Origin of the sequence: Novosphingobium sp. KA1, assembly GCF_017309955.1 — a bacterium.
Classification (GTDB): domain Bacteria; phylum Pseudomonadota; class Alphaproteobacteria; order Sphingomonadales; family Sphingomonadaceae; genus Novosphingobium.
Genome location: NZ_CP021248.1, coordinates 512021 through 567881 on the forward strand (window position 1 = coordinate 512021; position 55861 = coordinate 567881).

At 63.2% G+C, this 55861-nt stretch carries 60 protein-coding genes and 1 pseudogene (2 of these 61 cut by a window edge); 24 read left to right on the top strand and 37 right to left on the bottom strand.

The features are described 5' to 3' along the window. The 20 genes from CA833_RS20145 to CA833_RS20240 all read right to left on the bottom strand — a co-directional run. Positions 1-329, bottom strand: the start of a protein-coding gene (locus tag CA833_RS20145) for a conjugal transfer protein TraH (RefSeq protein ID WP_207080949.1). It extends 1111 nt beyond the left edge of the window; only the first 329 of its 1440 coding nucleotides appear in the window; the start codon lies at positions 327-329; the stop codon falls past the left edge of the window. Positions 330-375: 46 nt separating this feature from the next. Then, the gene (locus tag CA833_RS20150) at positions 376-978 is read right to left on the bottom strand and encodes a hypothetical protein (protein ID WP_370584603.1); all 603 of its coding nucleotides are present in this window, start codon (positions 976-978) and stop codon (positions 376-378) included. Continuing rightward, entirely contained in the window at positions 975-1862 is an 888-nt protein-coding gene (locus CA833_RS20155; RefSeq protein ID WP_207080950.1) for a conjugal transfer protein TraF, read from the bottom strand. The genes CA833_RS20150 and CA833_RS20155 overlap by 4 nt, the downstream gene beginning before the upstream one ends. Then, entirely contained in the window at positions 1859-2455 is a 597-nt protein-coding gene (locus CA833_RS20160) for a S26 family signal peptidase (RefSeq protein WP_207080951.1), read from the bottom strand. The genes CA833_RS20155 and CA833_RS20160 overlap by 4 nt, the downstream gene beginning before the upstream one ends. Then, entirely contained in the window at positions 2427-3158 is a 732-nt protein-coding gene (locus tag CA833_RS20165) for a type-F conjugative transfer system pilin assembly protein TrbC (protein ID WP_207080952.1), read from the bottom strand. The genes CA833_RS20160 and CA833_RS20165 overlap by 29 nt, the downstream gene beginning before the upstream one ends. Positions 3159-3288: 130 nt before the next feature. Beyond that, complete coding sequence (gene traN, locus CA833_RS20170; protein ID WP_207080953.1) at positions 3289-4383, bottom strand: conjugal transfer protein TraN; 1095 nt, start codon at positions 4381-4383, stop codon at positions 3289-3291. Continuing rightward, the gene (locus CA833_RS20175; protein ID WP_207080954.1) at positions 4380-6311 is read right to left on the bottom strand and encodes a hypothetical protein; all 1932 of its coding nucleotides are present in this window, start codon (positions 6309-6311) and stop codon (positions 4380-4382) included. The genes traN and CA833_RS20175 overlap by 4 nt, the downstream gene beginning before the upstream one ends. Further along, on the bottom strand, positions 6308-6496 hold the full coding sequence (locus CA833_RS27035) for a hypothetical protein (protein ID WP_242526557.1): 189 nt from the start codon (positions 6494-6496) through the stop codon (positions 6308-6310). The genes CA833_RS20175 and CA833_RS27035 overlap by 4 nt, the downstream gene beginning before the upstream one ends. 137 nt (positions 6497-6633) lie before the next feature. Next, a complete protein-coding gene (locus CA833_RS20185; RefSeq protein WP_207080956.1) occupies positions 6634-7647 on the bottom strand; it encodes a TraU family protein in 1014 nt (337 codons plus the stop codon). Beyond that, positions 7644-8222, bottom strand: a complete 579-nt coding sequence (locus CA833_RS20190; RefSeq protein WP_207081236.1) for a conjugal transfer protein TraW — start codon at positions 8220-8222, stop codon at positions 7644-7646. Before CA833_RS20190 ends, CA833_RS20185 begins: the two co-directional genes overlap by 4 nt. Before the next feature lie 49 nt (positions 8223-8271). Next, positions 8272-8508, bottom strand: a complete 237-nt coding sequence (locus CA833_RS20195; RefSeq protein WP_207080957.1) for a hypothetical protein — start codon at positions 8506-8508, stop codon at positions 8272-8274. Then, complete coding sequence (locus CA833_RS20200; RefSeq protein ID WP_207080958.1) at positions 8505-8831, bottom strand: hypothetical protein; 327 nt, start codon at positions 8829-8831, stop codon at positions 8505-8507. Before CA833_RS20200 ends, CA833_RS20195 begins: the two co-directional genes overlap by 4 nt. Continuing rightward, the gene (locus tag CA833_RS20205; RefSeq protein WP_207080959.1) at positions 8828-11374 is read right to left on the bottom strand and encodes a TraC family protein; all 2547 of its coding nucleotides are present in this window, start codon (positions 11372-11374) and stop codon (positions 8828-8830) included. The genes CA833_RS20200 and CA833_RS20205 overlap by 4 nt, the downstream gene beginning before the upstream one ends. After that, positions 11371-11979 carry a TraV family lipoprotein gene (locus CA833_RS20210; RefSeq protein ID WP_207080960.1) on the bottom strand — a complete coding sequence of 203 codons (609 nt, stop codon included), beginning with the start codon at positions 11977-11979 and terminating at the stop codon, positions 11371-11373. Before CA833_RS20210 ends, CA833_RS20205 begins: the two co-directional genes overlap by 4 nt. Before the next feature lie 24 nt (positions 11980-12003). After that, positions 12004-13350 carry a TraB/VirB10 family protein gene (locus CA833_RS20215; protein ID WP_207080961.1) on the bottom strand — a complete coding sequence of 449 codons (1347 nt, stop codon included), beginning with the start codon at positions 13348-13350 and terminating at the stop codon, positions 12004-12006. Then, positions 13347-14135, bottom strand: a complete 789-nt coding sequence (locus CA833_RS20220; protein ID WP_207080962.1) for a type-F conjugative transfer system secretin TraK — start codon at positions 14133-14135, stop codon at positions 13347-13349. The genes CA833_RS20215 and CA833_RS20220 overlap by 4 nt, the downstream gene beginning before the upstream one ends. Further along, positions 14119-14754: a TraE/TraK family type IV conjugative transfer system protein gene (locus CA833_RS20225; protein WP_207080963.1), complete on the bottom strand. Its 636-nt coding sequence runs from the start codon at positions 14752-14754 to the stop codon at positions 14119-14121. The genes CA833_RS20220 and CA833_RS20225 overlap by 17 nt, the downstream gene beginning before the upstream one ends. A 5-nt stretch (positions 14755-14759) precedes the next feature. Then, positions 14760-15026, bottom strand: coding sequence for a type IV conjugative transfer system protein TraL (locus CA833_RS20230; protein WP_008827576.1), 267 nt, complete (start codon positions 15024-15026; stop codon positions 14760-14762). Positions 15027-15158: 132 nt separating this feature from the next. Next, on the bottom strand, positions 15159-15473 hold the full coding sequence (locus CA833_RS20235; protein ID WP_207081237.1) for a hypothetical protein: 315 nt from the start codon (positions 15471-15473) through the stop codon (positions 15159-15161). 196 nt (positions 15474-15669) lie between these two features. Further along, the gene (locus tag CA833_RS20240; RefSeq protein ID WP_207080964.1) at positions 15670-16458 is read right to left on the bottom strand and encodes a DsbC family protein; all 789 of its coding nucleotides are present in this window, start codon (positions 16456-16458) and stop codon (positions 15670-15672) included. A 124-nt stretch (positions 16459-16582) separates the two neighbouring features. On the opposite strand from CA833_RS20240, the gene CA833_RS20245 reads away from it, so the two are divergent. From CA833_RS20245 to CA833_RS20270, 7 genes are all read left to right on the top strand, one after another. Next, on the top strand, positions 16583-16759 hold the full coding sequence (locus CA833_RS20245; protein WP_207080965.1) for a hypothetical protein: 177 nt from the start codon (positions 16583-16585) through the stop codon (positions 16757-16759). A gap of 168 nt (positions 16760-16927) precedes the next feature. Beyond that, positions 16928-17350, top strand: a complete 423-nt coding sequence (locus CA833_RS20250) for a hypothetical protein (protein WP_207080966.1) — start codon at positions 16928-16930, stop codon at positions 17348-17350. Positions 17351-17491: 141 nt separating this feature from the next. Beyond that, positions 17492-17902 carry a helix-turn-helix domain-containing protein gene (locus tag CA833_RS20255; protein WP_010336447.1) on the top strand — a complete coding sequence of 137 codons (411 nt, stop codon included), beginning with the start codon at positions 17492-17494 and terminating at the stop codon, positions 17900-17902. 3 nt (positions 17903-17905) lie between these two features. Further along, the gene (locus CA833_RS20260; protein WP_242526558.1) at positions 17906-18538 is read left to right on the top strand and encodes a GntR family transcriptional regulator; all 633 of its coding nucleotides are present in this window, start codon (positions 17906-17908) and stop codon (positions 18536-18538) included. A 166-nt stretch (positions 18539-18704) separates the two neighbouring features. After that, a complete protein-coding gene (locus CA833_RS27200) occupies positions 18705-18839 on the top strand; it encodes a hypothetical protein (protein WP_255535889.1) in 135 nt (44 codons plus the stop codon). Between the two features lie 85 nt (positions 18840-18924). Next, the gene (locus CA833_RS20265) at positions 18925-19569 is read left to right on the top strand and encodes a lasso peptide biosynthesis B2 protein (protein ID WP_207080967.1); all 645 of its coding nucleotides are present in this window, start codon (positions 18925-18927) and stop codon (positions 19567-19569) included. 302 nt (positions 19570-19871) lie between these two features. Then, positions 19872-21251, top strand: a complete 1380-nt coding sequence (locus CA833_RS20270) for an asparagine synthase C-terminal domain-containing protein (protein ID WP_207080968.1) — start codon at positions 19872-19874, stop codon at positions 21249-21251. A gap of 15 nt (positions 21252-21266) precedes the next feature. Here CA833_RS20270 and CA833_RS20275 read toward each other — a convergent pair whose 3' ends face one another. The 13 genes from CA833_RS20275 to CA833_RS20335 all read right to left on the bottom strand — a co-directional run bounded on the left by CA833_RS20275 (position 21267) and on the right by CA833_RS20335 (position 33509). Further along, complete coding sequence (locus tag CA833_RS20275) at positions 21267-23261, bottom strand: Atxe2 family lasso peptide isopeptidase (protein WP_207080969.1); 1995 nt, start codon at positions 23259-23261, stop codon at positions 21267-21269. 82 nt (positions 23262-23343) lie between these two features. Continuing rightward, the gene (locus CA833_RS20280) at positions 23344-25947 is read right to left on the bottom strand and encodes a TonB-dependent receptor (protein WP_242526559.1); all 2604 of its coding nucleotides are present in this window, start codon (positions 25945-25947) and stop codon (positions 23344-23346) included. A 43-nt stretch (positions 25948-25990) separates the two neighbouring features. Beyond that, a complete protein-coding gene (locus CA833_RS20285; RefSeq protein ID WP_207080970.1) occupies positions 25991-27028 on the bottom strand; it encodes a FecR domain-containing protein in 1038 nt (345 codons plus the stop codon). Continuing rightward, positions 27025-27585, bottom strand: a complete 561-nt coding sequence (locus CA833_RS20290; RefSeq protein ID WP_242526560.1) for an RNA polymerase sigma factor — start codon at positions 27583-27585, stop codon at positions 27025-27027. Before CA833_RS20290 ends, CA833_RS20285 begins: the two co-directional genes overlap by 4 nt. A gap of 566 nt (positions 27586-28151) precedes the next feature. Beyond that, positions 28152-28496 carry a MarR family transcriptional regulator gene (locus tag CA833_RS20295; protein WP_103094753.1) on the bottom strand — a complete coding sequence of 115 codons (345 nt, stop codon included), beginning with the start codon at positions 28494-28496 and terminating at the stop codon, positions 28152-28154. A 5-nt stretch (positions 28497-28501) separates the two neighbouring features. Further along, positions 28502-29422 carry a phytanoyl-CoA dioxygenase family protein gene (locus CA833_RS20300; protein WP_370584604.1) on the bottom strand — a complete coding sequence of 307 codons (921 nt, stop codon included), beginning with the start codon at positions 29420-29422 and terminating at the stop codon, positions 28502-28504. Between the two features lie 6 nt (positions 29423-29428). After that, complete coding sequence (locus CA833_RS20305) at positions 29429-30055, bottom strand: acyl-homoserine-lactone synthase (RefSeq protein WP_207080971.1); 627 nt, start codon at positions 30053-30055, stop codon at positions 29429-29431. A gap of 87 nt (positions 30056-30142) precedes the next feature. Continuing rightward, complete coding sequence (locus tag CA833_RS20310) at positions 30143-30898, bottom strand: LuxR family transcriptional regulator (RefSeq protein WP_207080972.1); 756 nt, start codon at positions 30896-30898, stop codon at positions 30143-30145. 69 nt (positions 30899-30967) lie between these two features. Next, positions 30968-31348 (bottom strand): hypothetical protein, encoded by a 381-nt coding sequence (locus CA833_RS20315; RefSeq protein WP_207080973.1) that lies wholly within the window; start codon positions 31346-31348, stop codon positions 30968-30970. Positions 31349-31488: 140 nt separating this feature from the next. Beyond that, the gene (locus tag CA833_RS20320; protein WP_207080974.1) at positions 31489-32160 is read right to left on the bottom strand and encodes a RadC family protein; all 672 of its coding nucleotides are present in this window, start codon (positions 32158-32160) and stop codon (positions 31489-31491) included. Beyond that, positions 32064-32504, bottom strand: coding sequence for a hypothetical protein (locus CA833_RS20325; protein WP_207080975.1), 441 nt, complete (start codon positions 32502-32504; stop codon positions 32064-32066). The genes CA833_RS20320 and CA833_RS20325 overlap by 97 nt, the downstream gene beginning before the upstream one ends. Before the next feature lie 52 nt (positions 32505-32556). Beyond that, the gene (locus tag CA833_RS20330) at positions 32557-32901 is read right to left on the bottom strand and encodes a hypothetical protein (protein ID WP_207080976.1); all 345 of its coding nucleotides are present in this window, start codon (positions 32899-32901) and stop codon (positions 32557-32559) included. 62 nt (positions 32902-32963) lie between these two features. After that, on the bottom strand, positions 32964-33509 hold the full coding sequence (locus tag CA833_RS20335; protein ID WP_207080977.1) for a LuxR C-terminal-related transcriptional regulator: 546 nt from the start codon (positions 33507-33509) through the stop codon (positions 32964-32966). Positions 33510-33932: 423 nt separating this feature from the next. Here CA833_RS20335 and CA833_RS20340 point away from each other — a divergent pair, with 423 nt between their 5' ends. Then, entirely contained in the window at positions 33933-34829 is an 897-nt protein-coding gene (locus CA833_RS20340) for a toprim domain-containing protein (RefSeq protein WP_207080978.1), read from the top strand. A gap of 57 nt (positions 34830-34886) precedes the next feature. Here CA833_RS20340 and CA833_RS20345 read toward each other — a convergent pair whose 3' ends face one another. Beyond that, a complete protein-coding gene (locus CA833_RS20345; protein WP_207080979.1) occupies positions 34887-35162 on the bottom strand; it encodes an HU family DNA-binding protein in 276 nt (91 codons plus the stop codon). Positions 35163-35315: 153 nt separating this feature from the next. Here CA833_RS20345 and CA833_RS20350 point away from each other — a divergent pair, with 153 nt between their 5' ends. Then, entirely contained in the window at positions 35316-37358 is a 2043-nt protein-coding gene (locus CA833_RS20350; protein WP_207080980.1) for a ParB/RepB/Spo0J family partition protein, read from the top strand. Between the two features lie 42 nt (positions 37359-37400). Here the strand turns inward: CA833_RS20350 and CA833_RS20355 are convergent, their stop codons facing one another. Next, on the bottom strand, positions 37401-38066 hold the full coding sequence (locus CA833_RS20355; protein WP_207080981.1) for a UPF0149 family protein: 666 nt from the start codon (positions 38064-38066) through the stop codon (positions 37401-37403). Between the two features lie 151 nt (positions 38067-38217). Between CA833_RS20355 and CA833_RS20360 the strand changes: the two genes are divergently transcribed. Further along, a complete protein-coding gene (locus CA833_RS20360) occupies positions 38218-42480 on the top strand; it encodes a strawberry notch family protein (RefSeq protein WP_207080982.1) in 4263 nt (1420 codons plus the stop codon). Between the two features lie 71 nt (positions 42481-42551). Here the strand turns inward: CA833_RS20360 and CA833_RS20365 are convergent, their stop codons facing one another. Further along, positions 42552-43610 (bottom strand): MucR family transcriptional regulator, encoded by a 1059-nt coding sequence (locus CA833_RS20365; protein ID WP_207080983.1) that lies wholly within the window; start codon positions 43608-43610, stop codon positions 42552-42554. A gap of 192 nt (positions 43611-43802) precedes the next feature. Here CA833_RS20365 and CA833_RS20370 point away from each other — a divergent pair, with 192 nt between their 5' ends. The 4 genes and pseudogenes from CA833_RS20370 (at position 43803) to CA833_RS20385 (ending at position 46541) form a co-directional block, all read left to right on the top strand. After that, entirely contained in the window at positions 43803-44288 is a 486-nt protein-coding gene (locus CA833_RS20370; protein ID WP_207080984.1) for a hypothetical protein, read from the top strand. Next, positions 44281-44895 (top strand): hypothetical protein, encoded by a 615-nt coding sequence (locus tag CA833_RS20375; RefSeq protein WP_207080985.1) that lies wholly within the window; start codon positions 44281-44283, stop codon positions 44893-44895. Before CA833_RS20370 ends, CA833_RS20375 begins: the two co-directional genes overlap by 8 nt. Positions 44896-44993: 98 nt before the next feature. Further along, positions 44994-45692: pseudogene (locus CA833_RS20380) on the top strand (hypothetical protein). A gap of 3 nt (positions 45693-45695) precedes the next feature. Further along, the gene (locus tag CA833_RS20385; RefSeq protein ID WP_207080986.1) at positions 45696-46541 is read left to right on the top strand and encodes an N-6 DNA methylase; all 846 of its coding nucleotides are present in this window, start codon (positions 45696-45698) and stop codon (positions 46539-46541) included. On the opposite strand, the gene CA833_RS20390 is transcribed toward CA833_RS20385, so the two are convergent. Further along, the gene (locus CA833_RS20390; RefSeq protein WP_242526561.1) at positions 46523-48298 is read right to left on the bottom strand and encodes an ABC transporter ATP-binding protein; all 1776 of its coding nucleotides are present in this window, start codon (positions 48296-48298) and stop codon (positions 46523-46525) included. The genes CA833_RS20385 and CA833_RS20390 overlap by 19 nt on opposite strands. 184 nt (positions 48299-48482) lie before the next feature. Here CA833_RS20390 and CA833_RS20395 point away from each other — a divergent pair, with 184 nt between their 5' ends. The 10 genes from CA833_RS20395 to CA833_RS20440 all read left to right on the top strand — a co-directional run. Continuing rightward, on the top strand, positions 48483-49679 hold the full coding sequence (locus CA833_RS20395; protein WP_010336362.1) for a hypothetical protein: 1197 nt from the start codon (positions 48483-48485) through the stop codon (positions 49677-49679). Positions 49680-49763: 84 nt separating this feature from the next. Continuing rightward, positions 49764-49979 (top strand): hypothetical protein, encoded by a 216-nt coding sequence (locus tag CA833_RS20400; protein ID WP_010336363.1) that lies wholly within the window; start codon positions 49764-49766, stop codon positions 49977-49979. A gap of 41 nt (positions 49980-50020) precedes the next feature. Further along, entirely contained in the window at positions 50021-51748 is a 1728-nt protein-coding gene (locus tag CA833_RS20405; RefSeq protein WP_029547501.1) for a PRTRC system ParB family protein, read from the top strand. Positions 51749-51782: 34 nt separating this feature from the next. After that, positions 51783-52196 carry a PRTRC system protein E gene (locus CA833_RS20410; protein ID WP_010336366.1) on the top strand — a complete coding sequence of 138 codons (414 nt, stop codon included), beginning with the start codon at positions 51783-51785 and terminating at the stop codon, positions 52194-52196. Between the two features lie 54 nt (positions 52197-52250). Then, a complete protein-coding gene (locus tag CA833_RS20415; protein WP_010336367.1) occupies positions 52251-52457 on the top strand; it encodes a PRTRC system protein C in 207 nt (68 codons plus the stop codon). Between the two features lie 11 nt (positions 52458-52468). Then, positions 52469-52696: a hypothetical protein gene (locus tag CA833_RS20420; protein ID WP_010336368.1), complete on the top strand. Its 228-nt coding sequence runs from the start codon at positions 52469-52471 to the stop codon at positions 52694-52696. Continuing rightward, entirely contained in the window at positions 52689-53720 is a 1032-nt protein-coding gene (locus tag CA833_RS20425; RefSeq protein WP_242526562.1) for a hypothetical protein, read from the top strand. The genes CA833_RS20420 and CA833_RS20425 overlap by 8 nt, the downstream gene beginning before the upstream one ends. Continuing rightward, complete coding sequence (locus CA833_RS20430; RefSeq protein ID WP_010338825.1) at positions 53669-54499, top strand: PRTRC system protein B; 831 nt, start codon at positions 53669-53671, stop codon at positions 54497-54499. Before CA833_RS20425 ends, CA833_RS20430 begins: the two co-directional genes overlap by 52 nt. Beyond that, positions 54496-55155 carry a PRTRC system protein A gene (locus tag CA833_RS20435; RefSeq protein WP_010338824.1) on the top strand — a complete coding sequence of 220 codons (660 nt, stop codon included), beginning with the start codon at positions 54496-54498 and terminating at the stop codon, positions 55153-55155. Before CA833_RS20430 ends, CA833_RS20435 begins: the two co-directional genes overlap by 4 nt. Beyond that, positions 55145-55861, top strand: the 5' portion of a protein-coding gene (locus tag CA833_RS20440) for a PRTRC system ThiF family protein (protein ID WP_010338823.1). Its footprint extends 90 nt past the window's final position; only the first 717 of its 807 coding nucleotides appear in the window; the start codon lies at positions 55145-55147; its stop codon lies off the right edge, out of view. The genes CA833_RS20435 and CA833_RS20440 overlap by 11 nt, the downstream gene beginning before the upstream one ends.

Here is a 55861-nt window from a genome sequence, read left to right on the forward strand (position 1 = left end):
TCCAGTTTCTCGACGAGATATTCCGGATCGAGGAACGACATACCGCCGAGGAACATGTCGATGCCGCCGCAGCCCGCCTTCACCTTGGGCAGCGTCAGGCTCATGAGATAGTCGTCATGGACATCGACCCGGCCCGACATCCCGCCCGCGGTCACATAGCCGCGGGTCTGGTCCTCGAAGCTTCCCGGCGACGTGTAGGTGACATTGTCGAACCAGCTCTCCGCCCAGCTCTGCGCATGGGCGGGGACCGCGTGGCCGCACGACGCGACCACCAGGAAGAGTACGAAGGCCGGAGCACGACGGTTCAGGCGGCGTGGATTACATTCCATGGCGGGCATCCCGGTGCAGTGGAAAGGTGACGCAGCCCCGCCATGATCAGCGTCCCTTCGGGTTGGAGGAGGCCGGCGCCCTCACGCCGACGATCCCGGTGAATTTGGACATGGCGCGTACGCCGACGGCGGTCCGCGCCCCGGTCAGCATCCGGGCCGCGAGCCAGGCGTTACGCGCGATGTTGGGTGCATGGTCCGTACCGATGGCGATGGGCACCATGCGGTTCGGGTCCGTGGCCGCGCGAACCCAAGCGACCGGGCTGCCAACCCAGGGAAGTCCCAGACGCCCTGAGCGCAGCATCGCCTCCTCGGCGCCGATGGTCCGCACCTGCCAGCCATAGCGGGCGCGGAATGCGAGCAGCTTCGACCAGAGATCGGCACAGGGCAGGCAACCGGGTGCGGTGCTCATCTCGATCACATAGAGCGAGGCCTGGCCGCGCAGCATGGTCTCGAAGTCGGGAGGAAAGGCGCGCGTCACCGGAACGCGCGATAGCCACAGTCGAATGTCGGCGGCGGTCGATACCGGGTGAATGGCAGCCCGCCTGGCGATGTCCCTGTTCGCCTGCTGCGCGGCACCTTGGTTCGCCGCGCACAACCCTACGCCAATAAGCAGGGCGTATCCAAGGCGCACACTCCGCAAGCAAGTCATGGCCGCGGTTCCCGTGTATCGACGAGATCGCCGCCGATCACGCGCGGATCGGTCGAGGAGACCGGGCCATTGGCGAGCGCATCGAAGAAGCCGTCCTCCTCGCCCGCCGCGGTCAGCCACTGCTCGGGCCGGATATCGCCGCTGAGCAGCCGCACGGCCTGGTAGGCCATCTGCGCGATGTTGGGGTAGGTCTCGACCCCGGCGGCGATGACCATGCGCTGGGCGCTGTTCCGGCGAATGACCATGGTGGTTGGCGTCACCTCCACCCCGAAGCGCTGCCCAAGCTCAGGCTTGCGGTCGAGATCCAGGAGGCTCACCTGCCAGCCCATCTCGTCCTGGAAGCGCTGGACGATCGGCCACTGCACGCGGCAGTAGCCGCAGGATGCGCGCGCGAACATGACCAGCGCGAATTCGCCCGCTTTCGAGCGCAGATACTGGCGGCGCAGCTGGTCCTTCTGCGCGCCGAGCACATCGCGCGCCTCGCCGACCATCGGGTTCGCCGCCCTCGCATTGAGCTCGGGATGCGTGAGCATGGCGAGCTGGGTGACGCCTGCGAAGGCGCGAGCCTTGCGCCGCGCAAAATCCTGCAGCCGCCAGAAGTCCGATACGGCCTCGACGGTAAGCACGGTCGCGGCATAGTCGCGCTGCTGTTCGATCAGCGTGCGGATCTTCGGCGGCGTCCAGGTCGCCAGCTCCGCCATCGGCGGGATCACCGGTTTCACCAGCGCGTCGGGATCGGGCTTCTCCTCCACAACCTTGGCCGGGGCCTGATACCACCAGTAGCCGCGTGCTCCGCTTTCCATGGTGGCAGGGTCGTTTGCCTGGGCCAACGCTGCCTGGGTGGGGAGCAACAGGGCTGCGACGAGGGTCAAGCGCCGCCTCACAGCAGCTTCTCCATCCGCGTCAGACGATCGATTGCGACCGGCCCGTAATAGCGGCTGTCATATCCATCGGGATGTTTCGAGCCGACGAAGATCATGCCCTCGGGAATCTGCGTGATGCCCGGGTGCCAGTGCGTCAGCGCCTTGCCGCCGCGGCCGACCGGCTTGCTGACGCCCAGCAGGCGGCCGTTGCAATAGTACCAGCCATTGCCGGGCTGTCCGAAAAGGCCTGCCTTCTCGATCATGACGATCCGCTCGCCCGGCATGCACAGCGCATATTTGGTGACATTGACGGGCCTGGGACCAGCCACGGGGTCCGACAGCATGAACGACACGAGATCGCCGCGCCCGATCGGGCCGGGCGCGCGATGCACCACCCAGGCATCGATCGACGGGGTCATCACCAGCGTCATATGGGGCATCGCCCACCATGCGAAGAGGCCGATCGGGAGGACGATGCCGTAGGCCTTGAACAGCTGCGCGGGCCGCGCGGGCTGGCCAAGGCCACTGGCGCCGAGCGCCACGGCTGCGCGCAGCGGCAGATCCATGGCCTCGCGCCAGAGCCGCTTACCGGCGCGCCAGGCGAGCGAGAGCATCCCGCACCTCCTTTCCGCCGCCGAGGCGGCCATATTCCTCGAGCAGCCCGGTAAGCGCCGCGTCGCCGAACACGAGATGCGGCGCGCGCAGGAGCACTTCGTCGCGCTCGCAATAGGGCTGGGTAGGATCGCCGGGCACCATCGCCAGCGCGGGCACCCGGGTGACGCCATGCTGGCGGAAGACCAGCGGATCGACGATCAGCTGCACATCGCGCATGGCGCAGGCGGGACCGTCGCAGCCCGGATCGATGCGCAGGATCGCCGCCGACAGTTTCGCCATCGGCGCGACCTTCCGCATCCCGCCGGGCATTCCCCGAAACGCCATGACGCCGCCGGCCAGCTCGAGTTGGCCCGCGTAGGTCCGCAGCGTCGCGACCGGCATCGCGGACGACACGAACAGCACCGGCACCCAGCGCTTCTCACTACCAGCGGAGACCACGCCGGCCAGCGCCGCGGCTTCGGGCTGTTCCAGTCCCAGCGCCTGCGCGACCCGGCGACTGGCCGCTTCGCGCTCGGCGGCGAGCGCTTCGCCGGCTGCGGCGACATCCGCCTCCGCGCGTTTGACCACGGCGGGATCCGTCCTGCGGCGGCGCATCCCCTCGAACGCGCGGCGCTGCGTGGCCGTGTCCGGCTTCGCGGGCAGAACCGGTGAGGGGACGGTTGTGGCTTTCGCCTTGCCGGCGGCGCGTTTCACGCGTTCCATCGCTTCCGCGCCCTGTTCCTGGATCCGCGTGCGGGCACTCTCCGGCTGTGCCTGCCCGGTCGGGGCCGGCGGCTCGCTTGCACCTGCCCCTATGGGGACACAGGCGAGGCAAGCCACGAGGAGGGCGCGCCTAGTTGCTGATCGTCTGCATATACGCATCGATCTTGTCCTTCATGTCGATCTGGATTTCGCTCTGCGCGCGCGCTTCGATCTCCTCGTAATATTCCGAGAGATCCATCTTGCTGAAATCGAGCGCCTGGAATTCTTCCGCGGTGAACCCGCGGCAGTAAGGCTTCTTCGCCGTGCCCCAGCCCTTCGCGGCGAAGCTCTTGAGCTGCGGGCGCCCCTGTTCCTGGATGATGCGGCCGAGTTTGGTGTTGAAGCAGCAGTGGCCTTTCGCCTTCTGCACGCAGATGCCCAGGATCTTCGACGAGCAATAGCTGCCGACCTCATGGCACATCCCCGAGCCGCGCAGCATGCCCACTTCCATGTCCTCCTGGTCGCAGCCCTGCAGCAGCACCTCGATCATGAAATTGACGGCCAGGCTGATCGCGATCGAGGTGGGATCGATGCCGACGATGATCGCATTGGCGCCCGCGCTTGCCGCCTGGCTCGCGGTCGCCCCCGCCTTGAAGGCGGTGTAGGCCGCTTTGAGCCCCGTGAAGACGCCCTTGGCGACGGCGATCTTGGTCGAGATCGACGAGATCGAACCGCCCATGCCGTCCTTGACGATCTTCCCCTTGTCCTTGCAGCAGTTCTGGAACGTGGTGCTGAGACCTGCGGGGCGACAGCGCGCGGCGCGCCCTGAAAAGATCTCGATCGTCCCCAGGCAATTGCCGTCGGCATCGACGTCGCCGTCGGCCTCGACCCCGGGATCGTCGAGCGCCGCTTCCTCCACGACGGGATTGGCGCTGGTGTCGATGCAGGTGTTGGCCGAGCAGGCGGCCGCGCCGCCGCTCGCAGGAACCGAGCATGCGTATTGATCGCCGAGCGGGCAGTGGAGCGCGCCCGCCGCGTCCGCCTCGCACGTCGTCTGGCCGATCGGGCACATCCACCCACCCGAGGCGGTCAGATGGCAGGCAGCCGTCTCGCCTTCGTCGGCCGCATCGCCGTTGCCGTCGAGGTCGGCCGCGCAAAGCTGCTGCGCGGCCGCGCCAGTAGGAAACACCAGCGCGCTGGACATGAGCAGCATGGCCGCTGCAAGGAAAGACCGCGCGGTGCTCATCGCACGGTGCTCGTGCAGACCATGTCCGCCCCGCCAAGGCGTACCGTCTGCATCATCACCGCCGCTTCGGGAAAATCATCGAGACAGCCGCAGCCCTCGACAAGCTCCTCGCCGTCCCCGGCCGGACAGACATTGCTGTCCTGGCAGGTGCGGTAGTAATAGTCCCATCCTGTCGGATCGGTCTGCTTCGAGCCGGTCACGCCATCGGGAGCGACTGCCGTGTTCGCCTGGGCCTTGCGGGTCTTGCAGATCGGCTCGCAGGCGCTGACGCTGCCGCGATCGGGCATGGAGAAGCTGCGGGTGGTGAGGCTGTAGCTGCCGTCGGCGTTCGCCACCCGGTCGGCGAGCAGGGTCTCGGTCGAGTGATCGATGATATAGGCGCCGCGCGAGAGATCGGGCTCGGCCGATGTTCCCAGATCGACGGTGCACCGGTAGGTCCGCTCTCGCAGGAAGAAGTCGCGGTCGATCTGCGCGATACAGGCGCCGGTTCCCAACACCCGCGTCTGGGGCAGGGGCGAGAGGCCGGTGTTGACGCCGCTGCGAAACGTCGTGACCCCGTCGACCACTTCATCCTGCAGCCGGCAGGCATCGTTCTCCCCATAGCCGGAACAAGTATCGACAAGCTGCTCGCTCGTCTTGCAGCCGGCATCGACGCTGGCATCGATCGCGGCATAGGCTTCGCCGCCCTCGGCCACCGCGACGCGCAGCCAGATGTTATGATCGCCCTGTGTCATCCGCGAGGTCAGATCGAGCGCGGGGTTCAGGTAGAAAGCGCCCTTCTTCTCGCATTTGCCCGGCGGTAATCCGGTGCCGGTCCAGGCCTGCGGCCCGGAACCCAGCAATTCGCCGTCGACGCGGATCTGGGCCCAGTCATCGGCGCCGAAGCGGGTGAGCACAACCTTTCGCAGGCGATCCGTGTCTTTGACCCGCAGCGTCATGTGGAAATCGAAGATCGAGCAGGATCCGCCCGAGAGGCTGTTGTCGGACGGCGAGCCCATGAGGAAGGTGACGTTCTGGGGGGCCGTGAAAGAGGTCGCATAGCCACCCGCGACCCGGTCGATGATCTTCTCGATGGTGATTTCTTCCTGGGTGATCTGCCGGGTCACGGTGCAGCTACGGCTGACCTCGGACGTGCCGGTCCCGGTCGAGGAGGCGGCGAGTGCCTGGAACACGCTGCTCGCCTGGGCGGCGGCGGAGGCGTCGCTCGAGATGGCACCCGGATTGCTCTTGTACGCGGTGGCGCCGACAGCGGACTGCGCTGTGCACGAGGTGGTCTGGGCGCCGGTGTAACGGATGACCGGCCCGTCGATCGCCGCTTGCGAAATGGCGATGCGCGCGTCCGACGTGGTGAGCGCGCCGACGACGCCGCCCCCGAGGTCCTTCAGCACCGAGGCGATGTTGCCCCACACCAGGTTGTTGCCGCAGCTGTTGTTGACGCAGTAACAGCGGGCAAGCTCGGTCAGCTCGACCTCGCTGAGCTTGAGCGCCCCCGACGTCGCGGTATCCCAGCGGAAGAACCGGCAGGCGTCCCACGTCCCCGGGTTGCACGAGATGATCCCGTTGGCGCAGATGCCCGATGTCACGACGGGCACCGTCAGCGCCTCGTCGAAGCTGCCGTCGAGATCGCTGTCCCGCGAAATGCTGAGCGTGCCGATATCGCCGGTGGCATTCGGCTGCGCGAGCAGTTCCAGATAGGTCGCGGTCTTCTGGCAGGAAAGATCGGGCGTGAACGCTTTGGATGAGTCTACCGTGGAGATGCTCCGGCCCGCCATGCCCGGCGTCACGTAGTTATCGAGCAGCGCATCGCTGTCCGCGCTTTTGGCGCGCGCGGCGGCGGCGGCGGCGCGGGCGCGGTCCTCCGGCGTCTGCGCGTACAGCGGCACGGACAGGCCGAGCACCATGGCGAGGGAGAGGGCACGCGTCTTCATGGCAGGATCTCGCCCGGAACCACGCCGCGCGAGCCGCGACACAAACGAAACAGCAGGACGCCGCCCTCGCTGTGCGACCTTTCGGCCCTGAACACGGCCTGCCCCTCGAAGACGGTCAGCGTGGCCACGACGACAGACGGCGAGGAGGGGCGCACCGCCTGTCCATCGTTTGCATTGGGGGCCACGCCGACCGCCCGGCCGACACCGCAGGGGGGAAACGGCGCCGGTCTGACCGCGATGGAAACGCCGGGTGTGATGGGCTGACGGGCAGGCCACCGGCTGATCCCGGGCGTTTTCACGCGGTTGTCGGAAGGCGACCTGCTCACGGCGTCGATACCCCGGCGCAGCAGATCGTCTTTTCGAAGAGCATGAACTGGGCGTTGTCCTTGCCGGGCGCATGCTTCGCGCTGGTCCAGAGCGCACCAGGCCGGCCGACATTGACGCAGCTGCCGCCCTTGACCGGCTCCATCAGCTGGAACTTGTAGCGGCTCTTGGTCCACACAGGCTGGGGGATGAAGGAGCAGCCATCGGCCGAACTGATGGTGAGCGCGCCGAGCCGCCCCATCATGAAGAGGCCGCGTGCGGCAAGACCTGCCCAGGCCTCGACGCTGTCCCCGAAATGAATGTCGCCCGCAACCGGATAGGTCGCGCCCCACGAACCCATGCACCAGAACAGCGGATCGACGACCTTGCCCGCGGCTGCGGCGGCGCTGTCGGCCATGCAGGCAAGTCCCGCGGCCGGATTGCCGAACAGGATCGCCTCGGGCTGGATGATCGCGCCGAGCGTCGCCGATTGCCAGGTTGGCAGGACTTCGGTGATGAGGGCGACGTCGAAGCCGTCGTCCTCGATGCACGGCAGGTCGGTGAACATGTCGAGCATCTTCCAGACCGGCGAGATGTAGTAGTGCATCTGCGCGAACATCTTGCGCGTGTTGGTGCCGTCGGTGAGGCTGCTCTGGCTCCCCTGCAGCTTGCCGCCCGTCGGCATGATGTCCGCGCCGAGCGCCATCATGCAGCCCGGCTCGGTCACCACGTCGATCATCCTGTTCGGCGACCAGAAACTGACCTTCACCCCGAACCAGAAGGTCACGCCCTTGCGACAGGCGCAGAGCGGCTTGGACGCCGACTGGGCGTCGAGCGCCTTGCCGAGCGGTTCGCTGGGGCCGACCTTCACGCCGCCGATCGTGATCGGGAAGATGCAGTTCCAGCGCACCTTGGTGATCGGGTTGAACACTGTGCCCGCTTCGCATTTGGACGCATGGGCGGGAGCAGCGACCGCCAGTGCGGCAAAGCCGCAACCCAGCGCCAGCAATCTGCCAAGCGACAATAGTTTCATCGCACTGCCCTCCGGTCGGTTTTGCGCCTGTCGACTTCGGTAAGCACGAGCTTCTGCCCGTCCTGCGCGACGATCACCGGCGCGACAGTCAAGCCGAGCCGCGCCTTGACCCGCTCCTCGAGCAGGAACAACGCGCGGCCGTGGCGTTCACCGAGCGTGATCGCATCGGCATCGCCAGGACTGCCGGCCGCGAGCACGATGAAATCGGCGGGTCTTGCGGTGCGCAGCGCCCAGTCGAGTTCGCGCGGATGCACGACGATTAGCCGCTGGGGCAGTGACACATAGGCGAGCGGATTGAAGCTGTAGCCCTTGGCATAGAGCAGCTTGCCCTCTGGTAGGCGGATATCCTGGTCGAGCGTATAGAAAGGCACCACCGTGCGGTTCCGATCCGCGTGGGCAACTCCGAGCGACGCCGCCTTCATCGCCGACCAGCGTTCGCGCGGCCCGAAGGCCTTCGTCATATCGGGAACGCGCGCCGCCTGGCCTTCGATCTCGCTCAGCGCGTCGGGTTCTGCGATCGGCCACGTACGACCGATGGTGCTGGTCGCTGCCAGAGTAACGCTCGACGCTGCCATGCCGGCGACATGCAATGCCAGTGCGCACAGCGCATGAGGATGCACCGACCTAGCGACCATGACGACGCCTCCATTCAGGCTGACCGCCATTGCGATCCTCGCCGATCGCCGCGCTGATCAGGGCGGCCATAGCGATGATCGCTGTGAGGACGACGAGCAGGCGGAACCGACCGGGCACGGCGGGCAACTGCCAGGCGATGCAGGACTGGACCAGCAGCAGGCCCTGGCTGCCGATGAGCAGGCGGATAGACCCCGGGGCTGGTGTCGCGGAGAAGATGCCGTTCACCGCTCCCTCCGCCGCAGGTGCGACACCAGCTTCCCGCAGGCGCCGGAAAGACCGATCAGCAGCATGCCGCTCGCAAAGCAGGCGGCCGCGACGATGATCCCGGCGCGCAGCGCGGGCAGAACGGGCTGGCGAAGCGCGAGACCGGCGATCGTCACCAGCGCGCCCATCATGAAGGTTTCGATGGCGACAAGCCGCAACCGCCAGCGAAAGGCGGCCGCTTCCGCTCGCTGGGCGACGCGCGCTTCGATGGCGGCCTGCACGGCCGGGTCCTGCTCCCAGTCGAGCAGCAGCTGGTCGGGATGCGGGGAGGGCGCGCGCGTCATGCCGCGGCCCCATCCGATTGACCGTCCCACTGGTGCTCCCGGCCGCCTCCATCACCCAGGATCTGTACGGGGTCGACGCCGGCGAGTTCGCACACCGCTTCAAGCGGGCTGCGCCCGGCGCGCAGCAGCGCCTCGAAGGCGGCGACCTCTCCCGGCGCCGAGGTGTTGATCCAGTAGCTGAAGGGATCGACCACGAGCCTCGCGATGCCGAGGCCAAGCGGCGAATCTATGAACACCTCGGAATAGTTCGGCTTGGCGTTGCGGACCGATTTGAGGAGGTCAAGGACGAAGCCCGAATAGTCGAGGATCTTGTTGTCGACTGCCTTGTCGTAGGTCGAGCCCTGCAGCAGGAACTTCGTCGCCGCGTTCTCGAGGATCACCTGGCCGGTGCCGCCGAAGAGCGTCAGATCGTTCATGCTCTGAAGGACGATGCCGAAGCTGCCCTGGTATTTGCGTGCCCGGCGATACCCCTGGCCGAAGGCCTCGGCGAGACGCGAGAGATCCTGCCCGTCGCTGCGTGTCATGAACTGCGCGGCCTCGTCGCACAGCACGAAGCGGGGACGACCGCGATCGGAGAGGTAGAGCTCCTGGGTGACGGCGTTGACCACCACCATGACTATGACATTGAAGAGGTCCGGCAGTGCCTTGAGCCGTTCGAGCTCGAGCACGACGAACTCGTCGCTGCGGATATCGAACGTAGAGGGGCCGTTGAAGAAATGCCCATAGGCGCCTCCGGACCCGAAATCGCGCAGGTTGAAGGCGAGCTCGCGCGCGACGGGCACGAGATGCTCGACGCGGTCCAGATCCGACACGGCGTTCTCGGGATAGCGCCCCAGCCATTCGCGCACCGCATCGATGCCGTCCTCGCCGCGCCCGCCATCGACGGTCCACTGCACGGCCGACTTGAGGAGATTCCACTGCGAGGTGGTAACGGGTTTGCGGGTGGCGGCATTGGCCATTTCCGCGACGATCGCGACCGCCATGGCGATCGCCGACTGCTTGTCCTCGCCGTCGAGCGCGAGGCCCATGTCGAAGGGGTTGAGGACGAGCCGTTCCTCGCCGATGTCGATGTAGCGGCCCGAGCACAGGGTGCAGAGCTTGCGATAGCTGCCGCCGATATCGATGATCCGGATCAGCGCGCCTTGCGCATAATATTGCTGGCACAGGTTGTTGAGCAGGAAGCTCTTGCCCGCACCAGACTCGGCCGAGACGATGAAGTTGTAGTTGTTGATCCTGGGATCGAAGAGGTCGAGCGTGATCAGCTGACCCTTGCGGCCGACGTAAAGCAGCGCCGGGCGCCCGCCCCCGCGAAAGTCAGTCTGCACCGGCGCCATCAGCGTCGCCGCCTTGACCGGCATCCGGAAGTCGCGCTCGAGCAGCTTCATCGTACGCTTTTCAGGGTAAAGCCCGAAAGGCAGGCTGGCGGCGAGCAGCACCGGTAGCAGATAGCTCTCCTCCTGGACCATGAACGGCAGCGGTTCGGACTCCCAAAGCCGCTTGGCACGCGCGGCCATGTCGCGCGCCTGGGCGCTGTCGCGGCCCAGCACCCACATCGTCGGGATCACCGAGACGAACCGGCTGTTCGAAGCCTCGTCGAGGATCCAGCCGATCTCCTCGATCTGCTTGCCGACCTCGACCGCGAAGCTGCCCGCCGCCTTCTGCGCGGAAAGAATCTGCGCGCGCTTGTGAATCTCGAACTGCGAATGGTCGAACAATACCGAGAGACAGGAGAGGAACGGGCCACCGATCTGGTCGCTGTCCTCCGCGCTCCCGCGCATCCCGCCCATCAGCCGGTTGGCGCGCTCGGCGGTGATGCGCCGCGCGGGCGCCTTGGGCGTCAGGCAGCGTGCGACCTGGTTGCCGAGGAAAACTTCCGGCCCCTCGAAAAAGAGGTCCGGCCCCGCCTCGATGATCTGGCGGGCCACCGAGGGCGCGGGCATGCCGCCGACGCCATCCTGCAGGAACACACCGGGCGCGGGCGCGAACACGCCGTTGAATATCCGGCGGTAGAAGCTGACGAGCTCGGATGGCGGCAGGCGGCGGATGCCCATCTTCGCCAGTTGCTCCTCCACCTGACGGCGTAGGTCGGCGCCCAGCTTCACCCGCGTCTTCACCGCGAGGAACAGGCGAAAGTCACGCACCGGGATACCGTGCAGGGAGTCGAGCCCGCGGGTGCCGGCGCGCAAATAGTCTGCGGTCCGCCGCGCCGAGGCCTGCACCAGCGGATCGGGTCGGACCTTGAGGTCGAGATAGGCATCGAGCGCGGGGTCTATGAGCGGATCGGCGAAGGTGATGAGCTGCAGCACCGTGCCTTCGGGGAAGTGGATGTTGAGCAGGCCGAGCAGCGCCTGCTGGACATGGGCGAACATGTAGGCGGCGGGAACGAGCTCCCAGGCCTGGCCCCAGCCATCGTCGATGCACAGGAACGCCTCTTCCTTCTCGACCCAGGCCAGTATCGGCAGGAAGTCGGAATAGGCATCGCGCGTCACCGCCGCGCGCAGGCGCTGGTAGCTGAGGCCGCCCCGGTTATTTCGCGCGCTCATGGCCGGCTCTCCGGTTCGAGGGCATCGTGGCTTGCACCGGCGGCCGGCTCAGCGGTTCCTGCCGGATCGCTCTCACGCGTGGTGCGCAGCACCGGCGGCGCGGGAACCCGGCCGCCGGGTTCGACGAGATAGTCGCCGACGACCCATGCGGGCCTATCGACGATCGAATAGATGTAGCGCGGCATGTAGAGGCGACCCGGCCGATGCTTGTCCGCATAGGGCAGGATCAGCGTGCGCACCGTGCGCGAGGGCCGCAGCATCGGCGAGGACGGGCCCTCGACCACTGCGCCGATATTGGGCTGTGCGGGTTCGGCAAGGCCAGGATTCTTTGCATCGCGGCGCTTGGGCCCTGCTGCCCCTGGCGCTTTTCCCGTCCGGAGCAGCTTGCGATCGTTGGTGACGGCCGGATCCGATTTGGACGGCCTTCCGGCCAGCGCGTCGGCATAGGCCTGATCGGGATGGATGCACTGGCCATGGTCGCTGTTCTTGCAGGAGAACTTCTCGCTATAGGGCGACATCACCGAGCCGACCGCCGCGCAGCCCGACAGGGACAGGCCAATGAGGGGGAAGGGGAGAGCCAGCAATGCGGGACGTGGCATGGTCATGTTCCTGTCTCCGGTTGGCGAGGGTTAGAACTTGGCAGTGGCGCCGGGCTTGATCTCGAGGGTCACGCCCTCCTGGATCACCACGACGACGTCCTTGGCGGCGCCGACCTCAACGATGGGGCCCGCCTGCCGGGCGAGATCGAGATAGAAATCGGTGAGTTTGTCCGAAGACTTGGAAAGGCCCCCGGCGATGCCGGTCTTGGCGGCGTCCGCGGCATCGAGCGTGCGTACCGAACCCAGCGCGGAGGTCGACGTGCTGCCGAACGTACTTTCGACCGATTGCGAAATGCCGCTGATGGTGCCGGCGATGAAGGCACGGGCGAGCGTCGCGCCGGCGCGGGTCACGACCTTCCCCGACAGGCCCTTCTTGCCGTCGGTGTCGACGAAGAAGCCTTTGACGGGCTGATCGACCACCGAATGCTCGTCGAAATCGACACACGACAGCGAGACGAGCTGGATTTCCACCCGCTCCTTGGCGAGGCTGCCGGTGGCGTTGCCGATGACGAAGCAGCCGGCAAGGTTGGCTTTGACCTCATTGGGCAGAACCGCGGGCGCCTGGACCCTCGCGATGATCGGCTCGGGATTGCTCGTGGCGTCCCGGCTGGCCAGCGCGTCGATCCCGGTCAGGAGCCGCGCCTTCATGAAACCAGGCGGTAAATAGATCGTCCGATTCTTTTTTTTGGACGAGGCCGAGACGTCGGCCACGCCCTGCGGCCCGCCCGTGCTTACGATCGCACCCGTCGCCGAGCCGATCGCGCCGATCGTCTTCTCGACCGGCGGGGCGGGCGGCGCCACAGATACGGGACCGGTCGGCGGCGCGGGCAATCTGTCGGCATCCGCGGAAATGTCCCCGGTCTCGGGAGGATAGAGCAGGGCCGGGACGGTGTCCGGCAGCGCGGGCGGCAGATCGCCATCGCTGCCCTGGGCAGCCGCGGGCGACTTGCTGCCGGGAACCACCTTGCCTTCCTCGATGGCGCTCACCCGGTCCCCGAGCAGCTGCTGGCCATCGAGCACTTTCTTGAGGTCACCGCGCAGCTTCACCTCGAGACTGTCGCCGCGCAGGCCCGCGCCCATGTTGAGCGAGGCGGCGGGATCGGCACTCTTCACCTCTTCCTTGCGCCCGGAAGCCATATAGAGCGCAACCCCCAGTGCACCGACGGCAACGGCGACGGCGAGCTGGCGCGCGCGCAGCTTCTGCTTCGCGGACAACCGGTTCCACTGTGCTTTCCAGTCGGGGAAACCAAAGGGTGCGCCAATTCCAGCACGGCCCAGCACGTCCTCCCCTTCGCGCGCGGCCTGTTCGGCCAGGTGCGCCTGGTAGGCCGAACGCGGCTCAGGGGTGCCCGTGGCCTTGTCGTCCGGGCCGTTCATTGCATTGCTCCCCGGCGCACGACTACGAGGCGGGCGGTTTCTCCGGCGGCCAGGCGCACCCGATCGAGGGTGATCGCGAAGATACGCTCACCGAGACCGGCATCGACCAGCTGGCGTTCGTCGAGTACGATCGGCGCGGCGGCCTGTAGCCGGTATTCCGAAGCGGAAAGCCCGGTGCCTTCGATGGCGATCCGGCGCTGCTCGGTCAGCGAAAGGGCGGGCAGAGACGCAGGCCGTATCACCGTGTCCGATGGCGCGACTTCGCTGAAACTCGCCGGGACATGATCGTCGAGGAGCGCCATCGTCACCGAGACCGCGCGGTCCTCGTCGGCGAGCGCGGCGAGCAGATCGCTGTTCGCCTGCGCGCGCTGGCGGGCGCCCGGCACCAGCAGCACGGTCTGCGCCGGGATCTCGGCGGGTTCGGCATAGAGCGGATAGGTCGCGCCATTGCAGGTGACGAAGAATTCTGCAGGCTGGGTGACATAGGTCCGCGTGACCTGGCCGGCGTCGTCGGCCTCGCGGGTCAGGAACTTGATCCAGGCGTCCGCGCCGCCCTTCTCGACGGCGAGACCCTTCTCGACCGAGAACTTGACGTCCTCGATCTCGCCGCCTTCGCAAACGACATGATTGATGTCGCGGTTGGAGAGGCGGATATGGCTGGTCTGGTCCGGTAGGGCCTGGATACCCTGTGCCGATGCCGATGCTGATGCCGGCGCTGCCAGGAGCAGCAGGCAGAGCATCGGGGCGCGGCGCAACGACGCGCAGGGGTCAGCGTGTTTCGGCATCGAACTGCTCCTCGGAAAGGCGGGTCAGCCAGAAGCGGCCATTCTCGATCCGGTAGCCGATCCGCAGAACGCCCCGGAATTTGCGGATCACCCCGCCGATGACGCGGACTTTCTCCACCGGCACGAGGATCTCATGCGGCGTCCAGCGCACCGGCTGGTCACCCCGGATGTAGGTGGCGATCGACAGCGTTGGATTGTCGGCCAGTTCGTCGAGCACGCCGTTCAGGCTGTCGCGCATCGCGCCATAGGCGGACGGATGGACAAGCCCGAGAAGCTCCTGGAACTGGCGGTCGGCCGAATAGGCCGACCATGTTCCCGACAGCGCGACGATGTTGCGCGTCATCGCGACGAGATAGGCTTCGGACGGCTTGCTGCCCGAGACGTAGAGATCGCCGGTGGCGCCGAAGGGCACGACCACGGTGCGCGCGTTCTGGTTGGTCGTGTAGATGACCGCTCCCAACACGAGCGTGACGCCGAACATGCCGGCCACCGCGACCTTGAGCAGCCGGTTCTCCTCGAAGAGGTTGGCCGAGCCCTGCAGATAGCGATGGATGCCGAAACTCGCCGGTTTGCCCAGCAGCGGATCTTCGGCCTTTCGCTTGCGTGAGAGGATACCCATCGCGCCTACTCGAAGAAGCGGGTCTGCGTCGGACCCGGATAATGGGGGAAGGAGACCAGGCCCCAGCGCCAGGCCAGATGGGACAGGTAGCCCCTGGGCTTGCTTCGCTTCCATGGGATGAAAAGGAGAAGGGCGGCGATGAGCGCCCAGCCGACAAATCCGCCCACGATCGCGGCCACGAAGACGCTCGAGGTCGCGAGCAGGAACTCGTCCGATCCGAACCACAGGATCTGGACCGGCCGATGCAGATATTGCGGAAGGCGCTCGTCCATGTGCCCTTCTCCTCCTGCTTCATGACACCTTGCGAAGGTGTCGGTTTCCGAGGGCCGACCATCGGCCCCCAGCACGGTGCCGGCGCGGGACGGACCTGGCGGATCAGCCAGGTGCGCTCCGCGCCCTGCGTCTCAGACGACCATCCCGAAAGTCTGGAGGATGGAATCCGCCTTGATCAGGCAGACGGCCGCGACGATGGTCGGGATGCCGATCATGATGTTCGAGAAGAGGCGCGAGACGCCGAACAGGAAGGCGGCGACGCCGCCCACGAAGCCCAGCGGGCCCTTCACGCCCTTGTTCACGACGATATCGTAGATGTCGTAGCCGAGATCGCCCTGGGCCGGCGCCGAGAAGGCATGGGCCGGGCCGGCAATCAGGGCCATCACGCCCAAAGGGAGGCCGATATTCGCAGCCGCGAGAGCCTTTTTACCGAATGTACGCATCATGGCATTGCTCCAAGAAGGAGCCGTCCGGACATTCGCCTGCCGGCATCGACTGGGATCGGTGTCGGCCGGGGCGTCGGTGGACGGCTCCATGAGCCCGCCGCCGCCGGCATCCTGGTTCATCCGCCGGGCCGGGATCGGCGCAGGCTGGATGCCCTCCGGAAAGAGATCGTCGCTTCGCCCGACGGTGCGCGAGAGCTCAGCGCGGCGCATCGGTGGCGATCTTCGCCAGGGCGGGCTTCGCGTGCCGGTCGAGAAACGCCTCGAGCTCGGCCTGCTGGAAGCCCGAGATGAGCTTGCCGTCCGCAATGAGGGTCGGCGTTCCCGAGATACCCACCCTGGCGACCAGTTCGGCATCGGCGGCGACCTTGTCGTGGCCGGCCGCGCACTGGCGAAGGGTCGGCGGGGTCTGGCCCGAATAGGCGGCCCTGAACGCTGCCTCGCGATCGGGCGAGCACAGGATATGCTCTGCCTTGGCCGCTGCGGTCGGGTGGATGCCGCTCACGAAGAAGATGAGGCGCCGGACCGGCTTACCCTCCGCCCCCTTGGCGTTCCAGTAGCGGTCGAGCGCCTGGCAGTAGGGGCAGTCGGGGTCGGTGAACTCGATCACCGTCGGCGCATCGACCGGACCGATCGCCAGGGCCTTGGCTGGATCGATCGCCTTTAGGCGCCGGCTTGCGCCCTGTTCCTGGGCACGCGCCGTCAGGTTCACGCCATTACGATCGTAGACCGTGGCAAACAGCAGGTGTTCGCTCTGCGGTGCGAAATAGATGATCTTGCCGCCCGCCGTGGCCTGATAGAGAGGCCCTTCGACCGGGGCGGGACCGAAGTCCTCGAAGCGCAGGTTGGTGAAGGTCTGGTGCAACTGCTGCTCGGCTTCAGCCTTTGCATCTCCCAGCAAATCTCCCTTCGTCGGACCTTGGGCCGCGACTACGGGCTGGTTCGATGCCTGATCCGGCTCACCGGCATGGGCGGAGACAGCCGACATGAGCGCCAGCCCTGCGGCACCAGCCACGCTTGGAAATAAACCCGGCCGCTTCGGCCATGTTGATTTCGCGAGCAGGCCTTCCCGTTGCGCCGTAGCGTGCCCGGTTCCGAGGACAGGAGCTAACTTGGCGGTCATCGCCAATTCACGAGGATTGTGGAACATTGGCACACGCCTCCTTCTTCCGGCGCGTGCGATTCCGCGCGCCGGCTTTCGTCATGCGGTTCTGGCTGGGAGCGTGGTTTGGGCTGCGCTCGCCTTCCCCGTGGTGATCGGATGGATGAAGGATGAAGCGAAGAAATAACCCGCACAATAGGCAGGGTACTGAGATGCCGGTTCGGAAATACAGTGCCGGAATCGGCACGTCAGTTCCGCTTTTCGTGCCCTGCGACGTCGATTTTACCGTCTTGTCTGTCGGAGCGCTGTCGCACGACGGTTCGCTTCGATTGCGAATCAGCCAGGGAGCCTCGGCATGAGGACTTCGAGAACATACAAGCTGCAGCTCTCAGGGCAGGGCATCGATCAGTTCCTCGCCTGCCATTGCCGGGTTGCGCGCCTGGCGAAGGAATTCATCCCCTATGGCATGACCCTCTATGTCGCCATGAGCCTGCTCGAAGCGAGCGACCCGGCCGATATCGCTGCCGAGCTGGAATCCCCGGTGTGCAATGCGCTCGGTGGTTCCTCGAACCGCTTCGTGGGGACGACGTCACACCTTGCCGATCTAGTTGAGCAGGTTGGCGCGCGCCTCGCCGATAGTGGCCACTGTGGTCGATCCATAGCGACATGGCGCCTTTATAATGTCGGGCTCAGTCTGCTGCTGAGTTCCGAGGACGGGGAGCTACAGGCCGCCTATCGAAGAGCCGCCCAGACCATTCCGGTCCGGCGATCGCGCTGATACCGACTATCCGTAGGGATTATTTGAATAATGCTTTCACCATGAAAGCGTTACCGGATTGACGTTTGGCGTAACGAACAACATTTTCTCCGAACTGGGCTGTGCACGGGAGCTTTGAGCCATTGGCAGGGAGATCTTGTCATGCCGCTTCAGGCGATGCCCACTGCACGCGATCCCTCGGTGCTTGCGACGATCAAGCTGATGTCGGGGAGACGGATAGAAATGCAACGGCGTACCGAAAAGATTACGCAGGAAGACTTCGCCGCTCGTGTCGGAATCGGCGCGCGCTGGCTGCGCGAGATCGAGGCCGGCAACCCCAAGTCGCGGCTCGACGATCACTTCCGCTGCGCGCATGCCCTGGGGCTTTCGACCGGGCATCTCGTCATTCCGCTGCTGTTCATGGAACATCAGCGGGTCTTTCCCCGCGGCTTACTCGAAGGAGACCTCTCGAAGCTCGAAACCGTCTGCATAGATGCCATTGCCCGGCATAACCTCGACACGCTCTCGCACCAGCTCTTCGCACGCGATGCCGACCACACGCCCGACGACTGAACGATGATGTCGCCGGGAACCCGCCAGGGTGAGAAAGTCTATGCGGACCTTAAGGAAGCCGTGCTTTCGGGGCGCTATGCGTCCGACACGGAGCTGTCTATTGCGGCTATCGCCGAGGATATCGGGGCCAGCGGCTCACCGGTCCGCGATGGTCTTCATCGCCTTTACGGCGAGCGGCTCCTGCAGATGGGCCCGCATCGAGGATTTAGAGTGCCCAGCTGGAGTGCCGATGCGCTCAGAGATTGCTACACATGGCATGGTCATCTCATGCGCATGGCCATCAAGGCGATCGGACCAAAGGCGCTCCGCGAACCGGTGGCGCCCGAGGGATGGCTGACCGATTACAGCACTCCCGATCGCATCGTCGCGACCGCGGAGCGCATGTTTCTCACGCTGGCGAACAGGTCCTCTTCCAACGAGCTCGTGGCCGCTGTCGTCAATGCGGGCGAGCGTTTGCGCACTATCCGACTCGTCGAAACAGAACGCTGGTCGGACTGCGGCGACGAGCTTGTCTCTGCCAATGTATTGGCAAGATTTGAGCCCGGAAGCAGGCTACTGGAGGCTATCTGGAACTACCACCGTCGCCGAATTCGGGCTGCGAATATGCTTTCTGAATCGCTAAAATCGCGGTTATAAAGCTGAAATCACTACATTAAATGACGGCCAATGCGTGCGAAAGATTATTTCGCAATATTGGTCGTTTATTAGTTTCACCATGAAAGCAAAAGAGGCTGAATATATTAGGGTTCCGGCATAGCCTTTCTGTCGCCACGAACAGTGTGGCGAATAGAAGGAGGTAAGTATGGAACGCGAATACGAAGCCACCGATGATGGTGTCGTCGAACTGGGTGTCGGCTCCGAACTGACGAACGGAGTTGGTCGAGGCGGTATCGACTCTCCGGATCGGCAGCCGCTGACCGGGCTGCTCGACGACTGAAGCATCTGCCTGGCCCGACCGATTAGGCCGGGCCAGGTATTCCGTATCAGGTGAAGAAATGCCGAGTGTTAGATTGAAAACTGACGTGGGTTATTGCGACAGCGGCGGGAAGATGATTTTCCTGGATGCGCTCCACGACCGATATTTCTCAGTCACTCCCGCAATTGCGACGTTAGTTCGAAGCGTTTCATCAGGCGACGTTTTGAATGTCGCACAGCAGAACCTCCTGCTTCGTACGGGCCTATTTGAGATCGGCGAAACCGCGCAGGCAAGCAATTGTGCGCCATGTAATGTTGGCGTCGTCAGCGTGATGAGTGCCGCTCAGCATGTGGCAAAGCCGCGCCTGCGAAATGGCGTGAACTGGACGCTCGCGACCCTATCCTTGGCGTTATTTCATAACGTAGCGAGGCGGCTGCCTCTGCGTAGATCTCTGGCATTGGCAAAGGCATTGTCCCGCAGTTCGCTCGCGCGCCTGCTGCTTAAAGACCCGAACAGCATCCTGGTAGCATTCGACCGCGCGCTCCTTCTATTCCCCAGAAAGGATCGATGCCTGCCGGACGCTCTCGCCTTGTACCCACTGCTTAAATGTCAGAACCCGGCCACTCGAATAGTCTTCGGTGTGCGGACAGATCCCTTCCAGGCGCATTGCTGGGTTCAGATAGGCGCCATAGCAATCCAGCAAGACATCGAAGTCGTTCGGTCGTTCCAACCGATACTGGCCATCGCATGAACACCTCCTTTTCCTTCTGCCGTCGTCTGGGCGCGGATACGTCGGGAGGCGAAATGCACTCTGCGGACGCGCCGTCTCTAGAGGGAATAGACCATAGTTCTGATATTCGAGTCTGCGTCTTGGGGCGTGGGAATTGTGTAGTAGTCGGAGATTGTTTCCCGGACGTCCTCGATACGTCGGACGTCTGTCACGATCCGGTCCAAAAGGTGAAAGCGTTGGCCGGTCAACATTGGGGTCGCTTCGTTGTCATCGCGTATAGCTCTTGCACAAGATCGCTTGTAATATATCGCGACCCATCGGGAATGGTGCCTTGCTACTATAAAATTTTTCAAGACTATGTGATGCTGAGTTCAGCAATTCCAAAATCTCCGCGATCAAGCGCCGGCCGTCTATCCCTCAACTGGAATGCCATAGCTCATCATCTCGTGTTTCCGCATTTACCCCAGCGGCAAACATGCCTGGACGGTATATGCGAGGTTTTGCCAGGAGAACTGGTAATTATCCGCGATGAAGCCGCGCACCATGAGTTGATTTGGAAGCCCTCTCACTATGTCGGAGACAATCGCTCCTGCAATGTCTCAGAAGCGCGGGACAAGTTAGGCGCCGTCCTCAAGGATACGTTGGAAACATGGTGCAGTCGGTATCCTTGTCCTTTGATATCTGCGTCTGGTGGCTTCGATTCTTCAACGGTCGCCAGTCTCGCCAGAAGCTTTGGTTCCATCAAGCTCATAAACTTCTACACGGAATCGCTCAGGGGGGACGAGAGAGCCTATGCATCCACGCTTGCAGACTATCTTGGTGAAGACCTCAATACTGCGATTTGCCGGGCTGACGATGTTGAGGTTCAGAAGAACCTTTCGGCCTTTCGTCCGTGCCCTTCAGCCCGCACTTTTACGCAGACTTTTGACAAAGCAGCGAGGGCCTATGCCGACGCGGTCAACGCCAGCGCCCACTTTTCTGGTGGGGGTGGAGATAACGTCTTTGGAAAACTGCATTCGGCCTACCCCCTCGCGGATCTCTTTAAACAAAAGGGATTCTGTAAGGATCTCTGGCCGACTTTGCTCGATATCTGTCATGTCACCGGCGCACCGCTGACGGGGGCCCTTCGTCAGGTTGTAGGTTCGTTGACTGGCGTCAGGAGCCCGTCGTCCTGGACCATGCACCCCGAGTTATTGAGAGCCGATATTGTCTCTTCGATATCAGAGAATCTGCATCCCTGGGTTACAGACGTCGCCAGCGAAGCTCCCGGTAAGCGGCAACTTGTCAGAAATATAGCGCGCGCAACCGCGCTCACGGGCTATCTTAATATTCTTGACGATCGACCAACAGTTTATCCGCTTTTATCGCAACCCATCATCGAACTATCCTTGTCATTCCCGACTTGGCTGTGGGTCGCCGGGGGGGCTGACCGAGCCATCGCGCGCATGGCGATGCGCTCTTCCTTGCCGGCCCAAATCCTTGATCGGAAGGGGAAGGGCGCTTTTGATGGGTTGGTCTACCAAATCTTGAGCCAAAACTGGGACCAAATTTTTGATGACCTCGAAGGTGGCCTACTCGCCGATCACGGGTTACTTGACATTGAGGAAATGAGGGCCATTCGTCGCAATCGGCTCGAAGCCAAATTCATGTCGAACATTCTTCATATCCATGAGACAGAAGTCTGGTGCAGATCCTGGGCGTGAAATGAGGTCGCCATTTCACGGCTTTAATTGCAGCTCGAGCCATTCGACGTTGCGATTGTAGATCGATTGGCGATGGCTGGGCCAAATTTTGATGTGGCCTTCATCCGGGTAGACAAACATGTCGACCGGCCATCCACGATGACGCAACTCTCGATAAGTACCCAACGCCATCCGATATTCCGCAGCGGACGCCTGGATGAGAATCGGGAGAATCTTGGGATTCAGAGCATTGGCGAGGGATCCGGAGCGCCAGAAGGCCGCGCCGTTGGCGTTCGTGGCTGGATACCCCGCCTGTACATAATAGTCGTCCAGTGCAGATCCGGCGATTTCGAGCGCAAAAGGCCCTTCGCAACATGTACTGAGGATCGCAGCCGAAAACAGGGTGGAATGCGAGAGAGCAAATGTAGCGGTCACTGCGCCGTCGCTGAGACCCGTAATGGCGACCTTCGTTGGATCGATGATTTTCTCGACGTCGAGCTGATGGATTATTCGCTCGAGGGAAGAGAGGTTACTGCGTCTGTCGGCAAAGTTGCGTAGGTTGAATTGGTTGAATTCATCCTCGCTACGTGGCGCCATGGTGTAGGCGAACCATGGAGGTCTGTTGAAACTCAACACGGCGAAACCACGCGCAGCCAGAGCCTGAATCGGATACTCATCACCAGTCCCACCACGTAGGAAGCCCTTCGAATCATATTGGACGATTACCAGTGGGAGGCGCCGATCCCCTTGATATCCCGGCGGAAGGACGAGATCGCCAAAGGTGGAAATCCCAAAATCATTCGACCACTCCAGCCTGCGGACTGTACCCAGCGAGAATCTCTCGAAATCCGGATTGGGGTCGAAGATGCGGTGTCGAGCCCCATTTCGCGTCGAGATGGCGACCAGGGTGCGCGGCTTGGTGGCAGTCTCTTCCGCGCAAAGAAGGTCGCTATCGGCTAATTTGCATCCAAAGATCGAGTCTGCCGTGGCAAGCAATAACCGCGGGCTTCCGCGTCGGGGCATCCAGGCGTAGAACTCCGTCCGCCCGTCCGCCACACCGGCTCGGCGTTCGAAGTAAAGCGTTTGCCCATCCTTTGACCACCAGAGTCCTTGAACGTTCGAACATTTCGCCTGTGAACATGGCACTATTTGACCGTCCACACGAAGCGCCAGTGTTGGCTTCTCGCCGAAGATCTGACCAGACGAGGCAGACCAGGCGACGCTGTCGCCCGACGCGGAGACCGCATAGGCGACAGCTCCCTCCGGCCAGGTAGACCAAGGCCACAGTAATTGGACACTTTCCTTCGGCGGCGCAACTTCCGTTCCGTCCGCTGATCTGATCGCTTTGTGAACAAGAGGAACATCCGCCGAAATCAAGGGGCGGTCGCTGTATAGCGGTCGGAAGCGACTATCGTAGTGATATCCCTCACGACTCTCAGCCTCGATAGCTTTACGGGCGGCTGTTCTATCTGGACGACTCGAATAGAGAATTGTTGAGCCATCCAGCGCCCAGGCCAGCTCTTCAATATCGACATCAGACGTGGCCAAGCGATGCGTTGACCGATCTGCTAGGTCAAATCGCCAGATTTCTGAGCGGTCCAGGAAGTTTTTCGTGTAGGCGAGATTGGCGCCATCGGGCGACCATCTTATCAAAATATTCTTGGGTATGCCTTTGGGGACCTCGGCTGCTCCATATGCGGTGCTGTAAGCCCCAACGATCTTTCCGCCATCATCAATGACAGTAGGAAATCCGCCCCGCCTCGCAGGTGCAAGCACAATGGCCGTGCAATAGTCGTTCGTCGTTGAATCAGCTTGGCGAATTTGCAAGGCGATCCATTTTCCGTCGGAGGATAGTTCAAAAGGTTCGGAAGTGATTCCTACCCCCAACTCGCCAAAATCCCGCAGACGAAGGAGATCATCCGAATTGATGGCGCGATGTTCCGAAGCTTCGGCTGCGGCTGGTCTTGGCAGCGTACAAGGCGTTACCTGGGCCTTGGCTTGGGAAATGTGGGCGCATGATGCGAGCGCCAAGACGCAACTCGCGTGGGCTGCGAAACGAGACCGTGTCATGATGAAACTTTCGGGAGAGTGAGCGACCTGCCGGACTTGTTCGTTACCAGTCCTTCGAGAGTGTCAGGCTTATGAAGCGACCAATGGCCGAGAAATTGGTCGAATCGTAGTTCACATAATCGAGGTAGCCGCTCGTCGGCGCCGCATAGGGCGGGCGCTGATTAAATATGTTCTGCACGCTGAGAAGAGCGCTCACGCCGTGGAATGGTCCTGCGGGGGTGGGAAGCTCATATCTGATCGATCCGTCAAATGTCGTTTGCGAGGAAATCTTGGCGACCGTCGTGGACCGCGTATCCTTCAGGCTGCTGATGTGATTGACATAAAGCATCGATGTGAAATTACCGTCGGTCCATCCGATGCTTCCGCGCGCCTTGAATCTTGGAGGATTAAAGATAATGCCCGCCATATCCAGCGCTGTGCTTTCGCTGGTCAATTTCTGTTTCGACCAGAGCCAGGCTCCATTGGCGTTCAGCAGCATTGCTGACTGAGTGCCAATATCGATCCGATAATCGGCGGTCAGGTCGATGCCATCGATTTTCTGTTTTGCAGCATTCACGTAGCGATTATTAAGGATCGCGACGACATTATTCAGGCCATCGAGCGTCGTATAATTATAGAATAGGTCTGCATTGGCGATTGTTTGATCAACCAGCGTCTGACTGGGGTCATAGGTGACATATTGCTCGTAATCCGGGTTAGACAGCGCCTGATAGACAGCCGTACCTGCTACTGGCTGCACGACGCGGTCCTTATACTGCACGTTGAAGTAGCTGACCTGAAGGTTGAAGCCCTTGATCCACTCTGGATGCACTGCGATGGAAGCAGACCAGGAAGTGGCTTTCTCAGGCTTTAGGTCCGCGTTGCCGCCAGACTCTATGAGCATTGTCGATCCGACGGGAAAGCGCGCTCCTCCAAATGTATCGGCAGTGTACAACTGGGCGTAAGTTGCAGCCCGAAGATCATTCAAGAGCGGGGCCTTGAATGATTTTCCCCATGACGTCTTTATGTCGATGGATGGGGAAACTCCATATACGACGCCAAACTTCGGCACGGCGACATTGGCAATGCCCGGATACCGTTCGTATCGCACGGCGGCGTTTGCTGAAAGGCTATGAAGGAGAAGGCCGCCTTGACCGGGCTCAACGAATGGCAACGACAGCTCAGAAAACGCATAATAGCTTTTGACCGACCCAGCGGAGTCGGCTCTCGATGCGGAGTACCGCGTGGAGGTATAATGATTATAGCGATAACCTCCACCCACAACGATGCCGATAGGATTAGCGATAATTCCCGGTATTCGCCCCGATACAAAGCCCTCGATATTGGCCAACTCGTTACAATAGCAGCCACGGATGCGGCTCGTCTGCGTGCCCTCGTACAGTCCTATTTGGTCGAACTTTGTGTCGCTCCGCCCATAGGTTCCCCCAAAGCTAAAATGCCAGTCGGGTGCTATTTTGATTTTAAGCGACGGGGATATCGAGTAGGACTCGGTTTCTGGAGAGTTCTGGTAAATATCCCCGTAAACCAATTCCTCCTGTTGAAACGACGTTCTGCGGCTGTAGGTGGCGTCGATTGAAATATCGGCAATCGATCCAATTGACTGATGGCCGGATATGATTGCATTTGTTTGCTTGATTTCGGGATACAGGGTGGTCCCCTGCGGCATATACTGCGTGAAGCTGCGATCATGGCTGTATATTGCGGAATTATAGTCATGGCTGACAGCAGCCAGTACTGCGCCCGTTTGCCATGTCTTTCCTATCACGGCACTGTATTGCTGCTGAACATCGCCCCCCGATGTTGCTGCGCCTAGTCTTGCTACCAGGGTCGCTCCATCGAAATTACGCTTCAGTACGACATTCACCACACCGCCTACGGCATCCGAACCATAAATGGCTGAAGCGCCGTCCGCGACGATATCGACGTGGTCAATAGCGGCAAGAGGAATGGTACTGACGTCTACGGCTTGTACCCTTGCACCGTACGAAAGCCGATGACCGTTCATCAATGTGAGCGTTGCATCGCCTCCCAATCCTCGAAGATTGGGAGAAGAGCCGGAGCTCACATTGCCGTTACCGCTGCCGGTAGTGCCACTCATGACACCGGGGTTCTGGCCGCCGCTGAAATTTTGTGGGAGCGAACGCATCGCTTCACCCACGTCGGCTTGTCCTGCCAGCTTGATCGTATCAGCGTCGAGTTTGATGGTAGGAGAGGAGGATTCCTCCGACGACAAGCGCGATCCGGTAACGATGATGTCATCACCGTTTCCCAATGTGCTCGTGGCTGTCGAGACTCTTCCCACACTGATGATTAATGCGCCGTCGATAACTTCGGCAGTCAGGGTGGAGCCTTTCAGCAATTGCTTTGCTGCCTGTGCCGGTGAAAATTGCCCCCTGAGTGGCTTTGAGGTCTTTCCCCGCAGTGGGTCGGCTGGAGCAGAAAATTCCAACCCACTTTGGCGGGCAATCGCTCGCAATGCCTCGGTGAGCGACTGCGCGGGTAAATCGAAATTCCGAACCTGATCGGCTTGCGCCATTGCAGATGTAGCGCCGATCAACGCATATGCGCAAACACCGACGAAAAAGCCGTTACGAACCACTCGCATTTCATCCCCCAATGCCTGGATGGCGCGTTGCGTGACGCGCATACAAAGCTTGACGGGAGAAATTCAGTGACGAGCATTGCGACGATTATTTCGTCAGTACGAGCCTGTCTGATCCTTGATTTTCAACAATAAGACCGAGCGCGCGGGCAAGATGCTTCGCCACACTTTCGGGGTTGCGGATATGCAGCTCCGCACTCACCCGCATTGCGGCAACTTCTGGAGAAGCTGCCACCAGCTTGACGTCGGAATAGAGGTTCACCTCGGCGAGGATCACACTAACGGCCTCATCGTCATAGCTCTTCACGCCGATTGTCCATTGCTCGTCGTTGGCCGGTGCCGGTTCGGTGATAGCATTGCCGGTTACCGTGGGTGTGCCAGAGTAGCGTATACGTTCGCCTGGTTGAAGGTAGCTCTTCGCTACCGGCGCCGAGGGCTTGCGTGTCTCGCATGGCGGAGTGACTGCGACACGCCCTTCGTACAATACCACATTCATCTGGCAATGCGCGCGTCGTTCCACACCGAACCGCGTGCCGAGCGCTGTGGTAGTGCCGCCATCCGCAGTGACAGTGAAAGGGCGCGAAGCGTCATGAGCAACAGCGAAGATGGCGCGGCCATGATCGAGCGTAACGTCCCGGCGCTCTTCATGCATCCAGACAAGCAAGCGGCTATCGGTATCGAGTGTTACGACCGACCCATCGGCAAGCGTAATCGTCCTCACCTCGCCTTTCCGGGTGGTAAAGATCTGTGGCGCATCCTCGGTTTTCGCGCCTGACGATGCAATTGGTGGCAGAGTGGAGGGCGAACGCACATTCTGCCCCAGCACGAAATGCGCTCCCAAAAGCAGGATGGCGGCCAGCGAAGCTGCGATCGCCAACTTTGCCCAGGGCACGCGTGGGCGGCTCTCTCGTGGACTGCTGTTGTGCCGCTCGTGAACGTTCACGGATGCGGGATCAACGACGTTCGAGATCGCGGCATAGGCAATGTCGAATTCCGCCTGATGTTCGGGCGACTGAGCGCACCAATGCATTGCGGCGGAGCGCAGCGCGGGATCCATGTGAACCTCCATCGCCCAGCGCCGAGCCTGTTGCTTGACAGTGAGCGAGCCCGGCTCTTCGTCGGTCATCGGCTTTCCATCCTGTCCAGCAGATGGTCCAGCACCTTGAATATCTTCCTCTTCACCGCCCACTCATTCAGTCCCTTAAGCCGACCGATTTCGCGAAAGCTATATCCTTCCACACGGTTTAGCAGAAATAGTTCGCGGTCGAAGGGGTCCAGTGCTTCCAGCAATTGCTCGCAAAAGGCGATGTCGTCACGCGCTGTGAGGATGCGGAGCGGGTCGAACGGGGTCGGGAGATCTTCAGCATCCGACAAGGGGCTTTTCAGATTATCGACGCGCGTTGACGACAGATCGGCCCGGTCGCGCAGCAAGTTCGTGGCGATCCGGCGTAGGTAGGCCTGCGGTGTCGTAAGCATTTTTGCCGTGCCGCTCCGGAGGAAACGGAAGAAGGTTTCCTGAGCGAGCTCGTCCGCTTCTGCATGGGGAACCGAGTTGCGGTGGAAATAGCGGACCAGCCACCGGGTCTCCTCGCGGTACAGCCGGACGATCACATCATCGCCGCGATCTTCGAATTCCTGACCCGCATCGGTAGCGGCGTGGCCTTCACCGGGCATGACGGCCATTTCGGTTCGAGAGACCGCGCCGATTGCCGGTCGAATAAGGGGGCGTTGCCAGCGCGGCGCTTGCGCCGCTGTGTTTTCCCGTCTGTCGTCTTGGCTCCATGCGTCGCACCTATGTCCACTCGGGGCGACGGCCGAAGCCGGATGTTGGAAACCTGCTTAGAGACAGGCGCATGCGCCTTTACCGTTGCCGGCTGGACATACGCACATGCCACCCGGCCGTAAAAATCCGACCGAGTTCCTCTAAGTTGGGGTTTCCACGCCCCACTCCCGGCTTTTACGAGAGCAACCTCATTTGCACATGGAAGCCGTTGAGTGGCAAGAGGGAATTGACACCAGGTGCAATCAACAACGCCCTGCGCAGGGATCGAACGCCCGTCCGGCTGGCAGTTGGCGATCTATCCGTGAACGAGGATCACACGTTCGCACGTTCATGCGCAGCGGACCTCAGCAAGCGATGTGCGTCGGTATACGGCAGTGCAGAACGGTGGGAATGAATGCCAGGAGAACACACGATAATCAGTGGAGCTCTCACTGATCCTGGCGTGAATGCGGTGTCGGGAAGCTCGTCAGTTTTTCAAAATATCTCCCAGCTCATCCATAATGTGATCCATCCGGCACCGGGTCCTGTCCGATAGCGAAACAAGGCTTCGCCTCCGGTCCTCTGGATCGGCCTTACGGTCCAACATGCCCGCATCGATCATCTCCACTGTGCGGCGGAAGGCCGTCGCGGTTGAGAGCCCGGATGTCGCGGCGAGTGCCTTGAACCCCTCTCTCATCCCCTGCTCCCTCGCACGATAGAGATCGATCACCATGAGCCATTCGGGCCATTGCCGCCTTTCGAGCCCGAGCTTGAGCTCGGCCAGGCGGTGCTGCTGCTTGAGCGCTTCGCAGATGCGCTGTCGCTGATCCATGGCGCTTACCCAGCCCTGGTCCGAAGTGGGGCGGGGGCAACCGGCAGGAGCCCCGACCGATAGTCGGCGATCAGCGCCTCCTGATCCGGGCGAAGCATGTCGATTGCGCCGATCGGGCCGTTCTGCGCTTCATCCAGCAGCAGCGAGGGGCAGCGGCCCTCATAAGTGCCGAGGTTAGGCCGATGGGCGCGGTAGCCGGCAAGGCCCATCACATCGCGCGGCAGTGTGCGAGCGACATGTGGCGGATAGGCAAGCCACGGCAGTTCGTAAGGCTTGAGCCACCCGAGGCTGTAACTGATGATCATCCCGCGTCGCGGCGTCGCAGTCACGTTGGCCCCGCCTGCATGCAGGGTGGATCCGAGGAACAGCAGGGCATCACCTGGCTCCATTTCTGCAGGAACAGCTCCCTCCATGCCGATGAAGATTTCGTCCTGGCGCCGATGACTGCCCGGCCAGACCAGCGTTGCGCCATTCTCGGCTGTATAAGCAGAAAAAGGCCACATCACGTTGAGCAGATATTCAACGCCTGGCACATGGATAGGCCACATGTCCTGGTCTCGGTGTGGCGGCTGGGCAAGACCGCCCGGTTCAATCTCGATCGCCTGGGTGAGGTTGAGCTGGATCATATCGCACCAGGGCCGGAGAATTCGCTCGGCAAGACCGTGGATAAGCGGATCGAGAACGAAACCGGGAGTGCGCGGCGAGCGGTGCAGAAGCCCATGAAACCGCCGCGTCGTGTCGCCGTAGAAGGGCCCCTGCGAGAGCGGTGTGGTTTCGAAACCGGCCCGCAGATCATCGCCCAGCTTTTCGACCAGAAGCCGCGGCGCGGCACCGCGAACGATGCAATAGCCGTCCCGGTCGAGTTGATCGCCATAGTGCTCGATGTCCCGCTGCAGGCCGTCGATAGCAATGAGGGTCATGGCCATCTCCCTTCAGGCGGCTTCGCGATCGATCGCGGCGGTGGGGAGGATGCGCATCGGAACGTGGGTTCCGGCCGCCCGCAACTTGGCAGGCGTGTCGGCATCGATTTCGATGAGGAGGGCGCCGGTCGGCAGACCCGCGATCATCTGCGGTATGCCCAGTGGCCGAACCGTCCAGCCCAGCGAGAGGATCTGGCTGAGCCAGCTGGAATCGGCAACGCAGCTATACCCGGCGATGCCGCGCTGGAGGGCGAACTGAACCACTGCTGTCGCGAGCGCATTGCGGACTTCCAGCCTCCTGGCGGCCCGCAGGCCGCGCGAAAGGCATAGCCGGCTCAGTTCGAAGATTTGCGGGCCAACGGGCACGCTTGCGTCGCATAGCGAAGGGAAGATCGTCCCCAGCACATGCGGACGGTTGCTGGGTAACAGGCGGATGGATCCCTCATGGGCGCCGCTGTCGTCGCTGGCGACGATGTAGATCGCGTGGTCATCATCGAACTGGTCGATTTCGAACGCTTCGGCGACCACCGGGACGTCCCAGCCTAGCAGGTCCACGAACACCCGCTTGCGCGCATGATGCATGGCGTCGAGAACCGGGTTGGCGCCCGGTGGTTCGTGTCCTTCGAATATCCGGATCATGGTGATGCTCCCTGTCTGGCCGGAATCGGCAGGGAGCATCATCGGTGTGAGGGACACCGCGAGTCTGTACCCGGAACTGGGACTTGATCAGTGCATCGAGAGCAACTCGGGGTACGTGACGATGCCGTCGAACAGGGCGCGTGCTATCAGATTGTTGCGCTGGATATTTCCATAGGCCCGCATGATCCGCTTGGCATATTCATGCGTCGTATGTTCCGAGAGGTGCAGGATGTCCGCGATCTCGCCATAGGTCTTGCCGCGCCCGAGCAGGATCAACACTTCTCGCTCTCGGGGTTTGAGCTTGGGCGGCGCTGGAAGTTCAAGACCTGCCCGGAGCCTTACGACGCGCCGCATCGCCTCAAAGGCAAAGGACACCGCGAAGAAGGCGGCGGGCATCGCCTCGGATAGCACGGTTTCGAGGCGTGAGGTGGCGAAAGTGCAGCTTCCGGCATATTCGCCGGGGAGGTGCATCGGTACCGTGTAACCACCGCGCAAGTTCCGCTTCGCACCCTGTTCGAAGATGTAGCGCTGACGCGGCGTGAGCGTTTCCAGCATCCGGGGGTTGGGCCAGAGGAAGCCGGTGTTCCGCCCGTCGCACGAGATCTGGACCGGGTCATCAAGGAAATATTGCCCGCTTATGATCTCATTCAGCCAGTCGCTGTCGTAATTGGTGAGGCCATAAGCGCCGATCGGCGGGTGTAGCAGATCGACATGATGGCTGATCGCGAACCGGTCGAATCCCAAAACGAATGTCAGGCGATCAAGGGCCTCATAGACCCGGTTATCGTCTGACGTCTCCCCCAGAATACTGACTACCTGTTTGTAGTCGTCCCTGTCGAACATCGTATGTCTCCTTAATTCATGTTCGGAAATTTCCTTTCAACGCATCCATTGGTCGCGTCATGTTCGGCGTTATGTTTGAGGGCGAACGTCATATTTTCGGCGTCTCGCGAAGTGGAGCGGGAGGAGGAAGGCAGATGATCTGTAGTTTTCCTCAATTTCAGCGTGGAACCCGCCATGCCCACAAAAAAAGTCCTGACCGCGTTTCGCGAACTTCTTCGTCGTGCGTGTGGTGCGCATACCCGTTGGCAACGCAAACGGCAGCTTGCGCGCCATACCCGCAAGCTTGAAGCGATACTGCGCGAAGAGCCGCCCTATGTCGCCGAGGCCGTCGACCTCTTTTTCCGCCAGAAACAGCCTGTCCCCGTCATTGCGGCGACACTCGGCATCGACGCCGAAGAGGTCCGGGACGCGCTTCTTCGTATTGTCGAACACTTCGAAGAGGACGTGCATTGATATGTCCATCTGCCTTCCGGGTTCTGGAGCAAGGCTCAGCCAATCCGCCGGACCAGCGTATCGCGCAGCGCAGCCCCTGATTGTGGATTGTCCAGCCCCCGGCCCGCAGAGCGCGCAGCGGATTGGAGAGATGAGCATCATTTCAGCCACCCCGCCTCGCGAAAGCTCACAATCCCGCGGCGCGCGACGACGAGATGATCATGCACGACGATGCCGAAACACCGGGCGGCGCTCGCTATCTTCTCCGTAAGATCCCGATCCGACCGCGACGGTGCGGGCGATCCTGACGGATGATTATGCGCGAGAAGGATGGCCGTGGCGTCCAGCTCAAGGCATCGCTTGAGGATTTCACGTGGCCAGACCTGAACACCGGAAACAGACCCGATCCCCATGACCTCGTCGGCGATCAGTTCGTTACCTGCGTTCAAAAACAACACGCGAAAATGCTCGACCCGCTCATAGGCCATGTTGCCGCGCAGATAGTCGTGAAGGGTCTGATCGCTCGACAATATCGGTCGCCGGATCAGGGCGGACCACAGCATCTGCTTCAGCACGCGCTGGAAGCAGCGGAATGTTCGCTCGACATCCATGGCGTGGTCGAGCAACTCGATCCGCTCGGCCGGACACGCCGCCAGCGCGCCACCCAGTGACCCGAACCGGGTGAAGAGGCGATCGGCCAGTTCGCGGGCCCGGTTCGGGCGGGTGAGCTCGATCAGCTCTTCCAGGGCGCGTCGGCACCCCGGCGCTTCAGCCGGTCCTGATGACGCCATGTCGCGGCGATCAGCACGATCTGCGCCAGCCAGCTCCATACCGCTATCGCATGCATGTAAGCGCGCGGCACAACATTCGGCACTGTCTGCAGCATGACATGGAGGATGACCTCGTCCGCCAGCATGGCTGCGACCCACATCGGCCAGAAGCGATTGCTCCGAAGGGATAGCCATAGGAATATTCCCAGGATAGCCAGGTCGGTCAGAAGAATACCTGTCTCGACGTGCTCGAAGCGGTGAATAGCGGGCGATGCAGCCAGAACGCTGAGACCGGCGCCTCCAAGCAGGGTCGCCGCCCCGATCTGCTCGGGACGGCCCCCTTTCACGAACGCATAGCCGCTGCTGACGACCAGCAGAGCGGAGAACAGGATTTGTCTCGTCATGACCCATGGCAACATGATTCGTGAAAGCTCGTCAATCACGAGACGCGGGCGATCAAACCGCCCGCAGGTGCTGGCCGGCGGGCTCCGAGATAGCGCCCCTGACCTTGAGCAGGTCACCATAGCTCACCTCGGTCAGGCCCATGTCGTCGCTGGCCTGCTTGAGATTGGCGTGGGTCGCGACGATCCGTTCGCGCGTTTCGGCCACGAGCACCATGGCCGAGGCGGAACTGGCAAAGGCGTCCTGGCCGATGGCCGCCGAGAGACGGGCGTCCAGGCGAGCCAGGGGAAGGGCCGCATTCAGTTCGGCGATCCGGGCGGCGGCGATATCGAGGGCCGCTTCAGCGGCGAAGAGACGTTCAGCGACGTTTCGGGCGATGGTTTGGCGTTGAGCGCGCATGTTTGCTCCTTCCCATCCTCACGGACAGGTTCAAGAATAGGGGTTTTGGGATAGTTGCTGCCCTACTGGCTCACGAGAGTGTTGAGCGCCGAGAGCAGCGACACTGCGGATCCTATGATGACGAGCAACGCCGCCATCAGGAACACAAAGATGATCAGCGTATATGATCCGGTCAGGTCATTGTCTTGCCTCCCTGCTGTACGGACGGGAGCCAGATCACGCAGGGCGCGTAACGAGCGAGCGCGGTTTCCATTGGCCAACGGCCGTTGTTCCTCCGCGAAGCTGTCGACTGCCTGCGCTACCTCGGTCTGTGTGTCCGTGGGTTCGTCAACACGGACATCAGGGCAGGAATCGCGGTTCTCGCCTAGGGGCAATAAATGAGGGGGCAAAAAATGTTGGAATTCTGATGGGGCATTTTGTGCCTCCCAGGCCACGAACATCTGGGCTGCGACCCTGCGGGAAACCCCGCCCAATATCTGGCGCGCCTCGAATATGAGATTGTTCACGGTGCTGGGCGACAGACCCAGAATCAGGCCGATTTCCTTGGCGGAATAGCTTTTTGCCGCTTCGCGCAGGCAGTCGCCATGCCGCCGGCTGAGAAGCTTCATCTTGTCCGAATGGTCTGTAACCAAGGGCATTTCCCGTCGCCCTCCTCGGGCAATATGAAGTCGCACCTTTCCTGCTGCGCGTCGTATCCGATCTTCCGGCTATGCCTGCCGGTAACGGTGTCGAATTCGATCACATGCCGCTTCAGACTATACCTCTCCGATCCGCCTGGTGACAGGTCAAACAGGCGATTGGTCAAGGGAATCAACGATATGTAGCCTTAAGGCAACGGTAGACGGTTAAAATCTATTAACCCGGTTCGTACGGGCGACGACTCGCTTTTTACGCCGACGTCAATTCGAGTCGGGCGCGAGCGGGATGCGGCGAAAGGGAGGGGGAGGGCGAATGGCGCACGAAACGAGGTATCGTCATGCGAAGCTCCCACTGGATGTCACCCGTTGCCGACATCCGCATATCCCCCGCCCATGCAGGAAGCGAGCATCGTGGCCCCACCACCTGACCTCGAGATCGAGGGTGAACGGCTGTGCCGGCGGCTCGGCGGCAGATGGACCACCGGGCAGGGGCTCTGTCTGTGTCCCGCCCATGACGACCATCATCCAAGCCTGTCCATTCGCGTCGGCCGCCGCGCCCTGCTGTTCAAATGCTTCGCCGGCTGTGACACAATGGCTGTCCTCCAAGCGATCCGTCGGCTGCATCTGCCTCTTCCCCGCCCGGCTCCCGATGTTCCGTTACCGCGCTCGAACCAGACCGCTACGCGACCGGGGCCAGCCTTGCGCCTCTGGGAGGCATCTGTTCCGCCCACCGAGACGGCCGCCGAAGCCTACCTGTCCGGGCGCCTGCTCCGGCCGCCGTGGCATGACCTGCGCTATAATGCGCGCACACCGCTCGGACGCGGTCGCGACGTGGTATTCCGCCCGGCGCTGATCGCTGCGGTGCGCGAAAGGCACCGGATCGTCGCTGTCCATCGGTCCTTCCTCGATCCGGTGTCATTCACTCTCGCGAACGACTTGACCGATCCTCGCATGATGCTGGGACGTCCCGGTCGCGGCGCGGTCCAGCTTGCCCCCGCAAACGATATTCTGGGTCTCGCCGAAGGGATCGAGACCGCGCTTGCTGCCATGCGGCTGCACCGGCTTCCGGTCTGGGCCACGCTGGGCGCCGAGCGCGCCGCGCATATCCTCCTGCCCGACAGTCTCGAACGGCTGGTGCTCCTGTTCGACAGGGATGCGGCCGGGTGGTCCGCGCACCAGCGCGCACTGGAAGCTTATGCTCGGCCCGGCCTGGAGATCCGCAGCGCCTGGCCGCCTGCAGGGCATAATGACTGGGCCGATGTGCTCGCCACTCAGCTGCGCGCGGCCTGATGAGAGGCCAACGAGAGGAGGCTGCCCCGCACCGCGAGACGCGGGGCAGCGAACCCATCAGCCGTTGAGGCGCTCCTTCACCGCCTTGGCCGGAGCGAAGCTCAGCTTCTTCGAGGCCTTGATCGCGATGGTCTCGCCGGTCGCCGGATTGCGGCCCTCGCGCGCCGGGGAATCCTTGACCTTGAACTTGCCGAAGCCGTTCAGCGAAATCTCCTCGCCCTTCGCGGCGGCATCGGTGATCAGATCGAAGACGCTGTCGACGGCCTGGCGCGCATCGGTTTTCGTGAGGCCGAGCGCCGCCGCCAGCGCTTCTGCGAGTTCGGAATTGTTCATGAAGATACTCCTGGAAAACGGCGAAGCCCGTGTCCTTAGCCGCGCAGTAGCCCATGGTCACGACCCAAAAAGGCGCGACCGGAAAGGAGAGGGGGAAAGGGGCAGCGCGCGCGGCCTGATTGTGCGGGCCGCCGCTCCTCCAGGAGTTATCCTATGATCAAACCAGCCCTCCTCATCCCCGCGAGCCATCTCACCAAGTCGCCCATCAACGTGCGCAAGCGGACCGATCCGCGCGCCGATGCCGAGCTGGAAGCCAGCATCGCCGCGCACGGCCTCCTTCAGAACCTCGTCGGCGTGCCGGTGTCCCGAAAGAAGGGACATTACCGTATCACTGCCGGCGGCCGGCGCCTCGACGCGATCCACCGCCTGATCGACAAGGGCCGGCTGCGGCCCGATCATGAAGTGCCTGTGCTGGTCCTTTCCAATACGAAGGACGGTCGCGAGGTCAGCCTGGTTGAGAATTTTGAACGGGCGCCGCTTTCTCCCGCCGAAGATTGCCTCGCTTTCCGCGACCTCATCGAGGTCGAAAAGCTCAGCCCCGCGGACATCGCCCGGCGCTTCGGCATTGAGGAGCGCTTTGTGCTCGGCCGTCTGCGTCTGGCCAATCTCGCCGATCCGATCTTCGCCGCGCTCGAAGGGGACGAGATCACGCTCGACGTCGCCAAGGCCTATGCCACGACCGCGGACACGGGCCGGCAGATGGCGGTGTGGGAATCGCTTCGGACCGGCTATTCGCGCGATAACGTCAACGAGATCCGGCGGGCACTCAAGACCTACAGCTACCGCGCCGATGATCCCAGGGCACTTCTGGTCGGGCGCGACGCCTATATCGCCGCCGGTGGGCGGGTCGAAGACCAGGATCTGTTTTCCACCGCTACCGATGAGCGCTGGATCGATACCCATATCCTCGACGACCTGGCCGCAGAAAAGCTCGCCGCGCAGGCCGAGGCAATCCGTCAGCGTGAAGGGCTGGGCGAAATTCGCGTCGTAGCCGCCGAGCACGTTCCCTACATGGCGACCTTCGCGCTGCAACCGCTCACCGGAACTGCCGAGCCCCTCACCGGGGACCAGGAAGCGCGTAAACAGGAGATCGAAGCGGAAATCGCCGGGATCGACCTTCGCGCGGGAGATGAAACCTATGAGCCGGAAGGCGATGAGGCGCAGCGCTACGCCGACCTCCATGCTGAGCTGGATGCGATCACCGAACGTGAACCCGTGATCGATGCCGAGCAGAAAGCCTCCGCGCTCGGCTATGTGGTGTTGAAACCCGATGGAACCCCGCAGATCCATCATCAGCTCTACGTCGCACCCGCTGCCGACACGGATCCTGAAGAGAGCGATGGCGAAGACGTCGAACCTGCCGACGGGCTCAGTGGGTCCGTCGCGGCGATCGATACCGCGCCCGCCATGAGCCAGCGCCTGCGGGAGATGCTGGCGATGATGAAGACCGAGCTCCTGGCCGTCCATGTCTCCAACGACCCGGCATTCGCGCTCGATCTCGGCACCTTCCTTATGATCGAGCGGGAGTGCCGGCATATGCCCTGCATCGTGCCGAGCGATCTATCTGCCACGGCGCCCCAACCGCTGCTTGCCGATTTCAAGCCCGAGACCGCGGCCGCGGCAGAATGGCGCAGGTTCGAAGACGCGCTCGATCGTAGCTGGAGCGGCTACTCAGGGCTTGAAGAGCGTTACGATGCCTTCTGCGCGCTTGGCGATGAGGCGCGGGCGGCCTGGCTCGGATGGGCGATCGCGCGCACACTCCATGCGGTTCCCGATGGCCGCGAGGGCACCGACTTCCTCAACCATCTCGGTCGCAAGCTCGGCATCGATGTCGCGGCCTGGTGGCGCCCCACCGCCCTGACCTTCTTCGACAAGCTGACCAGGCCCGGCATCCTGGCTCTCTTCGAGGAGATCGGCGGCGAGGAATTGCGCGTGCGCTATGCGGGTTCGAAGAAGCACGACCTTGCCGCATCGGCCGAGCGGCTGTTTGGCGGCGACGTGATCATCGAGCCCGAGATCCAGGAACGGGCACTCGCCTGGCTGCCCGACCAGATGCGATTTGGCCCTGCCAAAGGGGAAGCCGAAGCCGATGCCGATGCCGATGATAAAGTGGCGAATGCCGATGCGGACATGCCCGTCCGGTCGATCGACGCATCCGATAACACAACAGGCGAAACTCTGACGCGCGCCGCGTGAAGATCGCAGGGACCGGGCCTGTCCCGGTCCCGGCTTGTCCCCTCAGTTCAGGCCACAGCATTTTTTGTACTTGCGCCCCGACCCACAGGGGCAGGGGTCGTTTCGGCCAATCTTCTGGCGTTTGATGCTGGACGGCCGGTGCGGATCATTCTCCAGCCGCCATTGATGGAGCATCTCCACCCAGATCGGGATCAGGTCGGGCGCCTCGGTATCCCAGCGATCCTCCTCGGCGCGCGTGAGCTTCTGCGTCCCGTCGGCAAAGGCGCGCAATGTCCGGATGCCCTCGATCGCCACCCGGCATCCGGCGTCATCGTCGGCTAGAACCCGTAGCCATCCGGCAGGCGCAAGATCCATCGCCTGCCCGAACCCCTCGATCCACATCTCCCAGAGCGTCTCGTCGGTCCGGGTATCGATTTCCAGCACCGGCTCGAACGTGCCGGGTCGTGCGAGCGATGCGAGGATCTCATGATAGCGATGCATCACCAGATCGATGAAATGCTGCATGCCGCCGGCATCGGCGAACGTGGGGATGCCCCCGCCGTCGTCTCCTGCCCAGATCGTCTTCAGCCATTGGCTGGGCACGATCAGGTCCGGGCTAACGATGACGCCGGTGAGGAAGCCGTCGAGCTGGGTGAGCAGCATGCAGTCGTCGCCCTGCGCGAGCAGCAGCTGATCGAGCTCATCGAGATAGTCGAACGAGAAAGCCATTTCCCTTCCTAGCGCGCCTTCGCCCGCTCGTCATCGCCGAGGAGGTCCCCGCAATTCCTCGCATCCGCACCGGGACCAGCGCCCGAGGAGCGAAGGGAGGGGGGAAGGGAGCGATGAATGATCCCGTAGCCTGCCGGAGGTTTCCCTGAATATGTCCCAGCTCGCTTTCTCGACGATGGATGCCCGAGCATCCCTGCATTGCATCGCCATCTCGATCGCCCAGCACATGCGCCGCGGCGCGCAGATTACACGACAGGCTCTCAAGCGCTTCATGCTGGAGGCATTCGCGGCCGACGACGCCGATGGCGCCTGGACCATGCGCGATGCCTACGATGCACTCGAAGCCGCGCAGGTGATGCTGCTGCAGGACGCCGACTGCCCGCTCTTGCAGGGAGAGCCTCACAAGATATTCGCGGCACTGCGGGGATTCGAACATGCGCTCCCGACCCAGACCTATCGTTCGGAGCGGCAGATTGAATTTCAGCAGTTCAGCACGCCGCTGAGCCTCGCCTGGCTCGCAGGCCTTGCCGGGCAGATCCGGCAGGATGACCTCGTGCTCGAGCCGTCGGCGGGCACGGGGATGCTCGCGGTCCATGCATGGCGAGCGGGTGCGTGCCTGCAACTCAATGAATTAGATCCGAAACGGGCCGATCTGCTTGCTCGGACTTTCGATCGCACCGTCACCCGCCATGACGGTGAACATATCGGCGATCTGCTCGCGGGCGCTCCGAGGCCGACGCTGGTGTTGGTCAATCCACCCTTCAGCCGCAGTGCCGGGCGCGGTGTCGATCGCCACGCCGGCGCCCGCCATCTGCGCGCCGCGCTGACCCGCCTCGCTCCTGGCGGCCGCTGCGTGGCGATCATGCCGCCGAACTTCGCGGCGGATGGCACGGCCTCGCTCGGCTACACTGCCGTTGCCGAGATGGCGCCGCCGCGCGCCGAGATCACCATCCGCGGTAACCCCTATGCCAAGCATGGCACCGGTATCGATGTCCGCCTCCTCGTTTACGACAAGGGATGGACGGGAGAAGCCCAGCGTCATGTCGCGGACACGATTGAGGCAACTCTCGATATCGTGCTTGCTCTTCCCTCCCGGCTCGATCCCTTCGATCCGCCCCCGGCGCCCGCACCGATGGCCAGGCCCTGTCCCGCCCCGGAACCCAAACTACCCCTGACCGCTGCGCTGATAGCGCGACCTTCACGGAAAGTAGCGCCGCCAGTCCGCATTCCCGCGAGCGAACCGCCCGAACTGGTATCGTATAACGTACGCAATACACCGCTCGCACCGGGACAGGCGATCGGCATCTATTCCCGGTGGCAACCTGCTCGGCTTGTGATCGACGACGCCTGCGCGCATCCGGACGAACTTGTCGAATCCATAGCGATGGCATCCGTCTCGCTTCCGGCGCCTCGCTACCACCCCCGTCTCCAGAAGCGTGCCTTCAAGGCGCTCTCCGACGCGCAGCTTGAGACCATCATCCATGCAGGCGAAGCGCACGAACGCGATCTTCCCGGGCGCTTCTCGGCCAATCTGGCTGGGGATCGCCTGCTCGAGGACGAGGAGGGCTGCACCTACCGGACCGGCTTCTTCGTTGCCGATGGAACCGGCGTCGGGAAAGGGCGCGAGGCCGCAGGCATCATTCTCGATCAGTGGAACCGCGGCAATCGCCGCACGATCTGGATTTCGCTGGCCGATCTCATTGAGGACGCGCGCCGCGACTGGACAGCGCTTGGCGGGCTGGCCATCGATATTCAGCCGATCGCGAACTTTGCGCTGGGCACGCCGATCACGATGGAAAGTGGCATCGTCTTCCTGACCTACGCTGCGCTGCGCTCGAGCCGCCATGATACGGCATCGCGCCTGCAGCAGCTGCTGGACTGGGCCGGCGAGGATTTCTCCGGCGTGATCGTTTTCGACGAATCTCATGCCATGGCCCATGCCGCCGGGACCGAGACGGATTTCGGGAAGGCGCACGGCTCGGAACAGGGTCTCGCCGGCGTCCGCCTGCAAAATGCGCTCCCACGCGCCCGCATCCTCTACATGTCGGCGACCGGCGCCGCGCGGCCCGAAAACCTCGCCTATGCCGTTCGACTCGGGCTATGGGGAGCGGGTCCGGCCTTCGCCACGCGCGATATGTTCATGAAGGCCATGGAAGAAGGCGGCATCGCGGCGCTCGAAGTCGTGTGCCGCGATCTCAAGGCGATGGGGCTCTACACGGCCCGCGCCTTGAGCTTCGCCGGCGTTGAATATGAACCGCTGGAACATGCGCTCACGCCGGACCAGATCTCGGTATACGATGCCTACGCGGACAGTTGGGGGATCATCCATCGAGGCCTGCGAGACGTGCTCGCCGAGATCGGCGTGGTCGATCGGATTTCCGGCAAGACCCAGAACGGCCAGGCGCGCGGGTCAGCGCTCAGTTCCTTCGAGGGGGCCAAGTTGCGCTTCTTCTCCAGCCTGCTCGTGGGCCTGAAGATCCCAACGCTCGTCGCGGCCATCGAGCAGGAACTGGCGGCCGGCAATGCCGTGCTGGTACAGCTGGCGAGCACGGGCGAAGCCATCATGGACCGGCGATTGTCCGAACTCTCGCCGGAGGAACGCGCTACGATGGATGTCCAGGTCTCTCCCAAGGAGACCCTCGTCGATTATTTGAAAAATGCCTTCCCGGTGCGCCAGATGCGGGTGTTTCGCGCCGATGACGGCACGGTTCGTTCGGAACCGATGAGTGACGCCCAAGGTAATCCCGTACTTTGCAGGCAGGCGATCGCCGCTCGCGACGAACTGATCGAGGATCTGTGCGCCCTGCCGGCCATTCCGACCGCGCTTGACGCGCTGATCGCACATTTTGGTACAGAGCGGGTCGCCGAGATCACCGGCCGTTCCCTGCGCATCGTCACCGACAGTACGGGCCGACAGAAAATCGAGAGGCGCGGGGCCCGCGCCAATGTCCTCGAGGTCCAGGCGTTTCAGAATGGCAGCAAGCAGATCGCTGCCTTTTCTCTCGCGGGCAGCACCGGCCGGTCCATGCATGCGGACCGAAACAGTCCGACCGCCCATTGCCGCCGGACGCATTTTCTCCTCGAACTGGGATTCCGCATCCTTTCGGCGGTACAGGGCTTCGGTCGCAGCCATCGCACCAACCAGGCGACGCCGCCGGTCTATCGCCCGCTGACGACGGACTGTCGCGGCGAGCGCCGGTTCCTCAGCACGATTATCCGGGGCCTCGAAGCGCTTGGCGCGCTGACCCGCGGCCAACGTCAGGCCGGATCGCAGAATCTCTTCGATCCATCCGACAGTCTGGAATCCGAGTTCGCGCGCGAGGCGCTCGTCCAGTGGTTTCATCTTCTTTATGAGGGCAAGCTGCGCAGCGTGACGCTCGCCGATTTCCAGGAGATCACGGGCCTGGAACTGTGCGACGAGGGCGGGGAACTGAAGGAGCGCCTGCCGCCGATCCACCGCTGGCTCAATCGCATCCTCGCCCTGCGCATTGCCACGCAGAACCGCATCTTCGAAGAATTCCTGGGACTGGTCGAGGATCGCGTCGAGGCGGCGCGTGCCGCTGGAACGCTTGATCTGGGAATCGAGACGATCCGCGCCGAACGCGTGCATGTGCTGTCCGACCAGCTCCTGCGCGCCGACCCAGTGACGGGCGCCGAAACGAGGCTGTTACGGCTCGAACTTCATCGAAGACCGCCGGTCACCAGTTGGGCCGCGTTGCAGTACGAGTTGCGCTGTTCGGGCGAGGTGCGGTGGCTGCACAATACGCGCTCGGGTCGGGTGGCCCTCTATGTGCCGACATGGCCGGGGCAGGACGAGGACGGCCAATGGATCGAACGCTGTTATCTCATACGCCCTGGTGGCCGGGCGCGAATGGACGTCGCGGCGCTTCCCGGCAGTCACTGGGAGGAGATCGAGCGCGACAGCTTCCAGGCGCTCTGGGACGCGGAGGCCCGCGAAGCCGGAGAAAAGCTTGTGGTCGAAACGATCACGCTGGCGACGGGCCTGCTCCTGCCCGTGTGGAACAGGCTTCCCGCCGATGACGTGCGCGTATGGCGGATCGACGACGGCACCGGCATATCCATCCTCGGGCGTATCATCCATCCTGGCGCGATCGAACGGCTCGAACAGGCATTCGGGCTTGCCGGCGGCGTAATTCTCGGGCCTGACGAGATCATGGCCGGCGCGCGCATGGCCGGCGGCGTAGCGATCCCGGGCCTGGGCCCAGCCAGGCTGGTTCGGGTCCAGGTCAACGATAGTCCTCGCATCGAAATTCGCGATTACCGGCCGGAGGATCGCACCTGGCTCAAGTCCTGCGGGGCATTCTCGGAGGTCTTGAGCTTCAGGACCAGGCTGTTTCTGCCACCCGATCGCGCATGCGACATATTGACGAGGATCATCGAAGATCGGAGTTGATCACCGCAAGTGCTCCGACTGCAGAAGGAAGAGTTTGAAGCGCGACGGCATCGCACTTCACCCTCTTCTAATCATTCCGGGGATGCCGGTGTATCAACCTTCGCTGCATCTTTCTTAACGGCATTCGTACGCTTGCTGGGAGTCTTGGTTTTCGGCGATGCGGCGGACTTAGCGCCAGTGACGATCCCGAGCTTCTTCTTCTTGGGGACAGGCGCGGACGATTCCGTTTTCGCCGCTTCAGGAGTCAGGGTTTCCGGAGTGGTCGACGGGGCGGCAGCTTCCTTGGCAGCGGCGGGCTTCTTCGCACCGCTGGACGTTTTCGGGGATGCCTTCTTCGCCGCCGGTTTCTTTGCGACAGACTTTGTGGCTGCACCCTTCGCCTTTCTGGGCGCGGGTGCTGGCACAGGCGCTGACGCGGCCGCATCCGAGACGGTCGGTGTGGCCGATGCCATGGGTGCGGCTTCCGGCGTCTCGACGGCGATCACGGGAGCCTCGCTGGCCGACTTGGTGTTAGCCCCCTTTGCGCGCGAGCGCTTGGGCTTTTCCGGCGCCGCTGCAGGCGCTGCTTCCGGCGTTTGCCCGGATGTAACACCAAGGGCCTCGTCACCCTGCTTTACCGCACTGGCCTTGCCGGGCGTGCGCTTCGGCTTCTCTTCCTTCACCGGGGCGGGCGTCGGAGCGGCTTCCTGTACGGCCTGTTCGGCGACGGGCGCCTCCTTCTGTGCCGTTTCGCTCGCCTTTCTTCCAAGGCCCAGCTTTGCAGCGACGGCACGGCGGTGCTCGGAATAGGCGGGCGCCACCATCGGATAGTCCCGCGGGAGCTTATAGCGCTCGCGATACTCGGCCGGGGTCAGCCCGTTGGTCGCCAGATGCCGCTTGAGCGTCTTGTACGGCTTTCCGTCGAGCATGCTAATGATGTGCTCGCGAGAACCCAGGCTCTTGCGCACCGATACGGCAGGAACATGCTCGACTGGCGCGGGAGTTTCGGCTTCGCCCTTTCCTTCAAGCGCGCCGCGTGTCGCTTCGATGATCCCGGCGATGTCGCCGGCCGGCACCTGGTTGTTTGAGAAATAGGCGCTCAGTAACTGCACGGTCATTGCAGTGAGATCGGGCTGCTCGGTATCGGCCACGCAAAAACTCCAGGCTAAGGGAAGGCAATAGGGAAGTTGGCTCTTGCCGAAAAAGAATTGCCGAAGAGCTAAGCCTGTTCCCGCGTCTCATGCAAGTCGTCAGTGAAACAAGCCCGTCAGTCCGCGGAAAGGGGAGGGGGAGGAGTAGAGCAGAAGGCCAGTTGGAGGTCTCGCTATTCCATGAGGAGCAACATGGCGAACTGCGTATCCGCGGACATCCCGATCGGCGGCAGACTTGCCCGATCCTGCTATTCCGAACTGATCGAGGCGATCAGAAATGACGATCCGGCTGTCGATTGGGACGGCACGCCGTTCGATCCCGGCGATATCCCGGTCGGTAAACCGCTCGCGCTGATGGATCATGATGTCGCCAATGGCTGTTTTGAAGAGATCGAGGAAATTTGTCGCCGGCACGGTCTCCACTATGTTCGCTGGTCTGGCGCTTCTCCCGGAAGCTTCCCGTCGGTTCGCATCGTTTACACGGGTAACGGCGAACCACAGCAATTTCTGACGACCGAGGAAGACGAGCAGGTCTTCTCCATCGAACGCATCCGGGAACTGGGAAGCATCGAAACAATCGAAGCGGACTATCAGCGCGCGCGCAGGAATCCGCCTCCTCTGGTGATCGTGGACGACGAGCCCATCGATGTCGTCATCTCGGAGATCACCGATGGCTGATCACTATGTTCAGGGCTCGGTCGTATTCACCTGTACAGCGCGGGAAGCCGCACTGGTCGAAGAGGCGTGGCAGCATGCCGCTGACCTCGACAACGAGCTGGCGCCAGGCGACCCGAGCGCAGAATTCCTCGCGGCTTTCCCGCCGGTCGAACTGGGCAACCCTTTCAATGGCCTGCTGGCGATCTTCGATGATCCGCGGTTTCCTCAGTTCGGCGCCGAGCTCCGGGTCACCGGAGCCGATCCGAGCAGGGTGTCGATCTATGGTGACAGCGATTTTCAACCGGACGCCATCGCCGCGCTGATCCAGCGCTGCTGCCGGCAGACGCTGGGTGAAGCGCCGATCCGCTTTACGTGGAGCTATGGCTCCTCGCGTCCCCGGCCCGAGGATACGGGCGGCGGATGGTGTGCCATCTTCGCCGACCGGATCGAATTCGGCGACGCTGCCGAGGGACTGTCGAAAGCGCTGCAGCCCGCTGCCGATCCCTGGACCGATCACCCGCTCCATCCCGTGTCCGACTGGAAAACCGAAGTCGCCAATGACGAGACCCGCCTCGGCTATCTCGACTGGATCGCCGCACGGCAAAGCTCGGCCGGTGCGGCACCTTAAACCCGATCGCCTCGTCATCCGCATGACGTGAAGCGACCGGCAGCGAGGACGCCGCCGCGTCCCGTCGCGCCATTCTTCCGCAAAACAAGGACAGACCCATGACCGACGTCACCGCGCCGGGTGCATCCGTGCGCCTCTATAGCCAGACCGATTACGACGAACGCGGCAATTTCCAGTACCAAGGCGATCTGTACCGCTCGCGCGAGGATTTGCCTTCTCTTGCGTCACGGATAGGCCGGCATCTCGCCGACCATTTCATCCTCACGCGCTTCGCGATCAGCACGAGTAAATTTGCGGGCGGCCGCAAGGTTACCGCCGAAATCCTCGATACGCCTGCCGACCTTACCGACCGCGATAGGCCTAACGCGTTCATCGTCGAAGTGCGCGACCAGATGGAGCGGTTCGGTTTCACGTGCGCCAATGCGCTCCAGGGATTTCACAGTTGCTCCTTCTTCTGCGAAGCGCGGATCGGGCGGGCCTACTGGGCGGCGCTCGCGAAGAGGCGCGGTCCCAGAAATCCGGTCGAAGCGCTGGTGTCGCTTGCCGCGTTCAAGTAGCGGGTGAAGCCGGGCGACAGCCTGAAACTCATCGATGCGCCGGCGGGCCACCGATCACTGGGAACGACCCGCACGATCACGAAGGTACGATCGGGCGATCTCATCCTCGAAGGCAGGAGCCATCTCGATTTCCCACGCGCCACTGCCTTCGCCTGCGACGGCAAGCTGGTGCGCATTTCCATCGGCTCGGATCACGACCCGGATGCCCATCTGCTGTATGAATGGCGAGCAGCGGCCTGAGCGATGGCCGCCCCACCCCTCGCTGCGGACGAGTCCGCAGCCCATGCCCCGCATCTCAAGGCCATGCGGAAGCTCCTCGAGCGCTGCCAGCCGCGCCACGATATCTACACGGTGTTCGGGCACTGCATGGAGGCGATAGCGATCGCGATCGCCAACAGCGTCGACCTGCGCGCGCGTGCGCGCCGCGAAGCACGTTACCTCGACATCGTCGGGCGCTACGGCACCGACGTCGTCGAAAGCTTCCCACGGGTCATGGCCGAACTCGCCCGGGCGCTGGAAGCGGGGATGGGCGATGTGCTCGGCGCGCTGTTCCATGATCTCGAACTGCACAGCAAGGCGAAGGGCCAGTTCTTCACGCCCTATTCGCTCAGCAGGGCGATGGCGGACATGCTGATCGGCGATACTGCTACCGTTCGGGAAACCATAGAAAGTCGAGGGCATCTTACCGCCATGGAGCCGGCATGCGGTTCCGGCAGCATGGTCATCGCGCTTGCCGACGCCCTGCGGTCCCAGGGCATCAATTATCAGCGCCACCTCCATGTGACCGCGATCGACATCGATCCCCGCGCAGTCCACATGGCCTATGCGCAATTGTCGCTGCTGCATATTCCCGCGCGCCTGATCGTCGGCAATGCCCTTTCCGGTGAAATCCGCGAACAGTGGTTCACACCGGCCCATATCCTTGGCGGTTGGACGGCCCGGCTTGCGTCAGCGCCGCAGGACAAGACTGCGATCGAAACGATCCCTCCTGTTGTGGCTGCCAAATCGGCCTGCTCGTACAAGGAGACCAACACGGCCTCCGACTACAACAGGCCTCCGACGCTACCGCGTCAGCTCAGCCTCTTCTGATCCGCCTGTTGATCATCGGAGCATATTGCCGAGCGTTCATCCCACCACAATTTCCGGTACGTTCGGTGACAATCCATAAGCTCCGGATGCGTGCCGCAGCCTGCCAGGCGTCCGCCCTCCATGAACAGGACCTGGTCTGCGGCCTGCGCCGTCGCCAATCGATGCGTGATCATGATGAGCGTGGTTGCCCCGCCGGCTCTGCTCCGCAATTTCGTGATCGCGTTCGCCTCGCTACGCGTATCGAGCGCGGAGGTGCTTTCATCGAGGATGAGAACCGGCACATCCACGCCTGCCAGCCGCGCGAGCTCCAGCTTCTGGACCTGGCCTCCCGAAAGACGCTCGCCCTGTTCTCCCAGTTCCATCTCGAAGTCGATCGGCCTGCCTGGTTCATGAAACCGCCAAAGGTGCAGCAATTCCTCGACATCGCCGATCGCCTGGTTCGCCGGGGGATAAAGGATGTTCTCGCGCAGCGACCGGTTGAACAGACCGATGAACTGCGGCGCATAGAGGATGTAACGATGCCGCTCGGCCCAGGGGATCGTCGCGATATCTGTCCCACCCACCGCGATCCTGCCGGAAGAGTGTTCAAGTACGCCTGCGAGAAGCTGGGCGAGCGTGGATTTGCCCGAACCGTTGGGACCAACGATCGCGACGAAAGAACCAGCCGGCACATGCACAGATATCCCGGCCACGCCGGGCATGCCCTCGCCGTAGCGGAAGCTGACGTTCTCAACTGAGAGATCGGCCCGATCTGTGGGATGGGGCTTTGAGGCGGTCTCCATTGCATCGACTGTCGAAAACGTCAGGACATCGCGAATATTGGCGATCGCCACCCCCGCCTGCGCGAGGATATACCCGAGCGAACTGAGCGGCACGGTCAGCCGGAAGGCGTACGTCTGGAGCAGGACGAAATCGCCCGCACTCATGCGACCCTGGCCGACATCGAGACCGGCGAGTAACAGTAGCGCCACGAGACCAAGCCCGACCACACAGAACTGCAGCGCGGCCATGATCGTGAGCGAACGGTACATGCCGGCCGCCGCGTGCCGTTTCGAACCGAGGGCAGCGCCGGTATGCCGCAGTTCACGGTCGAGCGCGCCATTCAGCACCACGCGGCGGGCATTGCGCACGATATCGCCAATCGTGCGCGAGACATGCGATGCCGCCGCATTCGTCGCCTCGGCGTGAACGCGGTGACGCCTGGCTCCGAACCAGGTCGCGGCGAGAAATCCCACCAGCGTCAGCGCCAGGATCAGGACATAACGCGGCCGGATCAGGCCGGCGATCACCACGAGACTGGCCAGGGCCTGGAGGATCACCGGCCCGAGCCGCCAGATCAGACCCTCGACGACCAGCGTCAGGCTATAAGGCAGGCGCTCCAGCATGCCGGGAACGCGGCCGCTGCGGCTATCGCGCGACGCGGTGATCTCGGGCAGGGCCGCGGCGAGCGCGCGGATGGTGTAATGCCGCGCCAGCGCATCGACCATTTTCGCGGTGCACGACAACCTCGCGGTCTCGAGGATCGATGCGCCCGCCCAGCATCCCACGAACAGCATCACCATGACGAAGAGATACAGGAGTGATTCCGAGGGACCTGCCAGCATGTCGATCAGGAGTTTGAGGGCGTAGGGTCCGGTAACGCCCATCGCGATCACCAGTATTTCGAGGGCGAGGGCCTCGACCAGGCTTCGCCTTGCGCCGAGGCGCACCGACAGCATCAGCTGCGTCAGCCGCGCCAATATACCAAATGTCGTCACTGCACAGACCTCCTGGCGATCGATGAGCCAGAAGGAGGATTTGGAACGCGGCCGCTATCCTAGCGCCAATTCAGCCGCTTTGGAATGCGCGCTCCCATGACCCGGAAAGGGGGGAAGGGGGTGCGGGAAGGTGACGGGAGACGTGGATCGTCCCGTTACCCTCAAGCTCAAGGAGAAGGTTCCCATGGCGAGCATGGCCCGCATGACCGACACGCCCCCCGTGTCCGCTCCCTATCGCATCGACGTCTCGCGCGGCGGCCGCAGTGGCCGCGTATCCTCGGAATGGTTCTCCAGGCCCGACGACGAGAAATTCCTCTCGCTCTCCAGTCTCTACGACAGCGTGCGAGCCCGGGCCGATCGCTCGACCACCCGGACCGTCGAAAGCCGCGCGATCCGCGTCGAGGCGAGAAGTGATGATCCCGAACGGCTCACGCTGATCGCACCGGGCGACGAGCGTCCACTCACACCCACCAACTGGTCCTTCGGCCAGGTCGCGAGCCTCGTCGGCGCCCCCGCCTCCTATCTGCGCCAGCTGCCCGCGGCGCTCGCCGGTATCAATCTCCAGCACGGACTTGTCACCCACAGAGGCGAACAGGTCAAAATATTGCAGACCGACGATGGCCGAACAGAACTGCGTGCCGCGACCGGAAGTCAGTATGGCAGGGTGTACGACTGGGAATTGATACAGGCCATCATGGCATTCGCCGGGGATGGCGTCGGCGATACACGATGGAAAGTCCCAGGAACGATCGATTGGGGAAGCATGCGCTATAACCCCTATGTCGATATAACGAAGGAGACGACCACGCTCTACGCTTCGGACAGGGATGTCTTCGTATTTCTGGTCGACGACACCCATCCGATCGAGGCCGGTAAACTGCCGAACGGCGATCCCGACCTCTATTTTCGCGGATTTTATGCCTGGAATTCCGAGGTCGGCTCCAAAACCCTTGGCATCGCGACATTCTATCTGCGCGGGGTGTGCGCGAACCGGTGCCTGTGGGGCGTCGAAAATTTCGAGGAAGTGAACATCCGCCACTCGAAGTTCGCCGGCGCCCGCTTCGCGCACCAGGCCGCCCCGGCGCTCGAGCATTTCGCGAACTCCTCCCCGCAGCACTTCATCACCGGCATCAACGCCGCGCGCGAACGTATCGTCGCGCGCAAGGACGAGGATCGCGACGCCTTCCTGCGGCGGCGCGGCTTCTCGAAAACCGAGACGACGAAGATCATCCAGACGGTCCTCGCCGAGGAAGGGCACCCGCCCACGAGCGTCTATGATTTCGTGCAGGGCATCACCGCGGTGGCCCGCACGAGGCCGCATCAGGACAGCCGCCTCGAACTCGAGGGCAAGGCCCGAAAGCTGCTCGAACAGGCGCTCTGAGGCGCACTTCCCGATCCGAATTTTCCCGCCATCACCCGCTCCGGTTTTCGACCGGGGCGGCTATGCTCATGAAAGGATAAGGCCATGCGTGCCCAGTCCGATGTTTCCCTTTCCGATTTCACCGTGGACGTCGCCTTCTTCAGCGACGGCGAGCACTATGCCACCCAGAGCTATACAGTTACCGCCTCGACCTGGTTCAGCGCCCGCCAGCAGGCGCTGCAGATGTCGGTGAACAGCGCCTATGACGACCCGCGCATTCCCGGGCTCACCCGCACCGCCACCCTGCGGTCCGGCTCGTGACCCGCGCTCGTACCCGCCGCCTCGGCACCGGGATCTCCGCGCTGATCGCCGCATCGCCCCCGCCCGCCACCACGCTGCCGCTCGCCAGCATCAGCGCCGGATATAATCCGCGCCGCTATTTCGACAGCCGAAAGCATGACGAACTCGTGGCATCGCTGCGGCTGCGCGGAATGCTCCAGCCGATACTGGTTCGTCCCGTCAGGGAGACGGGTGAGGGCTATCTCATTGTCGCCGGGGGACGTCGCTACCGCGCGGCGCTCGAAGCCTTCGGGCCCGAGGGCGAAGTCCCCGTCATCATCCGCGAGATGACCGACCAGGAGGCCCTCGAGGCGGCAATCGACGAGAACGACGTGCGCGACGACGCTTCGGAAACCGAGCAGGCCGATGCGGCGGTCCGCGTTCTTGCCGCCTGCCAGGACGATCGCGGCGAAGCCGCTCGCCGGCTCGGGTGGTCGAAAACCAAGCTCGATCGCCGCCTTGCGCTCGCGGGTCTCTGCGAGCCGGTCAAGCACGCGCTCGACGAGCGCCGGATCAAGCTGGGTCATGCCGAACTGCTCGCCGCCGTTCCCGCCGACAAGCAGGAGAAGGCGCTCGAGACGATCCTCGCCTCCGGTCTTGACGTCGGGAAGACCCGCGACCTGCTGATGCGGGTCACCCAGGATCTCGCCCATGCCTGCTTCGATAAGAGCGAGTGCCTGGCCTGCCCGTTCAACTCCGCGGCGCAGCGCGCCTTGTTCGAGACGCATATCGAGGACGGACATTGCACCAATGCCGGGTGTTTCGAGCTCAAGACCCAGACCGCCGAAATGATCCGCTTCGAACAGGAGGAATGCGCTGAAAAGGCTGCGCGGACTGCGAAGGCTTCCGTTGACGACGATACCAGTGGTGATCAGGCCGAGGCCGAGATCGACGCTATCGACGATTCGAATATCGATGTCGATGCTGCTGACGCTGCCGATGGTGGCGAAGACGGTGTCGTGGATGACGACAGCTGGGACAGTGGCGGGAATTCGCTCGATCTCCGGGATGAGCAGGCCGCGTATTCTGCGAATGATGCCGCGAAACCGACAGCGCCGACCGCCGCGAGCGATACTGGCGCCAGGAAGCCGGACACGCCGAAGTCCCCCGTCACCGCCCGGTCGATCGCGATCCGGACCAGGGAACTGCGCGAGGCGACCTGGCGCACCGCGCTCGCCCGCGCGCTCGCCGCTAATCCGGCCCATGCCGAGGCCACGATCCTGGTCGCCGCGATGTCCGGTACGCTTCCGGAGATCAAGGCGGAGACATTGCGCGGGCGTGCCGGGCTACTGGTCGGGGCGTCCTTCCCCGATCTCGATTTCAGCGAGAAGATCGCGGAGGTCCAGGCGCTACCGGAACCACAGGCCGCGACAGTGCTGTCCGCCATCGGCGCGGCCTATGCGAAGGATGTCACCAGTTTCGATCATGTCGCAGACCTGGCGCGGGTCTTCGCCGTCGACCTGCGCGACGCCTGGCAGGTCGATAAGACTTTCCTCGAACGCTATTCGAAGGAGGAACTCAGGTTCATTGCCCGCGAATGCGGGCTGATCGCGCACATCGGCGAGAAGGCGTTCGCGAAACTGCTCGGCCAGAAGAAGACCGATCTCATCGCCGGCATGCTCCACGCACTCGGCTTCGAGTGGGCAGGGCGTCTGCCAAGCGCCATGACCCTCGACGGCGCATATGGGCCACCGCCTGCGAGCCCAGTTGCACGCGCTAGCGAGGTTCCGATCACGGACCTTGCCGCCTGAACGCTCCCTCGCTCTTCCAGAAGGATGTCTCCCCATGCTGATCACCAGCCTGCTCCCACTGCTCGCCCGCTATTCGCTCGGCTGCGATCTTGTCGCCGGGCCCGAGGGCATGGTCACGCTCACCATCATCCCGCGCATGATCCAAGGCGGCGGCCGCAAGCCCGACGCCGGCGAACTCCGGCCGATCTCGCTCACCGCGAGCGCCGCCGAGATCGACGCCGAACTTGCGCGGGGCGAGGACGGCGCGCTCGGCCAGCTCATCGCCGGTCGCAAGGCGCTCGCCGACCAACTGGAAGAGCAGCGGCAGGCTACCGAAGCCGCTCGCGCTGCCGCGGCCGCGAAGGCCAAGGCTGCGACACCGACACCGACACCAAAACCGGCGAGCGCGCAGGCTTCCGGCAGTCCGCCGGCCGACGCCAAGCCCGAAGAGCCCGCCAGCCTCTGGTGACGCACGGCGCGAAGCACTCGCTCCATCTCTCCCGTCCATCCTCTGGAGACAATCATGCAGATCGATCATCTCACCCGAACCTATCGCTATGACGGCATCGACCTGCCCGTCCCGCCGCATCTCGCGCAGGACCCGGCCGCGCTGCGCGCCTATCATGCGACACTCTACCCGGCGATCCTCAACGCCGAGATGGTCGACGCCGGGGTCATGGGCGGCGCGCATGTCACCGAATATCGCCGCGCCGTCGGCACCAAGGGCTGATCCCGGTGCCGATGGCGCCGCGACGCCGCGGCGCGACCATCCCGCCGGTGCTGCGCAAAACCCTCCTGGACTGGATCGAGACGGACGATGGCGACACTGCCGGCTTCACTCCGCCCGCCTGCAGCTCCCGGGCCCGAGCCCTCCATGCGCGGATCGTCGTCGACCCGCAGGGCGGCGCGGGCGAGTCCCGCGAACCGCTGCAGCCGCCGGCCGGACTTCGCCTCCCGCCGCTTGGCTGATCTTGCCAGTGATCTTGCGGACGATCTTGCGGGCAGGGCCGTCGCGCTATCGCCCGATGTCCCGGCGATCTTCGACGCGCCGCTCGCGCCCCATCACCGGGTGATCGGGCGCTGGGCCGCGTCCCGGGCACAGGATGCGAGAGCCTGTACGCGGCTCGAAGCCCGTCGCCACATCGAGGCGGTGTTCGATCCCGCTGTGCGTGAAATCCTCGACCCGATCGATATCGTCGATCTGCGCATCGCTGTCCTGGGCAGCGAGGCGGATGGGCCGCCCGCGATCGCCATCATCTGCGACAGCATGGGACAGATGGACCTCGGATGGATCGAAACTGGCGATGCGCCCACCGCCTGGCGCGCCGCCGCCTACCGGGCGCTCGAGCAGACGCTCGGGCGGGTGCTGCCGGTCTTCAGCTACCAGGATCTCTTCGACGAGATGTCCATGTACTACTGGGAGGGGGAAATCGATGACGAAGCGGCCCGCCGCAGCCTGATCGCATGTCACGGCGCGGACGCCGAGGATCTCGACGGTCATATGCTCCCTTCGCAGATGAACGAGCGCCGCCCGGGCTGGATGATCGCAGCGAACGCGGCGCCGCCGAGCCGGCTTCCTGCTGCCTTGCGTCGCAAGCTGGCGGAATTGCATGCTGCGCAGGAGGTGCTCGGTAAATTCGCGCGGGAAGCCGGGGCCTGGTACTTCGATTTCGAGGTCGCGAGCGCATATCTCCCCGGTATCGAGGGATGCGCCTCGTTGCCGCCGCTGACCTTGGTTCCGTTCGTGCCGTTCGCCCGCGAACTCGACGATGTCATGCGCAGCGGCATGGAAATGGGGTTCACGGATATCGCCGGTATCTGCCCGCTGCCGGATGTGGCCTGCATCGACGACTGGTTCGCCTCACTGCGGCTCGGCGCACAGTTCCTCCTCGCGGTCCAGAACCTTATCCGCTTCGATCCCCCCAAGCCCAGGAGCCACCCATGTCCGACCATAGCACGCACTTCGAAGCCAGCGGCGGCGGTCTTGTCCTGACGAACGCCATCCTGCTCTATACGAACCAGGCGCCTCGGTATCTCAAACCCTATGGCACCTCTTCGGTCGATACGGCTGCCTTCGCCAGCATCCATGCCGTGGAACTCGGTGGCGATGGCCGGCCGACGATCGCGGCCGGGAGCCCGCTTACGCGCGCGCATCTGCGGCGATGGTCCGAGGCGCTTGGCCGTACCGCCCAGCCCGAGCTTCTCCCCGAACATGTGCTGGTCGCTCATCCCGACATGCTGGCCTGGTGGGTGCCGGGGCAGGTGCGCCCGGCCCATTTCGCGCTGTCCGATCCTCCTGCCGATCTCCATGCGCTCGCTGGGCGAACGACGCTGCCGGTTCCCTATCCGCCCCATTTCCTGATCGCCACGCGCCATGGGCTTGGCGTCTATGCGCTCCCGGCAAATGAACGCCCGAGCGCCGACACGCCGGTGCTGCACTCGCCGATCCTCAACGTCTTCGTCGACGGGCGTCTCTGCTGGGGCAATATCCCGAAGCCCAGGGTTCTCGGCATCGCCTCCATTCCCGCCTATGAGAGCGCGCTGTTCGACTCCTGGTCGACGCATCCCAATCCCGGGCAGGACCGGACGATACGCGGGAAGGGCGGCCTGGTGCGGCTGTGGGACGATCTGGCAGCGCGCGGAGCCACCCTGTTTCCGGTGAGCCGTCTCAAGCCTTTCGGCGCCGGCACGCGCGCGCAGGGGAGAAGCCAGCGAAGGCCCGCCGTCTGCGCGGTGACGGTAGGCCGGCTTATCGCACGCTCACGGGTATGACGATGCTCGCCGATGATGCGACGGCAGCGGCGGTGCTTGACGCCATGCCCTGCTATCCGGTGCCGCCATTCGGCAAGGCACCCGCCATCGAGACGCTGCGCGCTTCTCGCGTCGGCCATGGTCTCGCCATCGGCCATAACGGTGTGATGCTGATCCTGCGCCGCCCCTGGCTGGCGCTGGACGTGCCGATTGCGACATCCATCGTTGCCTATCTTCCTTATGGCAGCGTTGGGGCACCGCGGGCCGATCTACGCTGTGGCCTCGTTCCGCACGCCTTTTACGAAGAGGTTCTGGGGCATCTGCGTAGCAAGATTCCTGACGAGGCCGCCGCATTCATCCTGTGGAACGAGGCGACCCGTGAGTTTGCCGTCGAGTTCCCCGAAATCGATGAAGCGACGCCGACACGACTGGTCTATCGCACGCCCAGGCTGCGGCCCGACTGGCACATGGTCTGTGACATCCACAGCCACGCGCGCGGCCGTGCATTCTTCAGCGCCACCGACGACGCCGATGATGCCCATGCCACCAAGATAGCGATCGTCTTCGGACGTCTCGACCATCCCGACGGTCCCACCATGGCTGTGCGGCTCTGTGCGGGCGGTATGTTCCTGCCCTTGCCGCGCTGTCCCTTTGCAGGAGCTCCCGATGCAGACTGATCAGGCCCGGCGGCACTATCTTCCTGCCGGCTTTGACGATCGTGCGATCACGATCCTGCTGGTCGGATGCGGCGGGAACGGGGCGCAGATGCTGATGGGCCTTGCGGCGCTCGACACCGCGCTGCGCGCGATCTCCTCGCGCTCGCTCAACGTCACCGTGGTCGATGACGATAATGTCACCGAGGCGAACCTTGGGCGTCAGCCTTTCTACCGCTGCGATATCGGCCATTCCAAGGCGCGTACGCTGACCGAGCGCATCAACCTCGCGCATGGACTTGCCTGGGAGGCGGTTCACGGACGCGCTCCTGAAGCGATCGGTATCGACGGCTTCGATATGCTCATCAGCTGCGTCGATACCGCTGCGGCCCGCCGGGCGCTGGGGGCGGCACTGCAGACCGGCAGAAATCCGCCCCTCTACTGGATGGACCTCGGCAACCGTGCCGGCGACGGCCAATACCTGATCGGCTGTCCGCGACGCACCAGTCACAGCGATCGCCCTCGTCTTCCCTCCGTGCTCGAAGTCTTTCCGGAACTCGCCGACGAAAGCGTGGCTGAAGACGATGCGCCATCCTGTTCGGTCGCCGAGGCGCTCGAGCGTCAGTCGCTGTTCGTCAATCGCGTCCTGGCTAGCCATGCGCTCGCGCTGCTCTTCGATCTTCTCGGGCGCGGTTCGATCGGGCATGCCGGGGCCTTCATCAATCTTGCC

Coding starts and splice junctions, on each gene's coding strand:
- CA833_RS20345 (WP_207080979.1), bottom strand. CDS start 35,162: ATGAACAATTCCGAACTCGCAGAAGCGCTGGCGGCGGCGCTCGGCCTC.
- CA833_RS20295 (WP_103094753.1), bottom strand. CDS start 28,496: ATGGATCAGCGACAGCGCATCTGCGAAGCGCTCAAGCAGCAGCACCGC.
- CA833_RS20435 (WP_010338824.1), top strand. CDS start 54,496: ATGACGATGCTCGCCGATGATGCGACGGCAGCGGCGGTGCTTGACGCC.
- CA833_RS20305 (WP_207080971.1), bottom strand. CDS start 30,055: ATGATCCGGATATTCGAAGGACACGAACCACCGGGCGCCAACCCGGTT.
- CA833_RS20210 (WP_207080960.1), bottom strand. CDS start 11,979: ATGACCATGCCACGTCCCGCATTGCTGGCTCTCCCCTTCCCCCTCATT.
- CA833_RS20410 (WP_010336366.1), top strand. CDS start 51,783: ATGCTGATCACCAGCCTGCTCCCACTGCTCGCCCGCTATTCGCTCGGC.
- CA833_RS20270 (WP_207080968.1), top strand. CDS start 19,872: ATGGTGCCTTGCTACTATAAAATTTTTCAAGACTATGTGATGCTGAGT.
- CA833_RS20215 (WP_207080961.1), bottom strand. CDS start 13,350: ATGAACGGCCCGGACGACAAGGCCACGGGCACCCCTGAGCCGCGTTCG.
- CA833_RS20395 (WP_010336362.1), top strand. CDS start 48,483: ATGGCGAGCATGGCCCGCATGACCGACACGCCCCCCGTGTCCGCTCCC.
- CA833_RS20185 (WP_207080956.1), bottom strand. CDS start 7,647: ATGAAACTATTGTCGCTTGGCAGATTGCTGGCGCTGGGTTGCGGCTTT.
- CA833_RS20150 (WP_370584603.1), bottom strand. CDS start 978: ATGACTTGCTTGCGGAGTGTGCGCCTTGGATACGCCCTGCTTATTGGC.
- CA833_RS20300 (WP_370584604.1), bottom strand. CDS start 29,422: ATGGCCATGACCCTCATTGCTATCGACGGCCTGCAGCGGGACATCGAG.
- CA833_RS20375 (WP_207080985.1), top strand. CDS start 44,281: ATGGCTGATCACTATGTTCAGGGCTCGGTCGTATTCACCTGTACAGCG.
- CA833_RS20330 (WP_207080976.1), bottom strand. CDS start 32,901: ATGCGCGCTCAACGCCAAACCATCGCCCGAAACGTCGCTGAACGTCTC.
- traN (WP_207080953.1), bottom strand. CDS start 4,383: ATGAGCACCGCGCGGTCTTTCCTTGCAGCGGCCATGCTGCTCATGTCC.
- CA833_RS20285 (WP_207080970.1), bottom strand. CDS start 27,028: ATGACCGACGAAGAGCCGGGCTCGCTCACTGTCAAGCAACAGGCTCGG.
- CA833_RS20360 (WP_207080982.1), top strand. CDS start 38,218: ATGTCCCAGCTCGCTTTCTCGACGATGGATGCCCGAGCATCCCTGCAT.
- CA833_RS20415 (WP_010336367.1), top strand. CDS start 52,251: ATGCAGATCGATCATCTCACCCGAACCTATCGCTATGACGGCATCGAC.
- CA833_RS20230 (WP_008827576.1), bottom strand. CDS start 15,026: ATGGACGAGCGCCTTCCGCAATATCTGCATCGGCCGGTCCAGATCCTG.
- CA833_RS20220 (WP_207080962.1), bottom strand. CDS start 14,135: ATGCCGAAACACGCTGACCCCTGCGCGTCGTTGCGCCGCGCCCCGATG.
- CA833_RS20205 (WP_207080959.1), bottom strand. CDS start 11,374: ATGAGCGCGCGAAATAACCGGGGCGGCCTCAGCTACCAGCGCCTGCGC.
- CA833_RS20320 (WP_207080974.1), bottom strand. CDS start 32,160: ATGGAGCTGGCTGGCGCAGATCGTGCTGATCGCCGCGACATGGCGTCA.
- CA833_RS20370 (WP_207080984.1), top strand. CDS start 43,803: ATGGCGAACTGCGTATCCGCGGACATCCCGATCGGCGGCAGACTTGCC.
- CA833_RS20175 (WP_207080954.1), bottom strand. CDS start 6,311: ATGAAGACGCGTGCCCTCTCCCTCGCCATGGTGCTCGGCCTGTCCGTG.
- CA833_RS20255 (WP_010336447.1), top strand. CDS start 17,492: ATGCCGCTTCAGGCGATGCCCACTGCACGCGATCCCTCGGTGCTTGCG.
- CA833_RS20190 (WP_207081236.1), bottom strand. CDS start 8,222: ATGGCAGCGTCGAGCGTTACTCTGGCAGCGACCAGCACCATCGGTCGT.
- CA833_RS20250 (WP_207080966.1), top strand. CDS start 16,928: ATGAGGACTTCGAGAACATACAAGCTGCAGCTCTCAGGGCAGGGCATC.
- CA833_RS20310 (WP_207080972.1), bottom strand. CDS start 30,898: ATGTTCGACAGGGACGACTACAAACAGGTAGTCAGTATTCTGGGGGAG.
- CA833_RS20400 (WP_010336363.1), top strand. CDS start 49,764: ATGCGTGCCCAGTCCGATGTTTCCCTTTCCGATTTCACCGTGGACGTC.
- CA833_RS20340 (WP_207080978.1), top strand. CDS start 33,933: ATGCAGGAAGCGAGCATCGTGGCCCCACCACCTGACCTCGAGATCGAG.
- CA833_RS20335 (WP_207080977.1), bottom strand. CDS start 33,509: ATGAAGCTTCTCAGCCGGCGGCATGGCGACTGCCTGCGCGAAGCGGCA.
- CA833_RS20315 (WP_207080973.1), bottom strand. CDS start 31,348: ATGCACGTCCTCTTCGAAGTGTTCGACAATACGAAGAAGCGCGTCCCG.
- CA833_RS20350 (WP_207080980.1), top strand. CDS start 35,316: ATGATCAAACCAGCCCTCCTCATCCCCGCGAGCCATCTCACCAAGTCG.
- CA833_RS20290 (WP_242526560.1), bottom strand. CDS start 27,585: ATGGCCGTCATGCCCGGTGAAGGCCACGCCGCTACCGATGCGGGTCAG.
- CA833_RS20385 (WP_207080986.1), top strand. CDS start 45,696: ATGGCCGCCCCACCCCTCGCTGCGGACGAGTCCGCAGCCCATGCCCCG.
- CA833_RS20260 (WP_242526558.1), top strand. CDS start 17,906: ATGATGTCGCCGGGAACCCGCCAGGGTGAGAAAGTCTATGCGGACCTT.
- CA833_RS20225 (WP_207080963.1), bottom strand. CDS start 14,754: ATGGGTATCCTCTCACGCAAGCGAAAGGCCGAAGATCCGCTGCTGGGC.
- CA833_RS20280 (WP_242526559.1), bottom strand. CDS start 25,947: ATGCGCGTCACGCAACGCGCCATCCAGGCATTGGGGGATGAAATGCGA.
- CA833_RS20355 (WP_207080981.1), bottom strand. CDS start 38,066: ATGGCTTTCTCGTTCGACTATCTCGATGAGCTCGATCAGCTGCTGCTC.
- CA833_RS20165 (WP_207080952.1), bottom strand. CDS start 3,158: ATGGAACGCGTGAAACGCGCCGCCGGCAAGGCGAAAGCCACAACCGTC.
- CA833_RS20160 (WP_207080951.1), bottom strand. CDS start 2,455: ATGCTCTCGCTCGCCTGGCGCGCCGGTAAGCGGCTCTGGCGCGAGGCC.
- CA833_RS20420 (WP_010336368.1), top strand. CDS start 52,469: ATGGCGCCGCGACGCCGCGGCGCGACCATCCCGCCGGTGCTGCGCAAA.
- CA833_RS20200 (WP_207080958.1), bottom strand. CDS start 8,831: ATGACGCGCGCGCCCTCCCCGCATCCCGACCAGCTGCTGCTCGACTGG.
- CA833_RS20240 (WP_207080964.1), bottom strand. CDS start 16,458: ATGTCGGCTGTCTCCGCCCATGCCGGTGAGCCGGATCAGGCATCGAAC.
- CA833_RS20430 (WP_010338825.1), top strand. CDS start 53,669: ATGTCCGACCATAGCACGCACTTCGAAGCCAGCGGCGGCGGTCTTGTC.
- CA833_RS20235 (WP_207081237.1), bottom strand. CDS start 15,473: ATGATGCGTACATTCGGTAAAAAGGCTCTCGCGGCTGCGAATATCGGC.
- CA833_RS27200 (WP_255535889.1), top strand. CDS start 18,705: ATGGAACGCGAATACGAAGCCACCGATGATGGTGTCGTCGAACTGGGT.
- CA833_RS20325 (WP_207080975.1), bottom strand. CDS start 32,504: ATGACGAGACAAATCCTGTTCTCCGCTCTGCTGGTCGTCAGCAGCGGC.